Source organism: Stenotrophomonas sp. GD03794, assembly GCF_029842145.1.
GTDB classification, from domain to species: Bacteria; Pseudomonadota; Gammaproteobacteria; order Xanthomonadales; family Xanthomonadaceae; genus Stenotrophomonas; species Stenotrophomonas riyadhensis.
On the sequence record NZ_JAOCFV010000005.1, the window covers coordinates 56465 to 112723 of the forward strand.

The 56259-nt window shown below is 66.9% G+C and carries 54 protein-coding genes (2 of these 54 only partly in view); 27 read left to right on the forward strand and 27 right to left on the reverse strand.

Annotation, left to right across the window (positions count from 1 at the left end):
• Window positions 1–195 carry the 5' portion of a chemotaxis protein gene (locus N5D91_RS04455; RefSeq protein ID WP_180846579.1) on the reverse strand. The gene continues 750 nt to the left of window position 1, outside the view, so 195 of the gene's 945 nt are visible here — the first part of the coding sequence; it begins with the start codon at window positions 193–195; its stop codon lies beyond the left edge, outside the window.
• A gap of 171 nt (window positions 196–366) precedes the next feature.
• Here N5D91_RS04455 and flgA point away from each other — a divergent pair, with 171 nt between their 5' ends.
• The 4 genes from flgA (at window position 367) to N5D91_RS04475 (ending at window position 3051) form a co-directional block, all read left to right on the forward strand.
• A complete protein-coding gene (flgA, locus tag N5D91_RS04460; protein ID WP_153855283.1) occupies window positions 367–1023 on the forward strand; it encodes a flagellar basal body P-ring formation chaperone FlgA in 657 nt (218 codons plus the stop codon).
• 75 nt (window positions 1024–1098) lie between these two features.
• Complete coding sequence (flgM, locus tag N5D91_RS04465) at window positions 1099–1404, forward strand: flagellar biosynthesis anti-sigma factor FlgM (protein WP_019337421.1); 306 nt, start codon at window positions 1099–1101, stop codon at window positions 1402–1404.
• Window positions 1401–1739 (forward strand): flagellar protein FlgN, encoded by a 339-nt coding sequence (locus N5D91_RS04470; protein WP_006366325.1) that lies wholly within the window; start codon window positions 1401–1403, stop codon window positions 1737–1739. The genes flgM and N5D91_RS04470 overlap by 4 nt, the downstream gene beginning before the upstream one ends.
• Window positions 1740–1830: 91 nt before the next feature.
• The gene (locus N5D91_RS04475; RefSeq protein ID WP_164161865.1) at window positions 1831–3051 is read left to right on the forward strand and encodes an ATP-binding protein; all 1221 of its coding nucleotides are present in this window, start codon (window positions 1831–1833) and stop codon (window positions 3049–3051) included.
• Between the two features lie 93 nt (window positions 3052–3144).
• Here the strand turns inward: N5D91_RS04475 and N5D91_RS04480 are convergent, their stop codons facing one another.
• Together N5D91_RS04480 and N5D91_RS04485 are read right to left on the reverse strand one after the other, a co-directional pair.
• A complete protein-coding gene (locus N5D91_RS04480) occupies window positions 3145–4917 on the reverse strand; it encodes an EAL domain-containing protein (protein WP_110712242.1) in 1773 nt (590 codons plus the stop codon).
• A gap of 4 nt (window positions 4918–4921) precedes the next feature.
• Complete coding sequence (locus N5D91_RS04485) at window positions 4922–7024, reverse strand: PAS domain-containing sensor histidine kinase (RefSeq protein ID WP_110712243.1); 2103 nt, start codon at window positions 7022–7024, stop codon at window positions 4922–4924.
• 131 nt (window positions 7025–7155) lie between these two features.
• Between N5D91_RS04485 and N5D91_RS04490 the strand changes: the two genes are divergently transcribed.
• Complete coding sequence (locus tag N5D91_RS04490) at window positions 7156–9915, forward strand: GGDEF domain-containing phosphodiesterase (RefSeq protein ID WP_110712244.1); 2760 nt, start codon at window positions 7156–7158, stop codon at window positions 9913–9915.
• A 96-nt stretch (window positions 9916–10011) separates the two neighbouring features.
• Here N5D91_RS04490 and N5D91_RS04495 read toward each other — a convergent pair whose 3' ends face one another.
• The 8 genes from N5D91_RS04495 to N5D91_RS04530 all read right to left on the reverse strand — a co-directional run bounded on the left by N5D91_RS04495 (window position 10012) and on the right by N5D91_RS04530 (window position 15389).
• Window positions 10012–10539 (reverse strand): hypothetical protein, encoded by a 528-nt coding sequence (locus N5D91_RS04495; RefSeq protein ID WP_110712245.1) that lies wholly within the window; start codon window positions 10537–10539, stop codon window positions 10012–10014.
• A 99-nt stretch (window positions 10540–10638) separates the two neighbouring features.
• Complete coding sequence (locus N5D91_RS04500) at window positions 10639–10944, reverse strand: hypothetical protein (protein ID WP_110712246.1); 306 nt, start codon at window positions 10942–10944, stop codon at window positions 10639–10641.
• 33 nt (window positions 10945–10977) lie between these two features.
• Window positions 10978–11196: a hypothetical protein gene (locus tag N5D91_RS04505; RefSeq protein WP_110712247.1), complete on the reverse strand. Its 219-nt coding sequence runs from the start codon at window positions 11194–11196 to the stop codon at window positions 10978–10980.
• 98 nt (window positions 11197–11294) lie between these two features.
• Window positions 11295–12485 carry a methyl-accepting chemotaxis protein gene (locus N5D91_RS04510; protein WP_010485867.1) on the reverse strand — a complete coding sequence of 397 codons (1191 nt, stop codon included), beginning with the start codon at window positions 12483–12485 and terminating at the stop codon, window positions 11295–11297.
• Between the two features lie 220 nt (window positions 12486–12705).
• The gene (gene hflD / locus N5D91_RS04515; RefSeq protein WP_097049047.1) at window positions 12706–13320 is read right to left on the reverse strand and encodes a high frequency lysogenization protein HflD; all 615 of its coding nucleotides are present in this window, start codon (window positions 13318–13320) and stop codon (window positions 12706–12708) included.
• Window positions 13317–14459, reverse strand: a complete 1143-nt coding sequence (mnmA, locus tag N5D91_RS04520) for a tRNA 2-thiouridine(34) synthase MnmA (RefSeq protein WP_010485863.1) — start codon at window positions 14457–14459, stop codon at window positions 13317–13319. Before mnmA ends, hflD begins: the two co-directional genes overlap by 4 nt.
• Complete coding sequence (locus N5D91_RS04525; RefSeq protein ID WP_110712249.1) at window positions 14456–14917, reverse strand: NUDIX hydrolase; 462 nt, start codon at window positions 14915–14917, stop codon at window positions 14456–14458. The genes mnmA and N5D91_RS04525 overlap by 4 nt, the downstream gene beginning before the upstream one ends.
• Window position 14918: 1 nt before the next feature.
• The gene (locus tag N5D91_RS04530; RefSeq protein WP_180854437.1) at window positions 14919–15389 is read right to left on the reverse strand and encodes a hypothetical protein; all 471 of its coding nucleotides are present in this window, start codon (window positions 15387–15389) and stop codon (window positions 14919–14921) included.
• Window positions 15390–15501: 112 nt separating this feature from the next.
• Between N5D91_RS04530 and clpS the strand changes: the two genes are divergently transcribed.
• Window positions 15502–15828: an ATP-dependent Clp protease adapter ClpS gene (gene clpS, locus N5D91_RS04535; RefSeq protein WP_006444529.1), complete on the forward strand. Its 327-nt coding sequence runs from the start codon at window positions 15502–15504 to the stop codon at window positions 15826–15828.
• Between the two features lie 131 nt (window positions 15829–15959).
• Here the strand turns inward: clpS and N5D91_RS04540 are convergent, their stop codons facing one another.
• Window positions 15960–16772, reverse strand: a complete 813-nt coding sequence (locus N5D91_RS04540; protein ID WP_180854436.1) for an APH(6) family putative aminoglycoside O-phosphotransferase — start codon at window positions 16770–16772, stop codon at window positions 15960–15962.
• A gap of 138 nt (window positions 16773–16910) precedes the next feature.
• Here N5D91_RS04540 and clpA point away from each other — a divergent pair, with 138 nt between their 5' ends.
• Window positions 16911–19196: an ATP-dependent Clp protease ATP-binding subunit ClpA gene (gene clpA, locus N5D91_RS04545; RefSeq protein ID WP_110712252.1), complete on the forward strand. Its 2286-nt coding sequence runs from the start codon at window positions 16911–16913 to the stop codon at window positions 19194–19196.
• A gap of 75 nt (window positions 19197–19271) precedes the next feature.
• Here the strand turns inward: clpA and N5D91_RS04550 are convergent, their stop codons facing one another.
• The 4 genes from N5D91_RS04550 to aat all read right to left on the reverse strand — a co-directional run bounded on the left by N5D91_RS04550 (window position 19272) and on the right by aat (window position 21272).
• Window positions 19272–19655: a hypothetical protein gene (locus tag N5D91_RS04550; RefSeq protein ID WP_180854435.1), complete on the reverse strand. Its 384-nt coding sequence runs from the start codon at window positions 19653–19655 to the stop codon at window positions 19272–19274.
• Between the two features lie 128 nt (window positions 19656–19783).
• On the reverse strand, window positions 19784–20056 hold the full coding sequence (locus N5D91_RS04555; RefSeq protein WP_110712254.1) for a hypothetical protein: 273 nt from the start codon (window positions 20054–20056) through the stop codon (window positions 19784–19786).
• A gap of 170 nt (window positions 20057–20226) precedes the next feature.
• Entirely contained in the window at window positions 20227–20445 is a 219-nt protein-coding gene (gene infA / locus N5D91_RS04560; RefSeq protein WP_005409596.1) for a translation initiation factor IF-1, read from the reverse strand.
• Between the two features lie 86 nt (window positions 20446–20531).
• On the reverse strand, window positions 20532–21272 hold the full coding sequence (aat, locus tag N5D91_RS04565) for a leucyl/phenylalanyl-tRNA--protein transferase (protein ID WP_110714313.1): 741 nt from the start codon (window positions 21270–21272) through the stop codon (window positions 20532–20534).
• Window positions 21273–21344: 72 nt separating this feature from the next.
• Here aat and N5D91_RS04570 point away from each other — a divergent pair, with 72 nt between their 5' ends.
• Window positions 21345–22613: a hypothetical protein gene (locus N5D91_RS04570; protein ID WP_180854434.1), complete on the forward strand. Its 1269-nt coding sequence runs from the start codon at window positions 21345–21347 to the stop codon at window positions 22611–22613.
• A gap of 123 nt (window positions 22614–22736) precedes the next feature.
• Here N5D91_RS04570 and N5D91_RS04575 read toward each other — a convergent pair whose 3' ends face one another.
• The gene (locus N5D91_RS04575; protein WP_180854433.1) at window positions 22737–23861 is read right to left on the reverse strand and encodes a GNAT family N-acetyltransferase; all 1125 of its coding nucleotides are present in this window, start codon (window positions 23859–23861) and stop codon (window positions 22737–22739) included.
• A gap of 101 nt (window positions 23862–23962) precedes the next feature.
• The gene (gene trxB, locus N5D91_RS04580) at window positions 23963–24934 is read right to left on the reverse strand and encodes a thioredoxin-disulfide reductase (protein WP_014037154.1); all 972 of its coding nucleotides are present in this window, start codon (window positions 24932–24934) and stop codon (window positions 23963–23965) included.
• A 233-nt stretch (window positions 24935–25167) separates the two neighbouring features.
• On the opposite strand from trxB, the gene N5D91_RS04585 reads away from it, so the two are divergent.
• From N5D91_RS04585 to N5D91_RS04605, 5 genes are all read left to right on the forward strand, one after another.
• Window positions 25168–27528 (forward strand): DNA translocase FtsK, encoded by a 2361-nt coding sequence (locus tag N5D91_RS04585; protein WP_032127351.1) that lies wholly within the window; start codon window positions 25168–25170, stop codon window positions 27526–27528.
• Between the two features lie 39 nt (window positions 27529–27567).
• Window positions 27568–29511, forward strand: coding sequence for a DUF3857 domain-containing protein (locus tag N5D91_RS04590; RefSeq protein WP_180854432.1), 1944 nt, complete (start codon window positions 27568–27570; stop codon window positions 29509–29511).
• A gap of 111 nt (window positions 29512–29622) precedes the next feature.
• Window positions 29623–30261: an outer membrane lipoprotein chaperone LolA gene (gene lolA, locus N5D91_RS04595; RefSeq protein WP_049432212.1), complete on the forward strand. Its 639-nt coding sequence runs from the start codon at window positions 29623–29625 to the stop codon at window positions 30259–30261.
• 225 nt (window positions 30262–30486) lie between these two features.
• A complete protein-coding gene (locus tag N5D91_RS04600; protein WP_014037159.1) occupies window positions 30487–31764 on the forward strand; it encodes a replication-associated recombination protein A in 1278 nt (425 codons plus the stop codon).
• 190 nt (window positions 31765–31954) lie between these two features.
• Entirely contained in the window at window positions 31955–32344 is a 390-nt protein-coding gene (locus N5D91_RS04605) for a DUF805 domain-containing protein (RefSeq protein ID WP_180854431.1), read from the forward strand.
• Window positions 32345–32417: 73 nt separating this feature from the next.
• On the opposite strand, the gene N5D91_RS04610 is transcribed toward N5D91_RS04605, so the two are convergent.
• Window positions 32418–32792 (reverse strand): hypothetical protein, encoded by a 375-nt coding sequence (locus N5D91_RS04610; protein WP_153855606.1) that lies wholly within the window; start codon window positions 32790–32792, stop codon window positions 32418–32420.
• Between the two features lie 281 nt (window positions 32793–33073).
• On the opposite strand from N5D91_RS04610, the gene N5D91_RS04615 reads away from it, so the two are divergent.
• The 10 genes from N5D91_RS04615 (at window position 33074) to N5D91_RS04660 (ending at window position 43880) form a co-directional block, all read left to right on the forward strand.
• Window positions 33074–34102, forward strand: coding sequence for an alpha/beta hydrolase-fold protein (locus N5D91_RS04615; protein ID WP_180854430.1), 1029 nt, complete (start codon window positions 33074–33076; stop codon window positions 34100–34102).
• A gap of 122 nt (window positions 34103–34224) precedes the next feature.
• Window positions 34225–35601 (forward strand): YncE family protein, encoded by a 1377-nt coding sequence (locus tag N5D91_RS04620; protein WP_180846592.1) that lies wholly within the window; start codon window positions 34225–34227, stop codon window positions 35599–35601.
• Between the two features lie 51 nt (window positions 35602–35652).
• Window positions 35653–36699 (forward strand): ABC transporter substrate-binding protein, encoded by a 1047-nt coding sequence (locus N5D91_RS04625; RefSeq protein ID WP_180846593.1) that lies wholly within the window; start codon window positions 35653–35655, stop codon window positions 36697–36699.
• A complete protein-coding gene (locus N5D91_RS04630) occupies window positions 36696–37739 on the forward strand; it encodes an iron ABC transporter permease (protein WP_110712264.1) in 1044 nt (347 codons plus the stop codon). Before N5D91_RS04625 ends, N5D91_RS04630 begins: the two co-directional genes overlap by 4 nt.
• Entirely contained in the window at window positions 37736–38497 is a 762-nt protein-coding gene (locus N5D91_RS04635; RefSeq protein ID WP_180854429.1) for a heme ABC transporter ATP-binding protein, read from the forward strand. The genes N5D91_RS04630 and N5D91_RS04635 overlap by 4 nt, the downstream gene beginning before the upstream one ends.
• 107 nt (window positions 38498–38604) lie before the next feature.
• Window positions 38605–39228: a hypothetical protein gene (locus N5D91_RS04640; RefSeq protein ID WP_180854428.1), complete on the forward strand. Its 624-nt coding sequence runs from the start codon at window positions 38605–38607 to the stop codon at window positions 39226–39228.
• 103 nt (window positions 39229–39331) lie between these two features.
• Window positions 39332–40090 carry a hypothetical protein gene (locus N5D91_RS04645; RefSeq protein ID WP_180854427.1) on the forward strand — a complete coding sequence of 253 codons (759 nt, stop codon included), beginning with the start codon at window positions 39332–39334 and terminating at the stop codon, window positions 40088–40090.
• Between the two features lie 416 nt (window positions 40091–40506).
• Window positions 40507–42543: an elongation factor G gene (gene fusA, locus N5D91_RS04650; RefSeq protein WP_180846596.1), complete on the forward strand. Its 2037-nt coding sequence runs from the start codon at window positions 40507–40509 to the stop codon at window positions 42541–42543.
• Window positions 42544–42741: 198 nt separating this feature from the next.
• Complete coding sequence (locus N5D91_RS04655; RefSeq protein ID WP_005409616.1) at window positions 42742–43014, forward strand: hypothetical protein; 273 nt, start codon at window positions 42742–42744, stop codon at window positions 43012–43014.
• A 110-nt stretch (window positions 43015–43124) separates the two neighbouring features.
• Window positions 43125–43880 carry a SapC family protein gene (locus N5D91_RS04660; protein WP_071227413.1) on the forward strand — a complete coding sequence of 252 codons (756 nt, stop codon included), beginning with the start codon at window positions 43125–43127 and terminating at the stop codon, window positions 43878–43880.
• Here the strand turns inward: N5D91_RS04660 and N5D91_RS04665 are convergent, their stop codons facing one another.
• The 3 genes from N5D91_RS04665 to N5D91_RS04675 all read right to left on the reverse strand — a co-directional run bounded on the left by N5D91_RS04665 (window position 43881) and on the right by N5D91_RS04675 (window position 47591).
• Window positions 43881–46208 (reverse strand): ATP-binding protein, encoded by a 2328-nt coding sequence (locus N5D91_RS04665; protein ID WP_279907108.1) that lies wholly within the window; start codon window positions 46206–46208, stop codon window positions 43881–43883.
• Complete coding sequence (locus tag N5D91_RS04670; RefSeq protein ID WP_153855301.1) at window positions 46205–46831, reverse strand: response regulator transcription factor; 627 nt, start codon at window positions 46829–46831, stop codon at window positions 46205–46207. Before N5D91_RS04670 ends, N5D91_RS04665 begins: the two co-directional genes overlap by 4 nt.
• 163 nt (window positions 46832–46994) lie before the next feature.
• A complete protein-coding gene (locus N5D91_RS04675; protein ID WP_110712271.1) occupies window positions 46995–47591 on the reverse strand; it encodes a helix-turn-helix domain-containing protein in 597 nt (198 codons plus the stop codon).
• Here N5D91_RS04675 and N5D91_RS04680 point away from each other — a divergent pair.
• Complete coding sequence (locus tag N5D91_RS04680) at window positions 47568–49106, forward strand: serine hydrolase domain-containing protein (RefSeq protein ID WP_180854426.1); 1539 nt, start codon at window positions 47568–47570, stop codon at window positions 49104–49106. The genes N5D91_RS04675 and N5D91_RS04680 overlap by 24 nt on opposite strands.
• On the opposite strand, the gene N5D91_RS04685 is transcribed toward N5D91_RS04680, so the two are convergent.
• Window positions 49016–49621, reverse strand: coding sequence for a GNAT family N-acetyltransferase (locus tag N5D91_RS04685; protein ID WP_180854425.1), 606 nt, complete (start codon window positions 49619–49621; stop codon window positions 49016–49018). The two genes, N5D91_RS04680 and N5D91_RS04685, sit on opposite strands and share 91 nt — an antisense overlap.
• Before the next feature lie 86 nt (window positions 49622–49707).
• Here N5D91_RS04685 and N5D91_RS04690 point away from each other — a divergent pair, with 86 nt between their 5' ends.
• The 3 genes from N5D91_RS04690 to N5D91_RS04700 all read left to right on the forward strand — a co-directional run bounded on the left by N5D91_RS04690 (window position 49708) and on the right by N5D91_RS04700 (window position 53532).
• Complete coding sequence (locus tag N5D91_RS04690) at window positions 49708–51027, forward strand: ABC transporter permease (RefSeq protein WP_180854424.1); 1320 nt, start codon at window positions 49708–49710, stop codon at window positions 51025–51027.
• Window positions 51028–51038: 11 nt separating this feature from the next.
• Window positions 51039–52253 carry an FtsX-like permease family protein gene (locus tag N5D91_RS04695; RefSeq protein ID WP_180854423.1) on the forward strand — a complete coding sequence of 405 codons (1215 nt, stop codon included), beginning with the start codon at window positions 51039–51041 and terminating at the stop codon, window positions 52251–52253.
• An 88-nt stretch (window positions 52254–52341) separates the two neighbouring features.
• A complete protein-coding gene (locus N5D91_RS04700) occupies window positions 52342–53532 on the forward strand; it encodes an aminotransferase class V-fold PLP-dependent enzyme (protein WP_180854422.1) in 1191 nt (396 codons plus the stop codon).
• A gap of 16 nt (window positions 53533–53548) precedes the next feature.
• Here the strand turns inward: N5D91_RS04700 and N5D91_RS04705 are convergent, their stop codons facing one another.
• The 4 genes from N5D91_RS04705 to N5D91_RS04720 all read right to left on the reverse strand — a co-directional run.
• Window positions 53549–53920 (reverse strand): response regulator, encoded by a 372-nt coding sequence (locus N5D91_RS04705; RefSeq protein WP_180846603.1) that lies wholly within the window; start codon window positions 53918–53920, stop codon window positions 53549–53551.
• A 124-nt stretch (window positions 53921–54044) separates the two neighbouring features.
• A complete protein-coding gene (locus N5D91_RS04710) occupies window positions 54045–54578 on the reverse strand; it encodes a lipocalin family protein (protein WP_180854421.1) in 534 nt (177 codons plus the stop codon).
• Window positions 54579–54586: 8 nt separating this feature from the next.
• Window positions 54587–55660, reverse strand: coding sequence for a class I SAM-dependent methyltransferase (locus N5D91_RS04715; protein WP_180854420.1), 1074 nt, complete (start codon window positions 55658–55660; stop codon window positions 54587–54589).
• Window positions 55657–56259, reverse strand: the 3' portion of a protein-coding gene (locus tag N5D91_RS04720; protein ID WP_180854419.1) for a DUF1295 domain-containing protein. Its footprint extends 183 nt past the window's final position; 603 of the gene's 786 nt are visible here — the last part of the coding sequence; its start codon lies beyond the right edge, outside the window; the stop codon is at window positions 55657–55659. The genes N5D91_RS04715 and N5D91_RS04720 overlap by 4 nt, the downstream gene beginning before the upstream one ends.

Sequence of the window (56259 nt, forward strand, 5' to 3'; positions counted from 1 at the left end):
GTCCGCAACGCCGGAGAACTGGCTGGGCAGCCCGGGTACCTGGAACAGCTCCGGGCGCCGCAGGACTTCCTGCACCTTGAAGACATTGACGCCAAAAAGCTGACGTCCGCCGAGACGGAACAGCAGCAGCGCCAGGCGGTTGTGGCCGGCCAGACGGGTCCGCTGGTCGATCCGGTTGAGCAGGTCATGGGACATGGCTGCTGTATCGGCGTGTTGGGCGCCGAACTTGAGCGCTTTTGTAGAGTCGAGCCGTGCTCGACTGGCTGTACGGAGAAAAGCAGTCGAGCACGGCTCGACTCTACAAGGGCGGTGCTCTGGCACACCCCTTGCACGCACCTGGGCCAGATCCCTTCGACAGGAGGCGCCATGCGCCGGGTCACATCTCTGTTCGCCATCGCGCTGGCGCTGGCCTCGCCGTGCGCGTCCGCCGCCGACTGGCAGCCGGTGGCCAGCATCCGTGCCGCGGCGTTGTCGACGCTGCCGGCCGGCAGTGAAGGCGAGGCCCAGGTGGCCGATGCGCTTCGCCTGCCGAAGTGTGGGGGGGCGCTGCAGGTGCAGCCCACCGCCAACACCACGGTGGAGGTCAGCTGCCCCGATGCCGGCGGCTGGCGACTGTTCGTGCCAGTGAAGGTGCGGCGCAACCAGACCGTGCTGGTGCTCAACCGTGGAATCGGCACTGGAGAAACCATCTCCGCCGCCGATATCACCACTGCCCAGCGTGACGCCGCCCGGATTGCCGGTTCGGTGCTGGCCGATCCCAATGCGGCGATCGGCCGCATCGCCCGCCGTCCGTTGCAGGCCGGAGCCCTGCTGTCGAGCAATGATCTGGTGGTGCAGCGTCTCATCAGGCGAGGAGACAATGTGGCCCTGGTCTCGCGTCGTGGCTCGGTCGAGGTCCGTATTGCCGGCCGCGCGATGGGTGATGCCGGTGAGAATGAGCGGGTCTCGGTCGAGAACCTGTCCTCGCGGCGGATCGTGCAGGGCACGGTCGATGCCGCGGGTGACGTAATCGTGGCGCGTTGAATTACCGCAAAATATCCCTAAAGATCACGGCCCTGAGGCCGTTATCCCTTGTGAACGGCAACTCCAGGACACCCCATGAGCCAGAAAATCGACGGCAACCTGCAGGTCCCCCAGGCACTGCGCAGCGTGACGACCCCGGCCAACAAGCCCGGCGTCAGCACCGATGCGGCGGCGCGCCCGGTCGAAGCGGCCGACAGCCTGCGCCTGACCGGCGAGGCCACCAATCTGCAGGCCATCGAGCGTGAGCTGACCACCGCCCCGGCGATCGACGCCCAGCGCGTGGCCGCCGTGCGCGAGTCACTGCAGAACGGCACCTACAAGATCAATCCGGACGCGATCGCATCGCGCATGCTCGAGCTGGACCAGCAGCTGCACGGATGACCGCGGCGATGAGCGAGCCGCTGCAGCGCCTTGCCCAGGCCCTGGACGTCGAACGCCAGGCCCTGGTCGAGCACGACGTGCACGCCCTGATCCGGGCCACCGGGGCCAAGCTGGAGGCGTTGCGTGCGCTGGAAGGCGCGCCGCCGGTCGGGGAAGGCGAACAGCTGCAGGAACTGGCTGAACGCAACCGTGCCAATGGTGTGCTGCTGTCGCGCCGCCGCCGCGAGGTCAACTGGGCGCTGCGCCAGCTGGGCCGCACCGAGGACGCCTCGGCGTACGACGCCAAGGGCCAGTCACACACGGTCACTGCGCGCCGCCCACTCGCCGTCGCCTGACGCGACGGCGGTCGCACAACCCATTCCCGCGGGCTGAAGCCCGCTGCGTGACCGCGTATATTGGGCGCCTGTTCGAATGCCCCGAGTCGCCGTGTCCGCTGCCAACGCCCTGGTTACCGCCCCCCTTCCGCCGCAGCCGGTGCTGCAGGCGTTGCTTGAGCGCCTGCGCGAAGGCTTGCTGCTGTTCACTGAAGACGGGCAGGTGGCGCTGGCCAATCCGGCCGCGCAGAACCTGCTCGCCAGCGGAGAAGATAGCGCATTGCCGCCGCCGCAGCGCCTGCGTGAACTGCTGCCGCCCGATGCGCTGGAGCAGGCGCGCCAGCACGGCCACTGGAACGGCAGCCTGCCGCTGGGCGAGGGCGTGGTCATCGCGCACCTCTACCACCACGGCCCGGTCGGCCAAGGGCACTTCCTGGCGCTGTTCCGCCACATCGAAGGGCAGGAGGACTACGAGCGCGAACTGCAGCAGCGCCATGCAGAGCTGCGCCAGGCCTACCTGCGCCTCAACGGCACCCAGGAAAAGCTGCTGCAGTCGGAGAAGATGGCCTCGATCGGCCAGCTCGCCGCCGGCGTAGCACACGAGATCAACAACCCGATCGGCTACGTGCACTCCAACCTGGGCAGCCTGCAGGAGTACCTGCGCAGCCTGTTCACCGTGATCGAAGCCTATGAACGCGCGTTGCGAGCGCCCGACCCGAAGGCGCTGATCCCGGAAATCGACGATATCCGTGACCGCCTGGACATCGATTTCATCAGCCGCGACCTGCCGCAGCTGATGGCCGAGTCGCGCGAAGGCATCGAGCGGGTGACGCGCATCGTGCGTGATCTGAAGGATTTCTCGTATTCCGGCCGCGACGAGTCATGGAAGCTGGTCGACCTGCACGCGGGCCTGGAATCGACCATCAACATCATCTGGAACGAACTGAAGTACAAGGTCACCCTGGTACGCGAGTTCGGCCAGCTGCCGCTGGTGGAATGCCTGCCGTCGGAGTTGAACCAGGTCTACATGAACCTGCTGCTCAACGCCGGCCATGCCATCGCCGAGCGCGGCACCATCACCGTGCGTACCGGTGTTGAGGGTGACCATGTATGGGTCGAATTTGAAGACACTGGCGGCGGCATCTCGCCGGAACTGCGCCAGCGCATCTTCGATCCGTTCTTCACCACCAAGCCGGTCGGCAGCGGCACCGGCCTGGGCCTGTCGATTTCCTACAGCATCATCAACAAGCACCACGGCCGCATCGACCTGGACAGCACCCCGGGCGTGGGCTCGCGCTTCCGCGTGGTGCTGCCGGTGAAGCAGCCGCGCTGACCGCCTGTGGTAGTGCCGGCCGCTGGCCGGCAACCTCATTGAACCCGACATCCAGAGCAGCCGGCCAGCGGCCGGCTCTACCAGAGGGGATCGTTACCGCAGCGGGCGATCCTCGCCGCCATCTCCGCTCTCGGCAGGCGCCGGCCCGGCGTTGCTGCGGCGCTGTTCCTCGTAGGTGCGGAACGCCTGGTGGATGTGCTTGCGCAGCTCGTCGTCGTTCCACGGCTTGGTCAGGAAACGGTAGATCGCGCCGCGGTTGATCGCATCGGTGACCGTGTTCAGATCGGTGTAACCCGACAGCACCAGCCGGATCGTATCCGGGTACAGCATCTTCACCCGGCCCAGGAACTCGGTGCCGCTCATGTCGCTCATGCGCTGGTCGGACAGGATCACCTGCACGTCATTGATTGCCAGCAGGTCGAACGCATCGCGCACGTTGCCGGCCGCCAGGATGCGGTAGCCGTCGCGGCGGAACAGGCGCACCAGCGAACGCAGCACGTTCTCTTCGTCGTCCAGCAGCAGCAGCGTGCGATCCGGGCGGGTCTCGGCGAACGCCTCCGGGCGCAGGTAGCGGCGGCGCAGGGTCATGCCGGCGGCATCGGCCGACATCGGTTCGCCGAACAGATAACCCTGGAATACATCGCAGTCATTGCGGCGCAGGAAACCCAGCTGGGCCTGTGATTCCACGCCGTTGGCGATCACGGTCATGCCCAGCTGGTGGCCCATGGCGATGATCGCGCGGGCGATGGCCGCCTCGCGGTTGCCGGCCGGCGCACTCTTGATGAAGCTGCGGTCGATCTTGAGCTTGTCCACCGGGTAGCGCACCAGCGCACTGAGGCTGGAATCACCGGTGCCGAAATTGTCCAGGCTCAGGCTGATGCCTTCGTTGCGCAGATTGGCCAGCGTCTCGTGCACGAAGTTGACGTTGTTGGTCAGCGCGCTTTCGTTGATCTCCAGCGTCAGCATCTGTGCCGGCACGCCGGCGGCCTGGATCAGGCCCATCACTTCGGCGAAGAAGTTCGGCCGCAGCAGCTGCAGGGTGGAGACGTTCACCGCAATGGTGAAGTCGTCGAAGCCCTGGTCGCGCCACAGGCGGGCCTGCTTCAACGCTCCTTCCAGCACCCAGGTGCCGATCTGCACGATGATGCCCAGCCGTTCGGCGGTGCGCATGAAGCGTTCGGGTACCAGCATGCCCAGCGTGGGCGATTGCCAGCGCAGCAGCGCTTCCATGCCCACCACATGACCGTCGCGGGCGCTGACCAGCGGCTGGTAGCGCAGTTTCAGTTCGCCATTGGGAATGGCATCGACGATCTGCCGCGCGATGATGCTCTCGCTGTGCGCGCTGGGCGGGGTATCCACCGCGTGGATGCGCACCGCGTTGCCGCCTTCGCGCGCGGCCTGGTACAGCGCGTCCTCGGCGTGATCGAGCAGGCGCGAGGTGCTGCTGGCATGGTCCGGGCACAGGCTGACGCCGAGCTTGCCGGTCATGAACAGCGTGTACGGCAGTACCGACAGTGGCAGTTCCATCTGCTGGCGGATCTCCTCGGCGAAGTCCTCCGGCAGCGGCACGTCGGCAGTGCGGGGCACCGCGATCAGGAATTCGTCACTGCCATGGCGCCACAGCTTGCCGCGCCCGCGCAGGTAGGACTGCAGCCGCTGCGCCACCAGCACCAGCGCCTGGTCACCCACCTCGGCACTCATGTTCTCGTTGACCGAGGCGAAGTGGTCGATGTCCACGTGCATCAGCATCAGTGCGGTGCCGCCCGAGGCCGCTTCGGCGACCATCGCCTGCAGCTCGGGGTTGCCGGCGCCGAGGCGGTCGGGCGCATCGTCGATGCTGACCGGGGGCAGGTTGGGATTCCACATAGGCTCAGTAGTCCGGTGACTCAACGGCGGCCATGCTGGCCGCCTGGTAGGGGAGATGGACGTCGATCAGGGTGCCTTCACCGTGCGCGGACTCGATCCGCACGTGGCCACCGACGCTCTGCGCGCGCTCGCGCATCACGATCAGGCCGAGGCCGCGCGGACCGTCCGGGTCGAAGCCCTCGCCATCATCACGGATCTGCAGGTGCAGGCCGCGCTGGCCGACATCGCGCAGCTGCAGCAGGACCTGGCTGGCGCGGGCATGGCGCAGGGCATTGGTCAGGCTCTCCTGCGCGATGCGGAAGCAGGCCTGCTCGATGCTGTTGTCAGGACGTTGTGGCAGCGGTTCGATCTCGGCCAGCAGTTCCACCGGCGAGGAACGGAACAGCACCCGTGCCTGCCAGCTCAGTGCAGCCTCCAGGCCCAGGGCATCCAGCTGCGGCGGGCGCAGCAGCGTGGAGATGTCGCGCAGCTTGGCCACGGTGGTGTCGGCCAGGCTGACGATCTGCGCCAGATCCTCGGCGCGGCGCTGTGGATCATGCTCGTCCTGCGCAGCATGGGCGGACAGCTTGATTGCGGTGATCGCCTGGCCGATGTCGTCGTGCAGGTCGCGCGAAATCGCGCGGCGTTCGTCTTCCTGCAGCGAGAACAGGCGGCCGGCCATGGCCTGCAGTTCGCGGTTGCTGGTCTCCAGCGCACTGCGGATGCGTTCGGAATCGCTGAGGTCGCGCACGATCAGCAGCTTGCAGTCGCGTCCGCCATAGCGCACTTCGCCTACCGCCAGCCCCGCATGGAAGCTGCGGCCGTCGGCACGCTGCATCGCCACCACGCTGCTGTGGCCAGGCCCCAGATGCGGCTGTCCGGCGCGCAGCTGACTGCGGACCCGGGCCAGGTCGCCGACCGCGACCAGGGCCGACAGCGGCTCACCCAGCAGGGTGTGGCTGCCATAGCCGAACAGGCCGGCGGCCCAGGCATTGGCATACAGCACGTGCTCGTCGGAGAGGATCACCACGCCGTCGGGCAGTACCCGCACCAGTTCGCGGAACTGTTCCTCGCGTTCACGCAGCAGGCGCCGTGACTGCTCGCGTTCGGTCACGTCCTGCAGGGTTCCGAGCACGCGGTTGCGGCCGGCTTCGTCGATGCCACTGGCGGCACGCAGGTGCACCATCAGTGCACGACCGTCCATCGACAGCAATGGCAACAACACGTCCACCTGCACCGGCTCGCCGGAGCAGAGCTCGGCCAACAACTGCTCGGTCTGGGTTGCGGTCGCCGGGTCGGCCGGCACCAGCAGTTCGTCGAAGCGATGCCAGCGGCGGGCTTCGGGGGGGCGTCGGCCGAGCAGCCGATAGACCTGGTTGGAATAGCGGCCGAGCCCGGTGGACGGGTCCAGTTCCCAGGCGCCGATGCGGGCCAGCTCATGTGCCTCCTCGACCCGTGCCAGCGCCTGGTCACGGCGCAGCTGCGCCAGGTCCTCGGCGGTGCGGTCGATGGCGATCAGCAGGCGGGCGTTGTGGCCGTCGTAGCTGATGGCATTGGAGCGCAGCTCCATCTGCCGCAGGCTGCCGTCGCGCAGCTGCAGCTGGGTGCGCAGGATGCACAGCTCTTCCGGCGCCTCCCGGATCGCTTCCAGCTTGGTCTGCAGCGCCTGGTCCTGGCCCGGTGGCCACAGCGCGTCGATGGTCTGCTCCAGCAGTTCGTCACGCTCCCAGCCAAATGCGCTGCAGGCGGCCGGGTTCGCGTCGAGGATCGCCAGTGTGTCCAGGTCGTAGACCAGGATCGGGCCGGGATTGCCCTCGAACATCTGCCGCAGGCGCAGTTCGGAGGCTTGCTGGCGGGCATGGGTATGCAGCACGTGCTCGGCCAGCGGGCGCAGCAGCAGGTACAGCAGGCCGGCGCTGGCCACGGCGAAGAACGCGCCCTTCAGGCCCTGCCACAATGCGGCCTGCTGCGGGTCGGGTACCAGCGCCTGTACGGCGCCGTCGGTCGCGATCATCCAGGCCAGCGCCATCACCAGATAGCTCAGCACCACCCGGCGCCGGTCGCGGCTCAGCGACTGCGCCATCCGCGGGTCGGAAACTGGGGCGCTGCCGGTGGGTTCTGCGGGCATGGACGGGCTGGATGAAAGGGGCGCCGGCCATCTTACCGCGCGGGTGTGCCCTGGCCACTCAATTATCCGCCGCAGGCGCCGTTAACCACTGCGTGCCCCGCTGACGGGCGTGTCATCCGGAGCAAGATCGCGTGGACCAAGGGATCATCGCCAGCCTGCTGCAGCACCCGCTTGCGTCGGCGCTGGTCATCGTCGACCGTACGGGCCGCCCGCTGGCGGCCAATCCGGCTGCGCGCGAGCATGGCCTGCCGGCCACCGTGGCTGCCTATGCGCCGATGCTGGAAGATCTACGCCTGATGGCCGCCGATGGCGGCATCGTGGCCTGCACGCTGCCGGGTGGCCCGCGTGGACATTACGACGGCCACCTGCGTGCCGTGCATGACGGTGCCGGCAACCTGCTGGCCTTCACCCTGAGCATTCCCGAACCGGTGCCGGTTGATGGCGGTGGCCGCTGGGAGCTGGCGCTCGACAGCGCCGGCCACAGCCTGTGGGACTGGGATATTCCCAGCGACCGTGTGGCGCGCACGCCAGCACTGGGTGATGAAACCGCCACCGCGATGCTGGCGCGTGTGCACAGCGAGGACATCGCCCAGGTGCGTGCCGCGCTGGACCAGCATCTGCGCGGGCAGAGCGAGCAGTACAGCGCGCAGTTCCGCTTCCGCCAGGCCGATGGCCAGTGGCGCTGGGTGCTGGACCGGGGCCGCGTGGTCGCGCGCACCGCCGACGGCCAGCCGCTGCGGATGGTCGGCACGCATACCGATATCGAGCAGCAGAAGCAGCTCGAATCGCTGCTACAGGAGCAGCAGCTGCACCTGAGCGAGGCACAGCGCATCGCCAGCATGGGCAGCTGGTCGTTCGACCCCGGCACTGGCCATTTCTGGTGGTCGCCGGAGCTGCGTTCGCTGCTGGCGCTGGAGCAGGGGGCCGTACCCGGCCAGCGGCGCTGGCTGAAGCAGCTGCACCCGCGTTCGCGCGGCGCGTTGCGGGCGGCGTGGCGGCGATTGTGGCGCGATGGCCGCGCCGCCAACCTCGAGCTGGAGCTGACCCGCGGCAATGAGCCGTCACAGCATCTGCGGCTGTGGATCCAGCCGCTGCTGGACATGGACGGCCAGCCCAAGCGCCTGCTCGGCCAGGTGCAGAACATCACCGAGCAGCACCAGACCGACGCGTTGATCCGCTGGCGCACCGAGCTGCTCAATCGCGTGTCCGCGCTGGGCCGCATCGGTGGCTGCGAGATCGAGGTGCAGACCCGGCACATGCAGTGGACCGAGGAGTGCTACCGCATCCATGGCCTGCGCAAGGAGCCGATCACCCTCGATCAGGCGATGGCGCTGTATACCGAGGATTCGCGCAGTGCCTTCGAGGCGGCGCTGGGCCGGATTGCTGCGGGTGGACTGCCCGAGCAGCTGGACCTGTGCTTCTATCGCCAGTCCGGCCTGCGCGTATGGGTGCAGGTGCTGATCGAGCTGGACCGTCGCGATGGCCTGCCGCCGCGCTTCGTGGTGCTGTTCCGTGACATCACCCGCGAGCGCGAGGCCAACGAGCGCATCGAGTTGCTGGCCCACTATGACCTGCTGACCGGCCTGCCCAATCGTGTGCTGCTCGGCGAACAGACCGCCGAAGCCATCGAGGAAGCGCGCGACCGCGGCACCTCGCTGGCGATGTTGTTCATCGACCTGGACGGCTTCAAGACCATCAACGACAGCTTCGGCCACGCCACCGGCGATGCGCTGCTGAAGGCCGCTGCTACCCGCCTGCACCAGAACCTGCGCAACAACGACCTGTTCGGCCGCTTCAGTGGCGACGAATTCATCGTCGTGCTGCGCGACCTGGCCGAGCCGGAAGACGCGGGTCACGTCGCGCGCAAGCTGATCGCTTCGCTGGCCGAGCCGCTGCGCCGCGGCGAAACCACCTTGAAGGTCGGCGCCAGCGTCGGCATCGCGATGCTGGGCGATGCCCAGACCGACTTCGATTCGCTGCTGCGTGCCGCCGACGCCGCGATGTATGCAGCCAAGGAAGCCGGCCGCAATACTTACCAGTACTACAGTCAGGACGCGCTGGCGCGAATCCAGCGCAAGCTCGAACTGGAGCACGCCCTGCACGGGGCGATCGAGCGCGAAGAGTTCAGCCTGGCGTACCAGCCGCTGCTGCACGCCCACCACGGTGAGCCGCCAGCAATCGAGGCTTTACTGCGCTGGCACCGGCCCGGTATCGGCTACTGCAGCCCGGCCGAGTTCATTCCGATTGCGGAGAAGTGCGGCGAGATCGTGCGCATCGGCGACTGGGTGCTGAACGAAGCCTGCCGCCAGGCAATCGCCTGGGACCGGGCCGGCCTGTGTTTCGACCGCATCGCGGTCAATGTGTCGGCGGTGCAGCTGCGCGACCGCGGTTTCGCCGAACGCGTGATCGAGATCTGCCATGCCCACGGCTGGCCGCCGCAGCGGCTGGAGCTGGAACTGACCGAGTCGGCGTTGATCCGTGACACCGACATCCTGCGGCATTGCTTCGACGTGCTGGAACGGCACGGTGTGCCACTGGCGGTGGATGACTTTGGTACCGGCTTCTCCAATCTGAACTACCTCAACCGTTTCCCGGTGGGGCGCCTGAAGATCGACCGCAGTTTCGTGCAGGGCATGCTGCACGACTCGGGCACGGCCGAGGTGACCCAGGCCATCGTGCACCTGGGTCACGCACTGGGCATGAAGGTGGTGGCCGAGGGCGTGGAAACGCACCAGGAGGAAGACATGCTGCGCCGCCAGGGCTGCGACGAGATCCAGGGCTATCTATACTCGCGCCCGCTCAGCCCGCGCGACCTGGCGCAGTGGCTGCGGCAGCAGCACCCGGCACCCGGGCGCACAGATGCTGCCAGCGAGGTCGTGCTGGCACGCTGAGGGTGGCGCCGGGCTTTGCCCGGTGGGATCGCCGCACGCCGACGCACCGCTCTGGCAGGTGTCGACCTTGGTCGACACGAATGCCGGTGCTCGCGATCATCCACGCATGGCGTGGATCTGCCCCGGAAACTCCGCTCTCAACTGCATCCGCAGCAGTTCGACGATGGCCGCATAGCGGCGCTTCTGCACCAGATAGCTGGCCAGGAACAGCGGCAGCACCAGCAGCATCGGTGCCGCTATCGGGCGCATCGCCACCAGTGGCAACAGCAGCAGTGAGAGGATCGCCACGAACCAGCTGCACAGGCCGATCACCCGCACTTCGTGCCGTCGCGCGTTGAGTACGATGCGTCCACGCATCACCGGGAAGTAGCGCAGGCTGAAGCTCGGCGCAAAGCTCTCGCGGAACGCCATGCTGCCGTCCGGCAGTGCATGGAAGGCCAGGTGCTGCCATTTGTCTTGCGGCAGGTCACGTTCCAGGCTGCCGAGCGAGAGCCGGGCCTGCATGGCCGGTGACGCCGCGATGCGTTCGTTGAACAGGGTGATGCCCCAACTGAAATAGCCGGCCACCCAAGCCATCAGAAGGAGGGTCTCGATCAGGAGCACTGCGATCAGGGCGATGGCCATCGGTCTTCCATGAACGGGATCGGTGGATCATGCCATGCCGGGCGCCTCATCCAGGCGTGGGCTGGATCGGCAGTTGTCGGAACCTGGATAGCCGAAACGTCAGTTGCCTGGGCGCAGGTAGGCCACCCAGGCAAGCGGGAACAGTCCAGTAGCAAGGGAGCGGGCCAGATAGGCCTCGTCGATCGTCCAGGGCGCCGGAAAGTCGGAAATCACTTCCGTCGCTGCGCATGAGCAGGATTCCCATGCTTCTTCCGACGGCTGGCCTTCGAACTCGAAGCGTACCCGGACAAGTTGCATGCCGGCGTCTGCCTCGATCGACGCCTGGAGCAGCTGTGCCGGGGTCTGGCCCAGAAGTGCTCGTCGCAGGGAGGCACGCAGGACGTCCGGGGCCACGGGGTCGATCATGTTTGCCTGTTCGAAGGTTGTGTCATCGCGCCGTTATCGTTTCAGCGCTTCCCCATCCAGCCCCAGGTCCCACGCCAGTCCCAGCAGCGCCTCATCCGCGCGAGACGGGCCAGGCCGCGCATCGGCCAGCTGCTGCAGTTCGCGGATCTCCTCACGTGCCACCTCTTCCAGCTGTTGCAGCTGCTCACGCACGCTCGCGTTGCGCGGGCGCTCGGTGTCGGTGAGGGAGGGCAGGGCGCGGATCAGGGTCATGGTGCGTGTACAGGATGCATCCAACGGCGGGTCACAGGCAAAGGCCCCGGTATGACCGGGGCCTTGCGGGCTGCCGGCGGCGGCAGCGGACATCAGGATCAGAACAGCTCGACGGTACCAGCGCCCATGCTCTGCTGGGCAACCGGCTTGTGCGGCGGGCGTTCCCATTCGCTGCGCAGTTCGCGCAGGCGGCTGCCGGTGCGCTGCAGTGCGGTGGCGATCTCTTCGTCGAACACGCCGCCATTGCGGTGCAGCAGCTCCTGCAGGGCAACCGCTTCACGGTTGATCGCAGTCAGGCGGTCCAGGTGGGTGTGCACGCCGCCCAGCGCCTGGGTGGCGATGTCTTCGAACTGCAGGGCGCGTACGGCCTCGGCCACGCTGCCATCGATCGAACGGGCGCACTCGGACACTTCGCGCATGCCATCGCCCAGCGAGGCATTGATCTGCGCGACGTTGTCGAGCATGGCCGCCGCTTCCTGACGCGCTTCGCGGGAGCGGTCCATGTCACGCGAGGCCATGTGCGAGACCGTCTCGCGCACCTTGGCGATGGCGTCCTTGGAGCTGTGCGCCAGCTTGCGGATCTGCTCGTTGAACGTGGTCGAGCGCTCGGACAGGTTGCGCACTTCGTCGGCCACCACCGCGAAGCCTCGACCGGCTTCACCGGCACGCGCGGCTTCGATGGCAGCGTTGAGTGCCAGCAGGTTGGTCTGGTCGGCGATCGACTTGACGTCTTCCAGCAGCGCGAAGATGCCATCCAGGTGCTGCGCCATCTGGTCGATGTGCTGCACGGTGGTGCTGCTCTGGCCGCTCACCTGTTCCAGTGCTTCTACCAGCTGTTCCATGCGGTGGCTGGCGTGCTGGGCGAAACGGGCAACGTCGAGGCCGGCATTGCCTTCATCACCGGCGCGATCGACGATGCGCGACAGGGCCTGGCTCTGCTGGCGCGACTTGCGGTTCATGGCATCGAAGCTGCCGCCCAGGCTGGAGACCGCCTGGCGGATCAGGTCGCGGGCGCGTTCCACTTCGCCACGCGAACCGTCGATCTCGTTGCCGACGAAGTTGCGCAGTTCGGTCAGCAGCTGGTCCTGCTCACGCAGGACGCGGGCATGTTCCGGGGAACGGTGCGCCTGGGCGCGGGTGGTCCACCACGCAAAGCCAAGCCAGCTCAGCGTCATCGTGGTCAGGATCGCCCAGCGCAGGGCGGCCGGCCATTCGAAACCGATGGCGAAGGGGAGCAGCAGGGTCAGAGCCAGGGGGGCGGCCAGACGGATGAAAATGCGTGAGTACATGGACGTTCTCGGGAGGTGCACGGAGGATGTATCGGCCGTACCCCCTTTCTCTTTAACGTCGATGTGCCTCGAAGTGCATTCTGAATGCGCCGGTTTTCCGGCGCTGCCGGCCTGTTCGGGGGCAGGGCCCTTTCCGTGCCGGACAGGGATCCGACCCCGGGTTGGCGGCAGGCGGGGTCGGATCCCTTTTCCATGGAAAAGGGCTCTGACCCCATCGGGCTTAGGCCAGCTGCCGGTCCACGGCCTCGATCATCGCCTTGCGGCTGAACAGGAAGTCCCAGTAGCTGCCGCCCAGCTGGCGCCACAGCACCGCCGAACGCACCGCGGCCAGCAGCAGGGCGCGGATCTCGGCGACCACGCCGGCCTGGCCCAGGTAATGCGGGTTGCCCTGCACCATCACCCGCGGCTTAAGGTGGCTGATGGTGTCGGCGTAAAGGCCACCCAGGTTGGCCAGCACGTCCGGGTGGCCGCTGTCGCCGAGCTCAAGGGCCTGGCGCTGGGCGCGTTCGATGCCCGAGGCGACCTTGTTCACGGTGGCGCCGTCCTGCACGAAGCGGCGCTCCAGCTGCAGCACCGACAGGGCCAGCTTGGGCAGGATCGGGTCCTGGCCCTGGCTGCGGAAGTAGTTGTGCAGCAGGCGCAGCCCAGCCTTCAATGCATGGCGGTCACCGAACACCTCCTGCGGCGAAGACGCGTCGACGCGGAACACACTGTCCACGGCGGTGCGCACGGCAGCGGCGTCGGAATGGCCGGTATCGGCGATGCGGCGTACCTGCTGCAGGGCCTGGGCAATGCCGGCCAAAGCCAGGACGCGGTCGTCGACAGTGAAACTCATGCAGCGATTACCTCAAAAGGGGAAGGGGTGGTGCGCAGGCGCTGTTCCAGCGGCGCATCGGTGGCGGCGATCACCGCGCCACCCAGGCACACATCACCGTCATACAGCACCAGTGATTGACCGGGAGTAACGGCGCGCTGCGGGCGCGCAAAGGTGACCAGCACGCTGCCATCGTCCAGCACCTCGACCGTACACGGCTCGTCAGGCTGGCGGTAGCGGGTCTGCGCGGTGCACTCGAAGCGCCGTGCCGGCGGTGCGCCGGCAATCCAGTGCGCGGTCTCCGAGCGCAGGCGGTCGGACAGCATCCACTTGCTGTCGCGGTCCTGGTCGACGTACAGCACGTTGCTGGCCACATCCTTGCCGACCACGTACCACGGCGCCGCAGGGCGGCCACGCACGCCGCCGATGTTCAGGCCCTCGCGCTGGCCCAGGGTGAAATAGAACACGCCCGGATGCTCAGCAATCACGCTGCCGTCGGCCGGGTCGAGGATCTGGCCCGGTTTGGCCGGCAGGTAACGGCCGAGGAACTCGCGGAAGTCGCGCTCACCGATGAAGCAGATGCCGGTGGAGTCCTTCTTGGCGTGGGTCGGCAGGCTGACGTCACGCGCGATCCGGCGCAGGTCGGTCTTTTCCAGGTCGCCGATCGGGAACAGGGTGGCCGCCAGCTGCTCCTGACCCAACTGGTGCAGGAAGTAGCTCTGGTCCTTGGAGCGGTCGGCACCACGCAGCAGCAGCCACTGGTGGCCGCGCTGGGTCACCCGCGCGTAGTGGCCGGTGGCGATGCGCTCGGCGCCCAGCTCGCGGGCGGCATCCAGGAAGTGCTTGAACTTCACTTCGCGGTTGCACAGCACGTCCGGGTTCGGGGTGCGGCCGGCCGCGTACTCGGCCAGGAAATGCTCGAATACGCCCTGCCAGTACTCGCTGGAGAAATCGCGGAAGTGGAACGGGATGCCGAGCAGGCCGCACACGGCCACCGCATCGCGGCGGTCGTCCTCGGCGCGGCAATCGCCGCTGCCGTCGTCGGCCCAGTTCTGCATGAACAGGCCGGCCACGGCCTCGCCCTGCTGCACCAGCCGCCAGGCGGCGACCGAGGAATCGACGCCACCGGAGACGCCCACCATCACGCGCGGAGTGCTCATGCGACCTCCCGGACCAGTGAAAGCGGATGGCGCTGGCCACCCAGGAAATCAGCCACCACCTGCCAGACCAGCGGGCTACGCTGGCGCTCGCCGGCAGCCTGCAGTTCGGCCGGGGTCAGCCACAGCGCGCGATCGATGCCGGTGTCCAGCGGCTGCGCCGGATCGTGCGAGACCGGGCGCGCCGCGTAGCAGAAGCGCAGGAAGGCGGTGCCGTCGTCGGCGGTCCACTGGTAGCAGCCGATGAAATGGGTCAGCTGCACGGTCCAGCCGGTTTCCTCGCGGGTCTCGCGCAGGGCCGCCTCGGCCAGGCTTTCGCCCGGCTCGAGATGGCCGGCCGGCTGGTTCAGCACCTGGCGGCCGTCGATGGTCTCCTCGACCAGCAGCACGCGGCCGCCGTCGATCACCACCGTGGCGACGGTGGCGTGCGGTGCCCAGCGCGGGTCCGGCGTGGCGTTCAACTCAGAACTCGTCCTTTTTGGTCAGTTCGAGCTCCATCGCGTCGGCGGTGCGGATGGCCGCATCGATGGCGTCGCTGAGCTGGTCGGCAGTGGCATCGGCGTCGATCTTCACCACGAACATGGCGGTGGTGTCCTGCTTTACCCAGCCGCCCATCTTGGCGTCCTGCGAATCTTCCAGCAGGCGGTTGGCCACGGCCACCGGGAACTGCTTGGTCTTGGAGCTGTAAGCCGGCGACCAGATCTCGCGGATGTTGTGGTTGCCGAAATCCTCCACCGACGAACGCACGTAGACCATCTGGGTGCGATCACCCTCGACGTCGAAGACCATGCGGTAGTCGCCGTCCTCGTCGACTTCGTAGGTGTAGCCCAGCTTGTCCAGGTGGCGGGCCACGGCCTTGTCGGCGTCCGCTGCGGCAGCGGAACCGGTGGCGGCCAGGGCGATCAGCAGGGTGGAGAGAAGGGTCCTTTTCATGAAGATCCTGTGAAACAGTACTGAGAGAAGGTGCAATTGTGACGGTGGCCGTGCGTGCCGTCCAATCTGCGGCAGGCCGACGCAGGTTCGCCCGAGCCTCTATAATGGGCAGATGCCCCATGAGTCTTCCCCCGATTCCCATCACGAGCACGGCGTTGCCGTAGAACCCGCGCGCCCGGAAGTGGCGCCGCCGCCGTTCTACCAGGTGATGCTGCTCAACGACGACTACACCCCGATGGATTTCGTGGTGGACGTGCTGCAGCAGTTCTTCAGCATGGACCTGGACAAGGCCACGCAGGTGATGCTGCACGTCCATACCCGTGGCCGCGGCGTGTGCGGGGTGTTCACCCGCGAAGTGGCCGAGACCAAGGTCGCCCAGGTCAACGAGTACTCGCGGATGAACCAGCACCCGCTGCTGTGCACGATGGAAAAGGCCTGACCGCTGCCGGTTCTCGTCCGGGCGTATCGGCCCGGCCCGCAGGAGCGTGCCCACCAAGGTGGGCACCTACCAGGGCATGAGGCCTGTCCGGGCGCGCTTGCCCACCAGCATGGGCGCCTGCCAGGCGCGGATCACCCCTCCGCCAACGCCTCCAGCGCCATTCGCGCCACCGCCTCGTCGACCTCGGCCGGGTCACCGTCATCCCGGAACCACACCGCAGACAGTGCCATGCTGGCCGCAATCCAGCGCAGCAGGCGCGTGCGCTCCAGCCCCGCCAGTGCGCTGACCCGCTCCAGCCGCGCGGCAAACCGCTCGGGCCGTGTCGCGACGTGGATGCCCGGTCCGCACAGGTCCGGGTTGCTGAACAGCGTCGTGTAATCGAACGCGCGGTCGCCCAGCAGCCGCTTCGGGTCGATCGCCAGCCAGCCCCGCGCGCCGAAATCCAGCACATTGTCGTGATGCAGGTCGCCGTGCAGCGGTCGGATCTCCTGTTCCTGCTGCAGCAGTCCCTCCGCCAGTGATCTGCACTGTTCCAGCAGTGGCGGCAGCGCCGCCCTTGGCTGCAGCAGGTCGACGAACCATGTACGCAGGCAGACCAGGTCGTCTGGCGGCGCGCTCCGTGGCCGGTGCAGCCGCTGCAGGACCTGGCACAGGATCGTGGTGCAGGCGTCATCGTCGCCATCGATCGAGCCTTGCCGCAGCGAGTCGCCGTGGGCCCGCTCGATCAGGATCGCCGGCCCCTCGTGGGCCAGCAGGCGGGCGGCGCCGTCACCGTCCCACCAGCGCAGCAGGCGATGGCTGTTCTGCTCCTCGGTTTCGCTGCTGACCTTCAGCATCGCCGTTTCGCCGGCGGCGGTCAGCACCGGCCAGAGCTGGGCATGGGGCGTCTCGATGGCCGCGCCATCACGCCGCAATCGCCAGCGGCTCAGGTAGGGTTCGCTCATGCTGGGCGGGCTGTCTTGGAGTGAATGAAGATCAAGCAATCTGTACCGCTAACGCCATCTGAACGCAGCAATCCGCTAGGGTGATGGAAAACGCGTAGTCAGGCCGCATATTGTCCCCATCTGCCGCCGGAGTAATCCATGTTCAGCAAAGACCTCGAACACACCATCGGCCAGTGCTACAAGCGCGCCCGTGAGGCCCGGCATGAGTTCATGACGGTCGAACACCTGCTGTTGGCACTGCTCGACAACCCGTCCGCCCAGGCCGTACTGAAGGCTTGCGGTGCTGACACCGAACGCTTGCGCCAGGAGCTGGAGCAGGCCATCGAGGCCTCCGTGTCCCGCCTGGCCGAAGATGACGGCCGCGATACCCAGCCGACCCTGGGCTTCCAGCGCGTGCTGCAGCGGGCCGTGTACCACGTGCAGTCCTCGGGCAAGAAGGAGGTCACCGGCGCCAACGTGCTGGTCGCCATCTTCGGCGAAAAGGACTCGCACGCCGTCTATTACCTCAACCAGCAGGATGTGACCCGGCTGGATGTGGTCAATTACCTGTCCCACGGCATCGCCAAGCTGGGCGAGGAGGGCGAGCAGCCGTCCTCTTCCTCCGAGGGCGAGAGCCGCATGGAAGGCGGGGAGGGTGAGCCGAAGGGCGATGCCCTGACCGAGTTCGCCAGCAATCTCAACGAACAGGCCCGGGCCGGTCGCATTGACCCGCTGGTCGGCCGTGCCGACGAGATCGAGCGCACCATCCAGGTCCTGTGCCGCCGCCGCAAGAACAACCCGCTGTACGTGGGTGAGGCCGGCGTGGGCAAGACCGCAATTGCCGAAGGCCTGGCCCGCCGCATCGTCGAGGGCTCGGTGCCCGACGTGCTGGCCGACGCGGTGATCTATTCGCTCGACCTGGGCGCGCTGGTGGCTGGCACCAAGTACCGTGGCGACTTCGAGAAGCGCCTGAAGAGCGTGCTGACCGCGCTGAAGAAGGTGCCCAATGCGGTGCTGTTCATCGACGAGATCCACACCATCATCGGTGCCGGTTCGGCGTCGGGTGGCACCATGGATGCGTCCAACCTGATCAAGCCGGCGCTGGCCTCCGGCGAGCTGCGCTGCATCGGCTCGACCACCTTCCAGGAATACCGTGGCATCTTCGAGAAGGACCGGGCGCTGGCCCGCCGCTTCCAGAAGATCGACATCGTCGAGCCGACCGTCGGCGAGACCTACGAGATCCTGCAGGGGCTGAAGTCCAAGTACGAGCTGCACCACGGCGTGACCTATTCCGACGAGGCGCTGCAGGCGGCGGTGGACCTGTCGGTGAAGCACATCGGCGACCGCCTGCTGCCGGACAAGGCCATCGACGTGATCGACGAGGCGGGCGCCCGCCAGCGCCTGCTGCCGGAAGGCCAGCGCAAGGAGCTGATCGACGTCGAGGAAGTGGAGGCGATCGTCGCCAAGATGGCGCGCATCCCCACCAAGCAGGTCAGCGCCACCGACAAGGATGTACTGCAGCATCTGGAGCGTAACCTGAAGATGGTGATCTTCGGCCAGGACCCGGCCATCGAGACCCTGTCCTCGGCGATCAAGCTGGCGCGCTCCGGCCTGGGCAATCCGGAAAAGCCGATCGGCAACTTCCTGTTCGCCGGTCCGACCGGTGTCGGCAAGACCGAGGTGACCAAGCAGCTGGCGCTGCAGCTGGGCATCGAGCTGGTCCGCTTCGACATGTCCGAGTACATGGAGCCACATTCGATCAGCCGCCTGATCGGTGCGCCTCCGGGCTACGTCGGCTTCGACCAGGGCGGCCTGCTGACCGAGAAGATCGTCAAGACGCCGCACTGCGTGCTGCTGCTGGACGAAATCGAAAAGGCGCACCCGGACATCTTCAACATCCTGTTGCAGGTGATGGACCGCGGCGTGCTGACCGATACCAACGGTCGTGAAGCCAACTTCAAGAACGTGGTGCTGGTGATGACCACCAATGCCGGTGCGGCGCAGGCCTCGCGGCGCTCGATCGGCTTCACCAAGCAGGACCATGCCACCGACGCGATGGAGACCATCCGCCGCAGCTTCACCCCGGAATTCCGCAACCGCCTCGACGCGGTGGTGCAGTTCCAAGCGCTGGGCTTCGAGCACATCCTGCGCGTGGTCGACAAGTTCCTGATCGAACTGGAGATGCTGCTGCAGGACAAGCACGTCAGCCTGTCGGCCACGCCGACCGCGCGCGACTGGCTGGCCCACCACGGCTTCGACCCGCTGATGGGTGCGCGCCCGATGGCCCGGGTGATCCAGGACAAGATCAAGCGTCCGCTGGCCGACGAGCTGCTGTTCGGCAAGCTGGTCAACGGTGGCAAGGTCAGCATCGATGTCCGCGACGACGAGCTGGTGGTCGAGACCCAGGCCGAGCCGGAGCGGCTGCTGCCGGTGACGGTGGAGTAAGGCAGCACCGGATCGATGCCGGGTGCGGTTGGAAAACAAGGGCGGCTTCGGCCGCCCTTGTTGCGTATCCGCCCTTCAACGTCCCTGCTGGGCCAGGCGCTTGAAGGTTGCCGCATCGACCGGTTCGATCCGGGTCGCGGTGCAGTGGTTGCTGTCGGTCTGCAGCGTGCTGCGAGCATCGCCACAGATCTGCTCGGGCGTGCCGGGTGTAAAGAAGACGTACCTGGCCGAGGCGGCGGCGCCGAGGCAGCGCTTCTGCAGGTGGACCCGATAGTGGTTGTTGCCGTCGCGCAGCAGCACTTCGCGTTCCGTGCTGGAGGGGCGGATGTCGCGGCTGGTGCCGAGGGCGATGCACTCGGCCGCGGTGGAGGGTCTGGCGAGTTCGGCGGCGGGCGCCGACAGGGGGAGGCTGACCAGCAGAACTGCCGGCAGCAGGACGTGCGGGAGCAGGGCGTTCATGATCGGGTGGGGTGGCGATCCGGACTGGATCGGATCCCACGATGCCGCTGTCGCTGCAAATGCGAATCTGCCTCAAGCGGGGCTGACCGACGCCACGGTGAGTTCGGTCACGATGACCTTTGGCGGCGTCAGGCCGCGATCGAACGGAATCCCTGCTGTCGCCCCTGGTCGCCGCCATCCTCGATGACGAAAGCGACCGCCTCGTGCGGAATGTGCAGGCGTTGCTTGAGGGTGCCACCCAGATGCGGGATCTCACGCTGCACGGCCAGGTACAGCGGGTGCGATGCGTCCATGCTGGTGCAGACCAGGCAGGGTTGACCGAACCAGGTGCCATCCGGTCCCTTGCTGGCATAGCAGCGGCTGGTGACGGACTGCGGGTCCAGTACGATCAGATAGGTCATGCGCGCAACGCCCAGTGTGAAGAACGTGTTGAGTCTAGCCATCCGGCGCGACGCTGGATTTCAGACAACGACGAATATGCGTTGCGGGTGAAGCCTGGAATTTTCTTCCGCGCACGACAAGGGCCAGCAGCAAGGCCGGCCCTGTCGAAGTGGCGCCAGGCGCCGACCGCTTACTTCATGCGGTAGGTGATACGACCCTTGGTCAGGTCGTACGGGGTCATTTCAACCTTGACCCGGTCACCGGTGAGGATGCGGATGTAGTTCTTGCGCATGCGGCCGGAGATGTGGGCGATGATTTCGTGCCCATTTTCCAGGCGAACGCGGAAAGTGGTGTTCGGCAGCGTCTCGCTGACGGTGCCCTCGAACTCGATGGAATCGTCTTTCGACATGTAGTCCTGTGCGGTTCAGAAAACGGCCACGCTGGGCCTAAGGCGCGGTATTTTACGCGTGATGGGCCCGGCTTGCAAAGTTTGTGTTAACCCCCGGCCAAACGCCGTGCTGGCAAGCGTCCTACCGCCTGGGTCCAGGGACCTTCACGGCCGTCACGGTGTACGGCCTGACGGACGTGCTCCAGAAAGTCCGCGCGCGGCAGGTGCTCGGCGCCCATCCGCAGCAGGTGCGGATTCTCCACCTGGGCATCGATCAGTTCCCAGCCCCAGCCACGCAGGGTGGCTGCCAGCGCGGCCAGGGCGATCTTGGAGCCGCCACTGGCGCCACTGAACATGCTCTCGCCGAAGAACATGGCGCCGATCGCGACGCCGTAGATGCCGCCGACCAATGTCTGCCGATCCCAGACCTCGAAGGAGTGGGCAAACCCCAGGTCGTGCAGCTGGCTGTAAGCCTCGACCATCGCCGGGCTGATCCACGTACCGTCCTGGCCGGGCCGCGGCGCCGCGGCGCAGGCGCGCATCACACGACTGAAGGCGGTGTCGGCGGTGACCTCCCACGTGCTGCTGCGCAACTGGCGGCGGAAGCGGCTGGACAGGTGCACGCCATCGGTGCGGAACACCATGCGTGGGTCCGGCGACCACCACAGGATCGGCTCGCCCTCGCTGAACCACGGGAAGATGCCGCCGGCATAGGCGTTGAGCAGGCGCACCGGATGCAGGTCGCCGCCCACCGCAAGCAGGCCATCGGGCTGGCGCAGGGCGGTCTCGGCCGGCGGGAAGGGGGCGTCCGGCGCGTCGGCCAGGCGCCAGGGCAGCTGGCGGGTCATGGGGCCATTGTATTCGTCGTGGTGATTCATGATGTCTGGCACCATCACTGTTCACCGGCAAGGAGCCTCCGAATGAGTGACTCGATCAGCGCCATCCTCGACCTGCATGACGCCCCGCGCACGCGCAACGACAGCCAAGGCATGCTGCTGTCGCTGGCCACTGAACAGCCGCGTCGGCTGGGAGAGTTGATGCTGCAGGCGCTGGCGCGGCCTTCGCCGAGCTCGGCCTTCCTCGACATGGCACTGGACCTGCTGCCGGATGGCGCGGTGCCCGCGGTCGCGGCCGACGCGTGGCGCCGCTATCGCGCGGGCGAGCGCGGTGACGTGTTGACGAGCGTGATGGAGTTCGCCAGCTATCAGGCGCCGCAGGTGCTGCAGGACGATTGGGAGGCATTGCTGGCGGTCGCCGGTGAGGATGAGGTGCAGTTGGCCGCGCAGGTCTGGCAGGGCCTGCCCAGCGCGACGGCCGCGCATTGGGCGCAGATCCTGGCCGAAGCCGATGACGATCGCGAAATGGCGCGGGCCAGGGCGCTGCTGCTCGCCGCCCAGCCCGAGACCTACGCCATTGCTCGCGGCTACCTGGTCGACTGGGGGCGGTTGGATGCCGAGGTCTGGGCGCACTGGGCCGGCGTCGCCGAAGGTCCGCAGCCGCGTCGCCTGCATGGCGAGCGGCCATTGCACTTCCGCTTCGGCCGCGAACAGCATCGCGCGCAGCAGGCGGACGAGCCGAGCTGGCGCAAGCGCATCTGGCGCCTGCACCCGACCTGGAATGGTGGGCAGGTGCATCACGCCGGGCACATGGGAGGACCACTGGAAGCGCTGTGTGGCAGCTGCCATGCGCCGCTGCAGCGCCTGCTGCGGACCGATGCTGCCGCGCTGCAGCCGGGCGCGTCGGGCGAGATCACGCTGGGGCTGTGCCTGGACTGCTGCGGCTGGGAAGACCCGCCCGTGCGTTTCTATCGCCACGATGCCGACGGTCTGCCCGCCTGCCATCCCAGCCAGCACCGCGAGGTGCCGAGTACGCCCACCGACAGTGGCGACCTGATGCGGGCCGAGGTGGGCCTGGTGGCGCTCGAAAGCGCGCGCTGGCAACAACAGGACTGGGGCCAGTCCAATCATCGGCAGAACCTGTCGCGCGTGGGTGGCGCACCAAGCTGGGTGCAGAGTGCGTGGTACCCGGCGTGCATCGATTGCGGCGAGGAGATGCCCTTCGTGATGCAGCTGGATTCGACACTGCCGACCACCGGTGGGGGCGCGCTGCTCTGGGGCAGTGGCGGCATGCTCTACACGTTCTGGTGTTCGAAGTGCCAGGTGAGCGGGCACTTCTGGCAGTGCACCTGAGCACAGCGCCCTCGCCATCGCCCTGGTAGGTGCCAGCCTTGGTTGGCACGCCTCATTGCCCTGGTAGGTGCCAACCTTGGTTGGCACGCTTTTCGGCACCGCGCCAGTCGAGCAAGCTCGACTCTACGGCTCTACGCGGAACGGCCCATGCCCCTGCAATGCCTGCTGGTAACGACGCACATCGCGCCGCTCCTGCCGGCACCACTCCTGCAGCGCTTCCGCGAAGTCCGTATCGGCCACCCAGTGCCGGCTGCGCACCAGCGTGGGCAGGAAGCCGCGTGCAAGCTTGTGCTCGCCCTGTGCGCCGGGTTCGAATCGGCTCAGTCCTTCGCGCAGGCAGTACTCGATACCCTGGTAGTAGCAGGCTTCGAAGTGCAGGCCGGGCAGGGTGGCGCCGCCCCAGTAGCGGCCGTACAGCGTGTCGCCGCCGCGCAGGCAGAGGGCGCCGGCAATCGGCTCGCCGTCCTGTTCGGCCAGGAACAGCACCAGCCCGCGCCCCAGGGTTATCGCCAGATGGCGCAGGAAGGTCTCGGTCAGCGCTGGGGCATTGCCGTACTCGAGGAAGGTCTGCAGGTAGAAGCGGTACATCGCCTGCAGGTCGGCGCGGCTGGCTTCGTCGCCGTGCACCACGCGGAAGGTGATGCCCTGGCGGGTGACCTTGGCGCGTTCCTGGCGGATGTTCTTGCGGTGCTTGTGGTCCATCGCGCCGAGGAACTGCTCGAACGTGGCCCAGTCACCCGGGTTCTGCCACTGGAACTGCACATCCTCGCGCAGCAGCCAGTCATCGGCGAACAGCGCCTCGTCGCCGGCGGTATGGAAGTTGATGTGGGCCGACGACACGCCCAGTGCCGGCAATGCGTCACGCAACGCCGACAGCAATGCGGCGCGCTCTGAATCATGACGGGCCAGCAGGCGCGGGCCGGTGACCGGGGAGTACGGCACCGCGCCCAGCCATTTCGGGTAGTAGTCGCGGCCGTGGCGGGCATAGGCGTTGGCCCAGGCGTGGTCGAACACGAACTCGCCGTGCGAGTTGGTCTTCAGGTAGCCCGGAATGGCGCCGACCAGATGCTCGCCTTCCCATAGGGTGAAGTGCCGGGGCTGCCAGCCCCAGTCCTCGCGCAGGCAACCATGCTGTTCCAGGCCCGAGAGGAAGGCGTGGCTGACGAAGGGGTTGCGGCCGTCGTGCAGGGCGTCCCAGTCGGTGGCGGCAATGGACTGCAGGGAGTCGAGGAAGCGGGGGTAAGGCATGGGCGAAGGATAGGGCAGATGAAACAGAAAGGCCGACGCGTTGGCGTCGGCCTTTTGCCTGGGTCGAGCATGGCTCGACGCTGCACGGTGCGGTCAGCGACTCAGCTGGCCTTGCCCTGTGCGTCCAGGTAGCGCTCGGCGTCCAGTGCGGCCATGCAGCCGAAACCGGCCGAGGTGATCGCCTGGCGGTAATGCTGGTCGGCCACGTCGCCGGCGGCGAACACGCCTTCCACCGAGGTCTGGGTGGCGTTGCCGCCCAGGCCCGAGCGGATTTCCAGGTAGCCGTTGTTCATCGCCAGCTGGCCGTCGAACAGGGTGGTGTTCGGGTGGTGGCCGATGGCCACGAAGAAGCCGTGGGCGTCGATGTCGCGGGTGCTGCCGTCCAGGGTGGACTTCACGCGCACGCCGGTCACGCCGGCATCATTGCCCAGCACTTCTTCCACCTGGTGGTGCCAGACGGTCTCGATCTTGCCTTCGGCCACCTTCTTGAACAGCTTGTCCTGCATGATCTTTTCCGCCTTCAGCGTGTCGCGGCGGTGGACCAGGTAGACCTTGCGGGCGATGTTGGACAGGTACAGCGCCTCTTCCACGGCGGTGTTGCCGCCGCCGACCACGACCACGTCCTGGTCGCGGTAGAAGAAGCCGTCACAGGTGGCGCAGGCAGACACGCCGCGGCCCTTGAACTCGTCCTCGGTCGGGATGCCCAGGTACTTGGCGGTGGCGCCGGTGGCGATGATCAGGGCATCGCAGGTGTACTCGTGGCTGTCGCCGATCAGCTTGAACGGGCGCTGCGACACATCGGCGGTGTGGATGTGGTCGAAGATGACCTCGGTCTCGAAGCGCTCGGCATGGGCCTGCATGCGCGCCATCAGGTCCGGGCCCATCAGGCCGTGGGCGTCGCCCGGCCAGTTGTCCACCTCGGTGGTGGTCATCAGCTGGCCGCCCTGCTGCAGGCCGGTGATGACGACCGGCTTCAGGTTGGCGCGGGCGGCGTAGACGGCGGCGGTCCAACCGGCCGGGCCGGAACCGAGGATGACGAGGCGCTGGTGGCGGGAGGGCAGGCTGGTGCTCATGTAGACTCGCGAAAAGTTAGATGGGACAAGGCGCTGGCGATGTTTGCGCAGCATCCGTGGCTGGTCATAGAGTGGCGGCTGGGGCAGGGTGATTCAAGCCGATGAACAGAACGCCGTCATCCAGCAGTGGTTCCGGCCCTCTGATTGCCCCGTCGGACGTCGCATAACTGAAAACTGACGCCGTCTCATTTATTATCAATCACTAACAGCGCATTCCAAAGGTATGGTCTAAGGTGGCGAAGCAGGTCCCCGAACGCTCCAAGTCCGACGACAGCAAGGCGTCACGTCGCACGGCCGCGGCGGCGACGACCGACAATCCACGCCGCCAACGCCTCTGGCGCGACCTTGGCCTGATCGCCATCGCGCCGGCGCTGCTGTACCTGGCGGCCAGTCTGTTCACCTATTCAGCGACCGACCCGGGCTGGTCGCACACCGGCAGCGTGGTCGCGCCGGTGCACAACCTCGGCGGCCGCGCTGGCGCCTGGATCGCCGACGTGCTGCTGCAGCTGTTCGGCTACATCGCCTTCCTGTTGCCGGTGGTGCTGGGCGCGCTGGCGTGGATCGCCATGTTCGGCCTCAAGCGCGAGAGCAAGGGCGAGAACGATCTGGACCCGGCGCTGCGCCTGGTTGGCCTGGTCGGTTTCCTGATCGCCGGCACCGGCTTCCTGCATGTGCGCCTGTTCAGTGGCGATGTCTCCAGTGCCGGCGGCATCCTCGGCAAGCTGGTCGGCAATTCGCTCACGGTGGGCTTCGGTGCGCTGGGCGCGAACCTGTTCGTGCTGGTGCTGCTGCTGGCCTCGATCACCCTCGCCACCGGGCTGTCCTGGTTCACGGTGATGGAGAAGATCGGCCGCGGCGTGATGTCGCTGGCGCCGTTGCTGGCGCGCAAGAAGGAAGAAGTCACCGAGTGGCAGCAGACCCGGGTGATGCGCGAGGAACGCCAGGAGGTACGCAAGGCCGATGCCGAGGTGCGCGCCAAGCGCGAGCCGGTGAAGATCGAGCCACGCCCGGAGCCGGTGATCGAGAAGAGTGACCGGGCCAAGCGCGACACGCAGATCCCAATGTTCCGGGGCGTCAACGGCGACGGCTCGGACCTGCCGCCGCTGGCCCTGCTGGACGACCCCAAGCCGCAGCCGGTGGGCTACGACAAGGAAACCCTGGACGCGCTGTCGCGGCAGATCGAGTTCAAGCTGAAGGACTTCCGCATCGACGCTCAGGTGGTCGGTGCCAACCCGGGTCCGGTCATCACCCGCTTCGAGATCGAGCCTGCGCCGGGCATCAAGGTCAGCCAGATCAGTTCGCTGGACAAGGACATCGCGCGCGGCCTGTCGGTGAAGTCGGTGCGCGTGGTCGACGTGATTCCGGGCAAGTCGGTGATCGGCCTGGAAATCCCCAACGTCACCCGCGAGATGATCTACCTGTCCGAGCTGCTGCGCTCGAAGGAATACGACAAGTCGGCCAGCGTGCTGACCCTGGCGCTGGGCAAGGACATTGCCGGGCGCTCGACCGTGGCCGACCTGGCGCGCATGCCGCACCTGCTGGTGGCCGGTACCACCGGTTCGGGCAAGTCGGTGGCGGTCAACGCGATGGTGCTGAGCCTGCTGTTCAAGGCCTCGCCGAAAGACCTGCGGATGCTGATGATCGACCCGAAGATGCTCGAACTGAGCGTCTACCAGGGCATCCCGCACCTGCTGGCGCCGGTGGTCACCGACATGAAGGAGGCCGCCAACGGCCTGCGCTGGTGCGTGGCCGAGATGGAGCGCCGCTACAAGCTGATGAGCGCGGTGGGCGTGCGCAACCTGGCGGGCTTCAACAAGAAGGTGAAGGAAGCCCAGGACGCCGGCCAGCCGCTGATGGACCCGCTGTTCAAGCCGAACCCGGAACTGGGCGAGGCGCCGCGTCCGCTGGAGACGCTGCCGTTCATCGTCATCTTCATCGACGAATTCGCCGACATGATGATGATCGTCGGCAAGAAGGTGGAAGAGCTGATCGCGCGCCTGGCACAGAAGGCGCGTGCGGCCGGCATCCACCTGATCCTGGCCACGCAGCGCCCGTCGGTGGACGTGATCACCGGCCTGATCAAGGCCAACATCCCGACCCGCATCGCCTTCCAGGTCAGCTCCAAGATCGACTCGCGCACCATCCTCGATCAGTCCGGCGCGGAAACCCTGCTCGGCCACGGCGACATGCTGTATCTGCCGCCGGGCACCGCCATGCCCGAGCGCGTGCACGGCGCCTTCGTCTCCGACGAGGAAGTGCACCGCGTGGTCGAACACCTCAAGGCGATGGGCCCGGCCGATTATGTCGACGGCGTGCTGGACGAAGTGCAGACGATGGGCGACGGCGTGGTCGTCGGTGCCACTGGCCTGCCCGAGAACAGCTCTGCCGGCGATGAGTCCGACCCGTTGTATGACGAAGCGCTGCGGGTGGTCACCGAGACCCGCCGTGCCTCGATTTCCGGCGTTCAGCGCCGGCTGAAGATCGGCTACAACCGTGCAGCGCGACTGATCGAGGCCATGGAAGCGGCCGGCGTGGTCAGTCCGCCCGAGCACAACGGCGACCGCACGGTGCTGGCACCGCCGCCGCCGAAGTAAGACCCGACGTATCCCCCACGACGTCCAAGGAACCGACGCATGCTTCACCCCGTACCAAGCGCGCTGGCACTGGCGCTGGCAGCCCTGATGGCTGCCGGCCCGGCACAGGCAGACACCGCCACCTCCGCGCCCGCCACGGCGCCGCCTTCCACCAGCGGCGATACCGAAGCCAGCAATAATTTCAGCATTGTCCGTTACCGCGCCGACTACCAGGTGCGGCCGGATGCGGGCAATGTGCAGACCGAAACCTACGAAGTCCTGCTCAAGACCAAGGCCTCCGTCGAGCAGTTCAGCCAGGTGCGGCTGAGCTACAGCGAGAAGATGGAGACGCTGGACGTGCTCGGCGCCTACACCATCACCGCCGACGGCCAGCGCCGCGACGTGCCGGCCGACCGCATCTACACCCAGGAGAGTTATTCCAGCGCCTCGGCGGCGATGTATGCCGACCGCAAGGTGCGGGTGATCGTATTCCCGAACCTGGCGCCGGGCACGCGCCTGTACTACCAGGTGCGCCGCACCCAGGCCACGCCGTACTTCCCGGGCTATTTCGGCCTGTGGGAGACCTTCAATGTGTTCACCGAGTACGAGGACGCCGAGGTCACCCTGAGTGCGCCAGCCAACCTGCCGATGTTCGTCGACAGCCGCGGCGTGCAGGGCAGCGATCGCCCGACGGTGAAGAACGGCCAGGCGCAGTGGCGCTGGCGCTACCAGCGGCGCGAAGCCATGCCGGCACAGAACTGGTCGGCGGCGGGCTGGGAGTTCGGCCCCAACATCATGGCCAGCACCTATCGTGACTGGTCGCAGATGGGTCGCGCCTACCAGCTCAAGGCTGGCCCGGCGGCTCAGGTCACGCCGGAACTGCAGGCGCTGGCCGATGAGATCACCGTCGGCATCAGCGACCGCCGCGAACAAGCCGATGCGCTGTACCGCTGGGTGGCGCAGAACATCCGCTACGTGGCCGTGTACCTGGGCAATGGCGGCCTGGAGCCCAACAGCGCGCAGAGCATCCTCGACAACCACTACGGTGACTGCAAGGACCATGTGACGATCCTGGAGGCGCTGCTGGCGGCCAAGGGCATCGCCAGCTCACCGGTGCTGATCGGTGCCGGTGGCGGCCCGACACTGCCGAAGATTCCGGTGCTGGGTCGCTTCAACCACGCCATCACCTACATTCCCGAGTTCGATCTGTACCTGGATTCGACCACGGCCTGGGCGCGCTTCGGCCAGTTGCCGGAAGGCGACCTCGGTGCGCCGGTGATGCGTACACGCGACGCCACGCTGGCACGCACCCCGGCCAATACGCCGCAGCGCAATGCCACGTCCATGGAAGTGCGCTTCACCTTCGACGCCAACGGCAACCTGCGCGGCGAGACGATTCCGAAGCTGGGCGAGAACGCCGAGATCGGCATGCGCGCCCAGTTCTCCCAGCTCAACGCACAGAACCGTGCGCGCGCTGAAGAGCAGATCATGGCCGCGTCCGGTTTCGATGGGCGAGGGCAGCTGCAGATCCAGGGCGTGCCGGTCGACCTGACCCGGCCGTTCGGCTATCGCATGGCCTTCCAGGCCGAGGACTACGCCGACTTCAGCGTGGCCGGCGGCATGGCCGTACCGGATCCGCCGGGTGGCGAATCGGTGCGTGGCCTGTACGCCACCGCCTCGGCGCCGGCCAACGAGACGCCGTTCTACTGCAATGCCAGCCTGCGCGAGGAAACCTATCGCCTGCAGTTCCCGGCCAATGCGCCGATCATCGCCATCCCGGCCAGCCAGCGTTTTGCCAACGCCGCCGGCGAGTACCGGGTGGACTGGAGCCGCGATGGCCAGGACGTGATCGTGCATCACCGGTTGCAGCAGAACGCGGTGCGTGGACCAGAGGCGCTGTGCCAGCCGCAGGACTATCCGGCGTTCCGCGCGCTGTACCGCGAAGTGCGGCGCGGCTTCCGTGGGCAGGTGCTGTACGGCAAGCTGCCCGGCTCGGGTGGCTGAATCGCCGATGGACGTTCGGGGCGGCATAATGTCGCCCTGATCGCCCATTCATCTTTGTCCGGGCACACTGGCAATCACCTTTCCTGGCGCGCGCGCCCACAGGATTCCCGCATGAACTTCCGCTTCCGCCGTTTCCTTGCCACCACCACCCTGGCCGTGGCCTGCGCCGCCGCCGGCAGCGCCTGGGCTGGCGCCCGCGATGACCTGAAGACCTTCACCAGTGGCCTGAAGGGCCTGGATGGCCAGTTCAACCAGCAGGTGTTCGACAGCCGCGGCAAAGTGAAGGAATCGACCAGCGGCCGCGTGGCCTTGTCCGCGCCGCGCCTGTTCCGCTGGGAGTACGTGCGCCCGCACGAGCAGCTGATCGTGGCCGACGGCAAGAAGGTCTGGATGTACGAGCCGGACCTGGAGCAGGCCACTGTTCGCGAGCAGGGCAAGGAAGAGCAGAACAGCCCACTGACCGCGCTGATCAACCCGGCGCTGCTGGAGCAGCAGTACGACGTCAGCGAAGAGGCCGCGCAGCGCGATGGCCTGCAGTGGCTGTCGCTGTCGCCGAAGCGTGAGACCGAAGCCAGCTTCCAGTACGCCGCGCTGGGCTTCAACGCCCAGGGCCTGGCCAAGATGGAGATCACCGACGCCGTCGGCCAGCGCACCGTGATCAGCTTCAGCGGCTGGAAGCGCAACCCGGGCTTTGCTGCCGGCACCTTCAGCTTTACCCCGCCGAAGGGCACCGACGTCATCGGTAACTGATCCGGCCTGTGCCTTGGTGGGTGTCAACCTTGGTTGACACGCTTTTGGGCTGCCGGCCAGCGGCCGGCACTACCGATCATGGCCCGGCCGCCGTGGTGGCTGCCAACCTTGGTGGGCACGCTCTCGCGGTACAATGAGCGGGTGGCAAGACATCGTTCAACTTCCTTCCCCGGCCCCGATCTGCTGAGCGTTGATCGGGAACATCTGCGCCCGCTGGCCGAGCGCATGCGCCCACGCACCCTCGACGAGATGGTCGGGCAGAAGCGCCTGCTGGCGCCGGACAGCGCGCTGCGCCGCGCGGTCGAGTCCGGTCGCGTGCATTCGATGATCCTGTGGGGGCCGCCGGGCTGCGGCAAGACCACGCTGGCACTGCTGCTGGCCGAATATTCCGACGCCGAGTTCCGTGCGATCTCCGCCGTGCTGTCCGGCCTGCCGGAAGTGCGCCAGGTGCTGGCCGAGGCGGCGCAACGGTTCGCCGAAGGCCGCCGCACCGTGCTGTTCGTGGATGAGGTGCATCGCTTCAACAAGGCGCAGCAGGATGCGTTCCTGCCGCACATCGAGCGCGGCACCATCCTGTTCGTCGGCGCCACCACCGAGAACCCGTCCTTCGAACTGAATTCCGCACTGCTGTCGCGCTGCCGCGTGCATGTGCTGGAGGGCGTTTCGCCCACAGACATCGTTGAGGCGCTGGAGCGTGCGCTGGGTGACCGCGAGCGCGGCCTGGGCGAGGAGGGCATCGAGGTCGCCCCCGAACTGCTGCTGGAAATCGCGACCGCCGCCGACGGCGACGTGCGCCGTGCGCTGACCCTGTTGGAAATCGCTGCCGAGCTGGCGGGCGGGGAGGGTGGTCGCATCACCCCGCAGACCCTGACCCAGGTGCTGGCCGACCGCACCCGTCGCTTCGACAAGGGCGGCGAGCAGTTCTACGACCAGATCTCGGCGCTGCACAAGTCGGTACGCAGTTCCAACCCGGATGCCGCGCTGTACTGGCTGACCCGCATGCTCGATGGCGGCTGCGATCCGTCCTACCTGGCGCGCCGGCTGACTCGCATGGCGATCGAGGACATCGGCCTGGCCGATCCGCGTGCGCAGAGCATGGCGCTGGAGGCCTGGGACATCTACGAGCGGCTGGGCAGTCCGGAAGGCGAACTCGCGTTCGCTCAGTTGGTGCTGTACCTGGCCAGTACGGCGAAGTCGAATGCCGGCTATGCCGCCTTCAACCAGGCCAAGGCCGACGTGCGCGAGAGTGGTACCGAAGAGGTGCCGCTGCACCTGCGCAATGCGCCGACCAAGCTGATGAAGGAGCTGGGCTACGGCGCCGAATACCAGTACGACCATGACGCCGAAGGCGGCATCGCACTGGACCAGACCGGTTTCCCGGATGCGATGGGCGAACGCGTGTATTACAACCCGGTGCCGCGCGGCCTGGAAATCAAGCTGAAGGAAAAGCTGGATCGGCTGCGCGCCGAGCGCGAGGCGGCAAGGGCGGCAAAGGGCCGCTGACCCAGCTCTTGCAGAGTCGAGCCATGCTCGACTTCGCTCTTGCGCGGGTTACGGGTGCCTTCTGGAGCAGCAGCCGAGCATGGCTCGGCTCTACGGGGGGGCAATGGCAGTCGAGCATGGTTCGTCGCCACATTGTCCTGTGCGCCTGCATTTGGCACACTCCGCGGCTTCTCTTTCAAGGATCGATGCCGTGCAGGAAATGATTCTGCCGTTGAGGCGCTACGCCCAGTTTGAGGGCCGCGCCAACCGCCGCGAGTACTGGATGTACCAGCTGTTCCTGTTCCTGGTCGCAGCCGCGGTGATGCTGCTCGCCGGTGTGCTGGCGATCCTCCTGCGCAACAGCCCCGATGCGCTGGCCGGCATTCTGATCGGCATGGTGGTACTGCTGGGCGTGATGTGGCTGGCCACGATCGTGCCGCTGATTGCCGTGACCGTACGCCGCCTGCATGACTGCAATCAGTCGGGCTGGCTGTTCCTGCTGGCGCTGGTGCCGGGCGGTGGCATTGTGATCATGATCTTCTCGCTGGTGCCGGGCACGCCGCAGGAGAACGTGTACGGTCCGGTGCCCGCGGGGCCGTGAGGCTGCGGGAGTCGAGCATGGCTCGACTCTACAGAGGCAAAGAAAAGAAGCCGGCGTCTCGCCGGCTTCGTCTTTACTTGATGGCGCAATCGCCGAAGGACAGGTAGTCCGTGCCCGAGCTGAACTGCAACGTGCAGCTGGCGGTGAAGGTCGCGCCTTCTTCCAGTGCGCCCAGCTTGGCCGCCTGCTGTTCGTCGTCTGTGGTCAGCCGGGCCAGGACATTGCCCTGGTCGTCGCCGGCCTCGATCAGCGGTTCGCCCGCCAGGTTGCTGGAAACGCCCAGTGCCACGGCGGTGAACGTCACCGTCTGGTTGAGTTGGTCCATGCTCAACGTCGAATTGCCGGCCTCTTCAAAGGCCTGGTAGAGCGACGGTAGATCCTGCGCGGCGTGCGCGGCCAGTGGGGCGAGCAGGCCGAGGGTAAGGGCGATCAGTGCGGTGTGCTTCAAGGGTTCTCGCAATCATGGGATCCAATCCCATGGCAGTCATGGCGCGGATGAACGCGGCCTGGTCGGCGGCAGGCTGCCCGCCTTCCCTGGCTGCGCTGTAAGCGGGGCGATCCAATGCCCCGGTGGCCGGCAAAATAGGGGAAATGCCGGGCCCGGCGCAACCAGGTCATCGCGCGCGTGATACACAGCGTGACGTTCGATCGATGTGATAATCATTCGCGTTTGAGGTAGACTGCGGTCCCTTGTGAACCGGCGGCCGTGGGCCGCTTCTGCCGCCGCTGATGAAGCATTTCGTCCTGCCTTCGCGCCGGGGCCGGTTGGCCCGCGGCCTGGCCGCCTTGATGATGGGTCTGCTCCTGGCCACCCCGTACGCCCATGCACAGCAGCGCAATCCGCTGCAGAAGATCGGCCACACCGTGCTCGACGAGCCCGCGGCCAGCTATCGCTTTGAGCATTTCGTGGTGGACAGCCCGGACCAGCAGCGCCGCTGGCGGGTGAACCTGGCGATCCCGGCCAAGGCCGGCAAGACGCCGTTGCCGGTGCTGTACGCGCTGGACGGCAATGCGGTGGCGATGGTGCTGGACCAGCCGCTGTTGGCCGAGCTGGCCGCACGCAAGGCACCGCCGGTGCTGGTCCTGATCGGCTACGACAACGACCTGCGCATCGATTCCAAGGCACGCACCCGCGACTACACCGCGTGGATCGACCGTGCCGATGACGAGAGCGGTACGACACAGGCGGTCGGCGGTGGCGCCGCAGCCTTCCTGGATGTGATCGAACGCCGCATCAAGCCGGAAGTCGAGCGTCGCGCACGCATCGATACGCAGCAGCAAGCGCTGTGGGGTCACTCGCTGGGCGGGTTGTTCGTGCTCAATGCGTTGTACACCCGTCCCGCCGCCTTCCAGTCCTATCTGGCCGCCAGTCCGTCGCTGTGGTGGAGCCAGGGCGCAGCCCTGGGTGATCCGGAACAGCAGTTCGTGCAGAACGTGCATGGCCAGCCAGCAACGCTCTGGCTGATGCTGGGCGGCGCCGAGCGTGTCGGTGATCGCGGCAAGCGCGACATGAACAATCCGCGCGTGGTCGCACACCTGCGCCGCATCGGTGGCGCAACCCCGGATGCGGCGATGCAGCTGTCCGAACGGTTGGCCAAGGTGCCGGGCATGCGCGTGCAGTACCGTGAGTTCGACGGCCTCGGCCACGGCCCGATGCTGCCGGCTTCGTTCCATGCCGCGCTGCATGAGTTGTACGGCGTCACTGACCGCAGCGCCAGCGATGGCGCGCCCAACGGTGGTGACAACGGCGCCGAATGAATCCCTTCGCACGCGATGCCGTGCGACCCCACTACCCAGGCGAGGCTGCCGACGTGCAGCGGCCCAGGCAACCGATGAATCCCGCGCCACGTGGCGCGGCCTACGTGTGCAAGGAGCCTTCCATGTCGTTCCGTCCGTCTTTCCGTCTCACTTCCCTCGCCGCCGGCCTGTTGCTGGCGGTGACCGCCACCGCGCAGCCGGTGTTCGATCAGCCGGCCAACGCCACCTTCAGGGGTGAGGTCGTCTCACGCGGTGAGAACGTGGTTCCCGGCAGCACTGCCGACGTGGTCGGTCGCGGTTTCGTGCCGGGCCAGAAAGTCAGCCTGTTGCGTGGCGACAGCGTGCTCAACACGCAGCCGCTGGTGGTCGATGCCGATGGCAACTTCAAGACCCAGCTGAGCATTCCGGCCGACGCGGTGCCGGGCACCCACCCGGTGGTGGTGCGCGCCAGCCAGCCGGCTGCAGCCACCGTGCTGAAGCTGCGCGTCTCGCCGCAACTGCCGCTGTCCGGCCAGGCGCAGTTCGCCACCCAGTCCAACAAGCTGGTGCCGGGCCTGTATCAGTCCGCCTACAGCGCCGCCAGCAACGCGGTATTCGTGACCTCGGCCGTGGGCCGCCCGCCGGTGACCCAGTCGCAGCTGCTGAAGCTGGACCCGAAGTCGCTGAAGGTGACCAAGGCGATCACCCCGGCGCAGGTGCCGGGCAGCACCAATGGTGCGGTGTACGCGGTCTACGGCGTGGGCGTGGATGACACCAATGGCAATGTCTGGGTCACCAATACCCGCCAGAACTCCATCGCGGTCTACCGCCAGAAGGATCTGTCGCTGGTCCACCAGTTCCCGGTCGATGCCGTGCCGCACGCGCGCGACGTAGTGGTTGATGGCACCCACGGCAAGGTGTTCGCCTCGGCCACGGGCGAGGACCATCTGTCGGTGTTCGACGCCAAGACCCTCAAGGAGCTGCCGGCGGTGACGCTGGAGTCCGGCGTGGACGACGGCAAGTTCACCCCGATGAGCCTGGTGCTGGACGAGAAAGGCGGCAAGCTGTTCACCGTCAGCATCGGCACCCCGGAAGCGGCAGTGATCGACGTGGCCAGCGGCAAGGTCGAGAAGGTCATCGACCTGGGCAACTCGATCAGTGCCTCGGGCGTGGCCTTCGACGCAGCGCGCAACCGCCTGTACGTGGCCTCGCAGGGCACCGACAACCTGCTGATCGTCGATGTGGCGGCCGGCAAGGTGCTGCATGACGTGCCGGTTGGCGCCGGTGCGCTGAACGTCGCCTTCGATGATGCCTCCGGCCTGGCCTATGTCAGCAACCGTGGCGCTGGCACGGTCACCGTGGTGAATGGTGAAGGCAAGGTGGTCGCCAACCTCGACGGCGGCACGCTGCCGAACCATGTCCGCGCCGACGGCAAGGGCAACGTGTTCGCGGTGAACAAGTCGCGCGGTGCTGAAGATCCGAAGGGTGACCGCATCACCCGCATCACCCCGAAGCAGTAAGTCACACGGCAGGGCGACGTGCGCGTCGCCCTGCCAGCAAGGAGAACGAGCATGAACATCGCGTCCCGTCTGCGCCTGTGCGCACTTCCGTTGGCTGTCTCGCTGGCACTGGCTGCCTGTGGCGGTTCATCGACACCCTCGGACACCGCCAAGCCGGCTGGGCCTGCCGCCGCGACCGCGGCTGACGAAGTTGCACTGCCGGCTGGCTGGCAGCGCGTGGCCGGCACCGATATGCCGGCCGTGCGCGACCAGAAGGCCGTGCTGCCGGCCAAGGTGCATTCCGATGACGGCGCCGACGTCGAGGTGACCGATACCAGCCGCATCATCGCCGGTGGTGACGACGTGATCGCGGTGATCGAAGCGCTGGGATTGGACAAGCAGGTGTTCGCCGCGCCGACCAACACCACCACCCGGGCCGGCCTGGCCGCGCCGCACCAGTTCCTGTTCAACCGCACCACGGGCGTGGAAGGCGTGCTGAGCCTGAAGGGCTCGCTGTTCCTCGGCAACAGCCTGCGCCGCCATACCGAGCTGGCCAGGAAACTGCGCGAAGTGGGTGAACCGGCCGTGGTCATCGACGACCTGCAGCCAGCGCCGGACAAGGTGCGCAAGGTCGCCGCCGCACTAGGGCTGGCCGAGGCAGGGCAGGCGCTTGCCACGCAGGTGCAGCGTCAGCTCGACGAGGCTGCAGCGATTGGCAAGGGCCTGGGCCATGCGCCACGACTGATCCACGTCTCGGCCACCGGCGCCGGTGGCGCACCGACCGTGGCCGGTGCTGACAGTGCGTCGGCGCAGCTGATCGCCCTGGCCGGCGGCGTCAACATCGGTACCGAAGCGGGAGTGAAGAACTACTCGCAGCTGAGCAATGAGGGCGTGGTCGCGGCGGCGCCGGAGGTGATCCTGGTGACCGAGCATGACCTGCAGTTGTTCGGCGGCGCCGAGGGCCTGTGGAAGTCCTACCCGACGCTGAAGCAGACCCCGGCCGGGCAGGCCAACCGGGTCTGGGTGATGCCGGATGTGCAGCTGAAGTACACCAGTGTCGGCTCCGGTGCTGGCGCGCTGGCGCTGGCCAAGGCCCTGGCGGCGTTGCCGAAGGCATGAGTCCGGCGGATCGGCGCCGCCGTCGCGGGCGGACGATGTTGCTGGTGGCGTTGCTGGCACTGCTGGGGGCGGTGCTGGCTTCATTCGCCGTCGGCCCGCTGCGGCTGCCGCCGCTGGAGGTGGTGCAGGCGCTGGGTGTGAAGCTGGGACTGCTTGATCCGCAGGCGGTCAGCAGTCGTGACCTGGCCGTGGTCTGGCAGCTGCGCATTCCGCGCGCCCTGTTGGGCGCAATGGTTGGTGCCTCGCTGGCGATGGCCGGTGCCAGCCTGCAGGGTCTGTTCGGCAACCCGCTGGCCGATCCCGGTATCGTCGGTGTCAGCCAGGGTGCTGCGCTGGGTGCGGTCGCTGCCATTGTTCTCGGCGCCGCGGGCGCTGCCGGCTGGCTGGTGCCGGTGGCGGCGTTCGCTGGCGGCGCGCTGGCAATCGGCCTGACCTACGCCTTGGCCCGGCCCGGCAAGGGTACGGGCAACGCCACGCTGCTGCTGGTCGGCATCGCGATGGCCGCGTTCTGCTCGGCACTGATCGGCTTTCTCACTTACATCGCCAGCGAAAGCGAGCTGCAGTCGCTGGTGTTCTGGCAGATGGGCTCGCTGGCGCGTGCCAACTGGGCCGATGTAGCGGCCGTGGTGCCGCTGTTTGCCATCGGCGTGTTTGCGTTGCAGCGGTTGGCCACGCCGCTGGACATGCTGGCGCTGGGCGAACGCCAGGCACAGCACCTCGGGCTGGATGTCACCCGCACGCGTCGCCGCCTGGTGGCGTTCAGTGCGCTGCTGGTGGGTGCGGCGGTGGCGTTTGCGGGCTCGATCAGCTTCGTCGGTCTGGTGGTGCCGCACGTGGCGCGCCTGCTGGTCGGCCCTGGTCATCGCTGGCTGCTGCCGTTGTCCGGGCTGCTCGGTGCGCTGCTGATCGTGGTGGCCGACACCGCCGCGCGCACATTGGATCCGCCGGCGGAGATTCCGCTGGGCCTGTTCTCGGCCGCACTGGGCGCACCGTTCTTCCTCTGGCTGGTGCTGCAGCAGCGCCGCAAGGCCGCGCCATGAGCGGGCTGTTGAAGCTGCACGAGGTGGTGGTGCGCCGCCAGCAGCGCGAGATCCTGCATGGCATCTCGCTGGCGTTCGAACCGGGTACGGTCACCGCGCTGGTGGGCCCGAATGGCGCGGGCAAGTCCACGTTGTTGGCGGTCGCCGCCGGTGACCTGCGCGTTGACGCGGGCGAAGTCAGTCTGCTGGGCCGGCCGCTGGCCAGCTACAAGGCCGGACCACTGGCGCGCGAGCGCGCGGTGATGCCACAGGAGCATGGCGTGCGTTTCGCCTTCAGCGTGGAGGAAGTAGTGGCGATGGGACGGTTGCCGCATCCGCCGGATCCGGTGGCGGACGACGCCCAGGTGGAAGCGGCGATCGACGCCGCCGAGCTGCAGGCGCTGCGCCTGCGTGAGGTGCAGCAGCTGTCCGGGGGCGAGTCCGCACGGACCACGTTCGCGCGCGTGCTGGCGCAGGACACGCCGCTGCTGTTGCTCGATGAACCGACCGCTGCGCTCGATCTGCGCCACCAGGAGCGCACGCTGCGCAGTGTGCGCGCCTGTGCCGAAGCGGGTGCGTGCGTGATCGTGGTGCTGCACGACCTCAATCTGGCCGCCGGTTATGCCGACCGCATCGTGCTGCTGGAGCAGGGCAGGGTGGCGGCCGATGGCACGCCGTTGCAGGTGCTGACCGAAGACAACCTGCAGCGGGTCTACCAGCAGGATGTGGTGGTGCTGGAGCATCCGCGGCGTGGGGTGCCGCTGGTGGTGGTCACGTGACCGTGTGAGGGCGTCGCGCTGGGCGCTTCTGACCGCGGCATCAGGCCCCTCAATGGCGCGGCGGCAGCGGATCCCGTATGCTCCGCCGGAACCAGGGGGCAAGCACGATGAAAGGGATTTCGTGGGTGGTCGCGGCAGCGCTCGCGACGGTGCTGGGGGGGTGCGCGACGCTGAAGGCACGACCGGATGTCCCACTGGCCGCGGACGAGGGCTACGTGGTGATGTCGGTGAACTGTGCCACCAGCAACATCAGGCTGATCACGATCTTTGCCAGCGGCACGCGGTCGACGTCGCCGTTGGCTGACCTGCGCGGTGAATTCGAGTTCGGCTGCAGGGCCGGTCTGGCCGCCGTCCGCGCCAAGGCCGGGCGACACTATGTCGGCTACCTGACCGAACACGGTTATGGATACGTCGGGGCGGTGCCCGAAGACGAAGCGCTGACTTTCGACGTGCGCGCAGGCGAAACGACCTACATCGGTGAAGTTGTGGTGTCTGGACTGTTCGACCGCCTGCACTCAAGGCCGACCTGGATCTCGGTACGCGATCGCGAAGCGGAGTCGTTACGGCTGTTGCAGCAGACGCAGCCCTGGCTGCTGGAACGCCATCCCTTCCACATCCGGCTGGCGACACCAGCGCCGGGCGCGCCGAGCGCCGAAGTGCTCGCCGAGCAGTTCCGCAGCTGCACACCGGCGTGCGACAGCATCCTGGCCCTGCCGCTGTTCATCCGCTGAGCGGGAGGTTTCCAATGAAGTGGATCTGCAGGTGCTGACTGATGGGTCGCGCCATCCGGACGCTGTATCATTCGGCGCCAGTTACATTCAATGGACTGATTCAATGTTGCCCTCCGCTTCAGGTGTTTCGCGGACGTTGCTGTTCGCATCGGCCTTTTTCTCTGCATTTGCCGCCAATGCGGCGTCGACATCTCCAGTTTCGCTGACCCACGCGGCCGAGAACGCCTCGCTGATCGAGACCCTGCATTCCAGTAGCGACGGTGCTGCTGTGACATCGATGAAGACGCAGTACTTCGCCAACGAGGAAATGTCGGTGAGCTGGGACGACCAGCAGGTGCTGGTGCTGTGCAGTGAAGCGGCGTACCTGCAGATTCCTGCCGCCAAGCTCAAAGCCGGAGCGTTGACCTCCGAGCAGCGGCAGATGATCGTCTATCAGGCACTGATGTCAGGCCTTGGGATTGTCGCGGGCGTCGTCGGGCCGGCAGGCGAGGTGGTGGCCGTGGCTGATGACGGTAGCGAGACCCGCAGCGTTGGCGAAAGCAGGTGGGCGTATGGCGTCGAGCGCTACGACGTCATCACCCAGCGGCTCCCGGATGGTGCGCTTCGGGTACGAACCCGCAAGACGGAAACCGTGAATACCACGCCGCCGGCCGGTCCGGACGACATGTTCAGTACTGAGGACGACCAGGCGGCACGCCTGTCCGAGTTGGCGCCGGTGGGCAGCTGGACCGAGGTGGTTGTCCATGAGGGGCCGCGGCTGCCACATGCGGATCCGGCGATGTCGTTGAAGGGCTGGATCTCGATGGGTGACGACCAGGCTGCGACGGTGGGTGAGGCGCGCAAGCTGCACGAGTGCAAGTGAGCTGAGTCGGGGGTCAGATCCCTTTGCCTGTGGCAAAGGGATCCGACCCCGATGCCCGTCGGCCTCATCGTTCCATTGATGTGCGCAATATTCACTTGCGCGCCAGATTGGCAGGTCTAGAATGCGCCCCATGAACCGGATGCCGCTCCTGAAGTTTTTCACCCTGACCCGCGCAAGCGCGGAACGGGCGTGTCTGCCTGGAGCCCCACGAGGCCGTTGAAGCGGCCATCGCTGGACCTTCGACAGAGCGCCCTCCGGGGCGCTCTTTTCGTTTCCGCAGTTCCATTTCCCGTAACCCGATGTACCGCAAGGAGAACGTGCCATGCACCAGATCACGGAGACCGAACGCTAGCCGCGCACCCTGTCGCCAACCGGGGTGTGCGGCCCCTGGAGTTGGCTTTGCAGGAACCTTTCTCATGAACACCCAAGTCCTTTCCCGCCGTCGCAACCTTGGCATCATTGCCCACATCGACGCCGGCAAGACCACGTTGACCGAACGCCTGCTGTGGAAAAGCGGCGAGATCCATCGCGTCGGCGAAGTGCACGATGGCAACGCGACCACTGATTTCTCGGCGATCGAACGCGAACGTGGCATCACCATCGGCGCTGCTGCCGTACAGGCGCAGTGGGCGCCGCGCGACCTGCCGCCGCATCGGCTGACCCTGATCGACACCCCGGGCCACATCGACTTCGCCATTGAAGTCGAGCGTTCGCTGCGCGTGCTTGACGGTGCCGTGGCCGTGTTCTCGGCCGTGGATGGCGTGCAGCCGCAGTCTGAGACGGTGTGGCGCCAGGCGCGGCGTCACCGCGTGCCGCTGATCGCCTTCGTCAACAAGATGGACCGCGTCGGCGCTTCGTTCGAGCGCGTGCTGGAGCAGCTGCAGGACAAGCTGCAGGCGCGGCCGTGGGCGCTGGGCGTGCCGCTGGGCAGCGAAAGCGACTTCGGCGGCTGGGTCGACTTGGTCGATGAGCGCGTACTGCACTGGCAGGACGGTGCTGCGACCGCGATCACGCCCTGGGACGACACGCTGCGCGCAACGTGGCAGTCGCGACGCGATGCGTTGGTCGAGGCCGTGGCCGACCACGACGAACTTCTGGCCGATGCCTGGCTGGAAGGTCGCGCGATCGATGCCGAACAGCTGCGCGCGGCGATCCGACGGGCGACGCTGGCCGGTGCGGGCGTGCCGGTACTGGCCGGTGCGGCCTTCAAGGACAAGGGCATCGAGACGCTGCTGGATGCGGTGGTCGATTACCTGCCGTCGCCGCTGGATCGCCCTGCCGTGACCGCCGAAAGCGAGAGCGGCGAGGTGGTGTTGCCGCCGGATCCGGACGGTCCGCTGGCCGGTCTGTTGTTCAAGATCACCCACCAGCAGCACGGTGCGCTGAGCTTCGTGCGGCTGTACTCGGGCACGTTGAAGGTCGGCGATGCCGTGGCCAGTTCGCAGCATCCGCAGGGGCGGCGTGTCAGCCGCCTGGTTCGAGTGCAGGCCGACCAGACCCACGACATCGAGCAGGCCGTGGCCGGCGATATCGTGGCGGTGCTGGGCTGGAAGGATGCGGTCAGCGGTGAAACGCTGAGTGGGCGTGCGCAGCCGTTGCGCCTGGAGAGCATCCAGGCCCAGATGCCGGTGCTGGCCTGGCGGTTGGAACCGGCGCGTGCGGCCGACCTGATCCGGATGGCGCAGGGTCTGGCCAGCCTGGCCCAGGAAGATCCGTCGTTCCGCGTCGAAACCGATCGCGACACGGCGGAGACCCTGGTCTGGGGCATGGGCGAGCTGCACCTGGAGGTGATGGTCGAGCGCCTGCGCAGCGAATGGAAGGTCGATGTGGGCGTGGGTGCGCCGCGCGTGGCCTACCAGGAGACGCCGATGCGTGCGATGAACGGCGTCGTCGGGCGACTGGTCAAGCAGACCGGTGGCCAGGGCCAGTTCGCGCACGTGGTGCTGGATGTGTCGCCGCGCGAGGACGACCAGGTCGTGTTCAACGACCGCATCGTCGGTGGCGTGGTGCCGCGCAGCTTCATCGCGGCGGTGGAGAAGGGCGTGCGTGCCGCGCTGTCGGAAGGTCCGCAGGGCCATCCGGTGGTCGGCATCGAGGTCAGTCTTGTCGATGGCCAGACCCATGCCAAGGACTCCTCGGAGATGGCGTTCCATCGCGCAGGCGCCGAGGCGATCAAGGCGGCGCTGGCCGAGGGTGGCACGCAGCTGCTGGAGCCGGTGATGGCGGTGACGGTGCATTCGCCGTCTGCGTCGGTGGGTGACGTGGTCGGCGACCTCAATCGACGCCACGGCCGTATTGCCCGCATCGAGGACCAGGACGGTCGTGCCGAGGTCAGTGGTTTCGCTCCGCTGGCGCAGCTGGTGGGTTACACCACCTCGCTGCGTTCGCTCAGCCAGGGGCGGGCCAGCAGTGAGGCGCACCTGCATGGTTACGAGCCGGTACGCGCTGCATGAAGAAGGTGAGGGGAGCCCGTTCACGGGCTCCCTTTTTTGTTGCCTGGAACGCGCATCCACGCAAGGCGTGGATGGATACTTCGTGGCGTGCGGTTTTTGCATTGCATCGCAACAAAACTGCAGAAAAAGCTGGATTAAAGTGATGCCTCACGATAAATTGCGCACCCCCCGTTGCTCGCCGCCGCCCGCACCCCTCTCATGCGTGATGACAAAGACCCCGGAACCCTGGAGCTGACCCTGCCGCGAAAGCGCGGTCGTCCGCCCAAGTTCGGGTACGCAATGAGTGATGCGCAGCGCGCCGCGCGCTACCGCGCCCGCCGGGCCGGGCAGGCCAACCATGCCGATGTGCGCTCCTGCTCGGACATGGTGCTGCTGGACAAGATCCGCGCGGCGGTGAGCGCGCGCGACACCGAGCTGGCCGGGTTCCTGGTCCACGTCCTCTGGCAGCGCTACCCCCTGCAGTTGAAATAGGCCGTCGGTGGGGTGGCCGTTGTCATCGAGCTTGTTGATAATGCGGGATTCAGGTTGTTCCCGCTGGCGCGCCCGGGATGGCAGGCGCGCATGATCGAACGGTTCCCAAGATGACCACCACCAGCGACACCACCACCGAAGCGGCGCCGAGCAGCGCCCCCCTGTTCTACACCCGTCCGGTGCCGCTGCAGGCCGATGTGCACGCCGATCTGCGCATCCTGCCGGGCAGGCTCGAGTTTGCTGCCGGCAACAACGCCATCCCGCTGGTGCTCGGCGAGTTCTCGCTGGCGCTGCATCACTTCCCGATCCTGTTCGCTGGCCCGACCGCGGTGCCGATGGCTGCCGTGGGCGTGTCCGACCAGAACCTGTTCATCAAGGACGGCCTGTGGGAAGACGAGGCCTATATCCCGGCCTACCTGCGTCGTCACCCCTTCATCTTCATCGACACCGGCGCGGAGAACGACTTCCTGCTGGGCATCGACGAAGAGAGCGCGCGCGTGGTCAAGGGTGGTGACGAAGGCCAGCCGCTGTTCGTTGATGGCAAGGCCACCGACATGGTGCAGCAGGCGTTGGAGTTCTGCGGCCAGTACACCCGCGAGCACGAACAGACCCAGGCCTTCTCCAAGGCCCTGATTGACAACGGCCTGCTGGTCGAGCGCAACGCCACCGTCCGCACTCCGGATGGCCGCGAATTCAACCTCAACGGCTTCCAGGTCGTGGACGTGGAGAAGTTCGTGGCACTGCCGGAAGCGACCGTGATCGAGTGGCACCGCAGCGGCTGGCTGGCCCTGATCCACCAGCACCTGATGTCGCTGGGGCGTTTCAACGACCTGACCCGTCGCCAGGTCGAGCGTCTGGCGGCCTGATCAGTCAGAGCGCATGGCGTCCGCACTGCGGGAGCCATGCCAGTGCTGCAGCAGCTGCAGCAAGCGCCGCACATCGGCCCAGTCGGGTGCGGCGTCGTTTCCCAGCGCCCACAGGTCGGACGCGATTCCGGCCTGATCGGTTGCGCAACAGAATTGCAGCGTACCCTGCAGGCGATGTGCGTGATGACGCAGCGCCGTGGCATCGTAGTCCTCCGCGGCCTGCTCGATGCCCAGCAGCTCGCCGTTGATGTCGGCCAGATAGGCCTGATCCAGCGGCGCGACGGTGTCGACGGTCGTAGCCCCTGCCGCTGGCGGCAGCTCCAGTGCCTGCAGCAGTTGTCCGATCTGCAGGGGCTTGGCCAGGACTGCATGGAATCCTGCATTGCGGCAACGCGTCGCGTGCCTGCGTCCTGTCCGGGCTGACAGTGCAATCAGCCGCGGCGGTTCCCCGGGCTGGTTGCGCAGTTGCTGCGCCAGCGCGTAGCCATCCATGCCCTGCAGGCCGATGTCCACCAGCACGATCCGTCGCGGGGTCTGCGCTTGCTCGGCAAGGGCATCGTCAGCGTCGGCCAGGGCGCGGACCTCGGCCCCAAGGCGGCGCAGTTGTTCGGCGATGATCTGGCGATTCATCGCGTGATCTTCGACCAGCAACAGATCCAGGCCGGCAAGCGGAAGGCCGAGGAGTGTCTGTTCCGCTGGCGGCAAGTCGGATCTTGCAGCCTGCACCGGCAAGCGCAGGGTAAACCGGCTGCCGCGACCCGGCACACTGTGCAGTGTCAGCGTGCCACGCATGGCGTGGGCCAGTCCGCGGGCGATCGCCAGGCCCAATCCGCTGCCGCCGCGCGCCTGCCCGTCCTTGCCTTGCTGGAACGGCTGGAACAATCGTGCAGCCTGGCGGGCATCGATGCCGATGCCGCTGTCGATCACATCGAGCAGCAGCTCCTGGGGATCGGTGGCTGGTCTCAGCTGTACACGCAGATCGATCCCGCCGATATCGGTGAACTTCACTGCGTTGGCCAGCAGGTTGTCGACAATCTGGCGCAGTCCCTCGGGGTCGAGAGCGACGGCGGATGCCTGGTCCGGCGTGCCTTCGAAGCGCAGTTCGAGTCCTTTCAGCAGTGCCTGTGGGCGGACTGCGTCCAACGATTGGCGGCAGAGCAGGAACACATCGCAGGCCTGTGCGCGGGGCGTGAATCCCCCTTCGGCCAAGCGCGCGAACTCCAGTGAGCGATTCAACATGCCGCGCAGCGCATGGCCTGCGGCTTTGGCGGCGGCAAGCAGTTCGCGTTGCGCCTTGGGCGCGGGCGATTGACTGAGCAGGTCGATCGAGGCCAGTACCACCTGGGCCGAATTGCGTATCTCGTGGCTGATCACACCTGCTGCGCGTGTCTGCTTGCGCCGCTCACGTCCGCGTTGCTGGTGCAGCGAAAGCCAGAACACGGGAAGGCCGGCCAGCAGTGCCAGCACTGCCAACAGCCAGATCGGGGGCGGCGTGCGCAGCCAGTCCAGCGCCTTTCCAACCGGAGCCGGCAGTATCTGCCAGGCCCAGAGCTGCAGCAGGCCGGCATGCTCTTCCAGTGTGATGTCCTGCAGGGCCTGGTCGATGCGTGCCAGCAGTTGCCGGTCCTCGTGGCGTACCAGCAGGCGCAGGTCGGTGGAGAGCCCGATCTCGAATGGCTGCACCTGCAGCTGGCCGGCGAAGTACTGCCGGATCATCGGTTGCAGAGTGGTCTCCACGCCTATCGCGACATCGGCCATGCCGGCCTCGACCGCGGCCAATGTGGCATGCCGGTCAGGCAGGTACAGCAGTGGAACCTGCGGATGATGGGCGGCCAGCCATCCGGCATAGGGCCCGCCGCTGACCACCGCAACCGTTCGGCCATCCAGTTGCGCGATGTCTTGCGGCAAGCGCTCATCCACGCGGCCGGCCAGCATGGTCCTGCTACCTCGGAAAGGGGCAGAGGCCACCAGATGGGGGCAGGACGGCGGCAGATGCCTGGCCGCCCCGACCACCAGTACCAGGTCGGCGTCGCCACGGCATACGGCGCTCACCGATGTGCCGGTGCTGGGATAGGGGTGCTCCTTGAACTGGAGTCCGGAATGTCGCGCCACGAGATCGGCGTAGCCGTGGGCGAGGGTGGGCAGCGGCGCCGTGCCCGCAAGGTCTGAGGGCAATGGGCGCAGCGAGGGTGCGGTGGCGACGCGGACCTCGCGACCGGGCAGCCATCGTTGTGACTGCGCGTCCTCGGCCGAAGCGGCCGGCAGCAGAAGCAGGGCCAGCAGCAGGAGGAGGGAGCCCTGCCGGCGAGGGTGGTCGCGCCGCGTCACGGGGCGTCCTGTGGGCGCCGCATGGCATAGATTTCGGCATCGTTGCGCAGCCCGAGCTTGCGCAGGACCGCGATCTTCTGCGTGCTGACGGTCTTGACGCTGCGGTGACGGTGCAGCGCGATCTCGGAGACGGTCAGGCCAGCCAGCAGCAGGTTCAGCACTTCGCGCTCGTTGCGGCTGAGCTCACCGCAGTCTGCCGGAATGGTGCGGTCGGGTGGCAGGCGCTCGAGCCCCTGCGACACACGGATGATCGCTTCGGACAGCATGGGCAGTGGCTCGGCCTTGCTGACGATACCGCTGATGCCGGCCTCCAGCAGGTGATGGAGATGGGTGGCGGGGGAGAGGGTGGCGAAGGCAAGCAGTGGCGTGCGTGGGAATGCGCTGCGCAGCAGGGGGATCAGCTCCGCGCTGCTGCGATCGTCGCGGGCCAGTGTCAGATCGATGATCGCGACATCCACCCGCGTCTTCTGCAGGGTCTGGATGAAGGCGTCACTGTGCCCGTGGCTGGCGATGATCCTGAAGCGGGCGTCCTGTGACAGGTGCAGGCCGGTGCCACGGCGGACGACTTCATGGTCGTCCAGGAGTGCCAGGCGCAGTCGGCGCGGTGCGGGATGTCCATTCATGCGCAGGGAGGTGATCGGCGCCGCAGGGGCGTGGCGATCATTCTGGCGCTGACGCCCCGCTGATCATTCAATCTGCAGGGTTTTTGCGATTATTCCTAAGAATCGATCATCAATGAAAATTGAACTGGGCAATATTCATTGATGAGGGCGATGGACGAGCCTGTCAGGTCGGTGTTCCGCGCGGCTTGTGTGTGGCAGGTGCCATCAGGACGGTCAACAGCATGGTGTCGCCCTGTGTGCCGGCGTCGAGCCCGGTGGCCTCAAGCTCGTCGATCAATGCGTTGATGCGGGCGAGGCGCGCATCGTCGGCGCGGAAGGACAGGTGCCTGACCACGCAGTTGCGGTGCGGTCCTTCAAAGCGGGCGGCGGCATGGGTGGCGGCCGAGGCGAAGGCGCGCAGGGTGGCGGCGACGACGCGTGTCGCCACGTGAACGAGACTCCGCCGGCCGGACGGGGTGCGCACCGCGTCGCGGGAGGACAGCTGTGCCGACGCCGCCGCGTAGACCGCTTCAGGCCGGCGGCCGGTGTCGCGGTGCTCGGTGATGCGTACCAGGCCATGCTTCTCCAGGTGCGCCAGATGGTGGTAGAGCGCTGTGGCCGGGCGGCCCAGGCGCTCGGCAAGCTCGCGGATGCTCGCCGGACCCTCTGCGTCCAGGCGCTGCAGTATCGCCATCCGTGTGGGGGAGGCCATCGCCGCAAGCTGGGTGGGTGTCAGCTTGAGCGCTGCCGGGCTGGGGTGGCTTGCGGCGGGGGAGTTCATAATTCAAACTATAGTTCAAATTTGAATTATATGGGCTCGGAAATGCGCACGGCACGTATCTGGATTGCCCTGGGTGGCCTGCTGTTGGCAATGATGGGCAGCAGCAGGCCCGCTGTTGCCACGGAAGTGGTACGTAGCGATGTTTCGGGCAGAGCGAAAGGCACACTGGATGCGGCCGTGATCCAAGGCATCGACAGTGGCGTCGGCCAGGTCATGCGTCGCTTCAATGTTCCCGGTGCGGCGGTGATGGTCCTCCAGGACGGGCGCCTGATCCACGCGAAGGCCTATGGCCAGCGCGATCTGGCGCGGGGGCTGGCGGTGCGTGCCGACACGCCCTTCGAGATCGGCTCGATCACCAAGCAGTTCACCGCCGCTGCGGTCGTGCAGCTGCAGGAGGCCGGCAGGCTCACGCTGGATGATCCACTTGCCAGGTACCTGCCAGACGCCCCGCATGCGCAGGAGGTGACCCTGCGCCAGCTGCTGTCCCATACCAGCGGCCTGCATGACTATTTCGACGGGCCCGAACCGGAGGTCGATGCCCTGGTGACGCAGCCGATTGCGTTTGATCGGCTGATCGCGCGTATCAGCGATCGCCCTCTCGATTTCGCGCCGGGCAGCCGCTGGTCGTACTCCAATACCGGATACATCCTGCTCGGCCGGGTCATCGAGGTGGTATCGGGCGAGCGTTACGTCGACTACGTGCGACGGCACCTGCTGGAGCCGCTGGGCATGCGGCATACCTTCACCCTGGCCGACACGGGGCGACTGCAAGGCATGGCGGTGGGGTATCGGCACGAGGCGGGCGTCCTGCGCCGATCACCTTACTTCCACCCGGACTGGAGCGGTGCTGCCGGCGCCCTGGTCAGTACGCTGGACGACCTCGCGCGCTGGGACCACGGCCTGAGCGAGGGTCGCGTGGTCAGCCAGGCCGGCTACCGTGAAATGATCACGCCGGTCCACACCGGTGAGGGTGGCAGCGCCGACTATGGGCTGGGGTTGTTCGTCAATGCGGTCTACGGCCAGGCCCGGATCGGCCATACCGGTGGTTCGCAGGGGTTCACCACCGCCGACGAATATTTTCCCGATCTTGGGCTGCGCATCATTGCCTTCACCAATCTTGGGGACAAGGCGCCGGAGGCCGGGATCACGCTGACCAATGCGGTCTTCAGTGCGCTTCATCCCGCCATCGTCGCTGCCTGGAGCCGGCCTGCGCCTGGCGAAGAGGCCGCAGTCACCGCGCGTGCGCGTGCGACGTTTGAACAATTGCAGGCCGGGCACGGCTATGCGGATTTCAGCGCGAACCTGCGTGCAAGGCTGGAGGCGGGGATGGGCGCCGGGCTATCGAAGGCGGTCGCGCCCTACGGGAAGCCGGCCACCCTGATCTTCAAAGGTACCCAGGCCAGCGAGAGGGGCACGATGTACCGCTACGTGGCAACCTTTGGGCCGGGCGTCTTCATGCCGTACATGATCCGCCCCGACGAAGAAGGCAAGGTTGCAGGGTTCGCGCTGGATTGACTGCCGGGAGCGGCGGCGTCCAGGGTGCGGGCCATTTCGCTGGTCGGCGCCCAGCCCAGATCGGCGTACAGCGGCCTTCCCTGTTCGGTGGCGTGCAGCACCGCATAGGTGACGCCGCGTTCGGCGAAAGCACGGTCGGCCCATGACATCAGCGTGCGGGCGATCCCACGCCGGCGATAGGCCGGCTCGACGTAGACGTTCAACACATAGCCACGGCTGTTCTGCTCCGGGTGGGCAGGGTGGGGCGGCCAGTCGATCAGCATCAGGCCGATGCCCGCGATGGGGCGCCCCAGGTCCGTGAGGGCAAATCCGAAATAGTCGCCGGAGGCCAGGCGCGGCGCGAGCCAGGCACGGAAAGGACCGGCCATCTGCTCCAGCACGTCTGCTGGGCGGCCACTCTCGCGGAACATCGCCTCGCGGTGGGCGCAGATCAGATCCAGGTCATCGGTGAGCAGGGCCCGAATCCCAAAGCCATCACTGCCTGGCAGGTCTGTACTGTCGAAGTGCCCGTCCATCGTCCGCCTCATCCGTTTAAACCTTTCTGGCAACCCCTGCATCGTATCTGCATGGAGCATGACGGACGCAGGGGGATGCACCTTCCATGATGGGCTATTACCTGAAGCTGGCGCTGCACAACGCCAGGCGCAACACGATCATTACCGCACTGATGGTGCTGGCGGTTGCCGTGGGGATCGGCGCCAGCATGACCACGCTGACCGTCACCCACCTGCTTTCCGGGGATCCGCTGCCTGGCCGGAGTGATCGGATCTTCTATCCGCAGGTGGACGTCGATCCTGGATCGAAAGGACGCGAACCACACGACGTACTCGACTATCGGACCGCGCACGATCTCTGGTCATCGGGCCAGGCAGACCGGCAGACCATGGTGGTGGTCAATCCGGTGAAGCTCCGTTCGGACCTGGCCGGGACGGCGCCGCTGATGGGATCTTCGATCTCGACCACGGCGGACTTCTTCCCCATGTTCGAGGTGCCCTTCCAGTATGGCCGCGCCTGGACGGCTGACGATGACCAGCGTCGCGGCCGCGTCGCGGTCATCTCGGCCCGGTTGAACCAGCGCCTGTTCGGGGGCCGCGACAGTGTTGGCCAGACCCTCCGGGTCAAGGATACCCATGTGCAGGTGATCGGCGTGCTGGATCACTGGCGGCCCTCTCCCTTGTTCTACAAGATCAGGGGAGGGCGGTTCTCGGGTGGCGAGACGTCAAGTTTCTACGCCGCGGCCGATGACATCTATCTGCCGATGTCGACCAGCCTGGATATCAACGAGGGCGATTTCCAGCCCTTTACCTGCTGGGCAATGCCCGATAAGCCGGGTGTGCTGCAGAACTCGCCCTGCGTGGCGGTCGCGGTCTGGGTGGAGCTGGGCAGCCCGGAGAAGGTGGCCGGCTATCGTCGCTATCTGGCCAACTACGCCGGCGAACAGCAGCGTCTGGGGCGCATCCGGCACGCCGACAATACCCGGCTCCGCTCGTTGATGGCGTGGCTGGACTTCAACCAGGTAGTGCCGAGTGACGTGAAGGTACAGACGGTGCTGTCCTTTGCGTTCCTGATGGTCTGCCTGGCCAATGTGGTCGGGCTGCTGCTGGCGCGCTTCCTGCGCCACGGCGGAGAAATCGGCCTGCGGCGCGCGCTGGGTGCCAGCCGGCGTGCGGTGTTCATGCAATGCATGCTGGAAGCCGGGCTGATCGGTGTCGCCGGAGGGTTGGGCGGGCTGCTGCTGACCTTGCTGGGCCTGTGGGTGATCCGCGCCCAGCCGGTTGCCTACGCGGACCTGATCCATCTGGACCCGGCCATGTTCATGGCCACCTTCGGTCTTTCCCTGCTGGCCAGCCTGGTGGCAGGCGCGATTCCCGCCTATCGCGCGAGTTCGATCCAGCCCGTGGCGCAGCTCAAGCTGCTGTAGAGGACACGATCATGCAAACCGGACTGATCATCGCAGCGCTGCGCAAGCACCGGCTGGCCACCCTGTTGATTGCATTGGAGATCGCGCTGGCCTGCGCCGTGCTGTGCAATGCCATCTTCATGCTCACCGAGAAGGGGCGTGCACTGAACCTGGACAGCGGCCTGGCCGAGTCGTCGCTGGGCATTGTGCAGCTCTCCGGATTCGACGCCGCGCAGGCCGCTGACCTCAATGCCCGTGTGACCGGTGCACTGCAGGCGATTCCGGGCGTAACGTCGGTCGGCATCATCAGCGCCGTTCCGTTCGGTGAGCCGGGTGTCCGCGCGGGTGTCCATACCGATGAGAGCGGCAACGTCTTCGGCGGGGTCCTCGATTTCTACCTGGGTGATGCGGTGGCGATCCAGGCGCTGGGCCTGAAGCTGTTGGCCGGGCGCTTGCCGGATGCCGCCGAGTACGCGCCGATCGGGCAGTACGTGCCCGCCAATGCGCCGATCCTGGTGACGCGGCAGCTGGCGGAACGTTACTGGCCCGGTGAGCCGGCAGTGGGGCGCAGCCTGTGGTCGATGGACAGCCGTTTCACCGTTATCGGCGTGGTCGAGCACCTGGCTGTGTCACAGCCCGGTGGAGGGGAGGCGCTGGGCAATGATTGGTCCGTGCTGATGCCGGCCAAGCCAGGTCCGCAGTTGGCGGGGCGCTACCTGGTGCGGGCCGCGCCCGAAGCGCTGCCGCGGGTCATGGCCGACGCACAGCGGGCGGTGGCAGCAGTGGCCCCCGACGTGGTATTCGACCAGGCCGCCAGCCGCACCGTCGCCGAGCTGCGCGCGGACTATTTCCATGGCGCCAGGTTGATGATGGCGCTGCTGGCGGGCGTGATCGTCGCGCTGCTGGGAGCCACCGCGCTGGGCATTGTCGGCCTGGCCAGCTACTGGGTAGAGCAGCGGCGCAGGCAGATCGGCATCCGCCGTGCGCTGGGTGCTACCCGCCGCGACATCCTGCGCTACTTCCAGCTGGAGAACTTCCTGGTCGTGAGCCTGGGTGTCGTAGTTGGCGCGTTGCTGGCCTATGCATTCAACCTCGGTCTGATGCGGTTCTACGAACTGCCCCGGCTTCCACTGGCGTACCTGCCGATCAGTGCGCTGGCGCTGTGGCTGCTGGGGCAGGTGGCGGTCCTGGCACCTGCATTGAGGGCGTCCGCGATCATGCCCGTGCAGGCCATCCGGTCTGCCTGATTTCCGGTGCTGCATGCTCAGGGCGCTTGACGTCCCTGCGGGCACGCCCCGCATGATGGGTGTCTCCGCAGATGCTGCCGTTCTCCCTATGACTACCGCTTCCCTGCTTGATCCTGCCGCGTTCGATATGCCACGCGATGTGCTGTGGCTTTCCCATTGCAAGGACGGGCCGCTGCCGCGGGCATCCGCGGATGCGGTGCAGGCATTGATGGGGGTGCAGCTGCGGCCGTGGGAGTTGCGCTGGGAGGAGGACTTCCTGGATGTCCAGCGCAGGTTGCGGCATGCCGCTGCGACGCTGCTGGCCGCTGACGCTGCGGACATCAGCCTGATGACCTGCACCTCGTCCGGCCTGGAGGCCGTTGCGTTCGGTTACCCCTGGCAGGCCGGTGACGAGATCCTGATTCCGGCAGGCGAGTTCCCCAGCAACCGCCTGCCGTGGCTGGCGTTGTCCCGACGCGGCGTGCAGTGCCGGGAGATCGACCTGTGGCAGCCAGGCCAGCGCCCGACCGCACGGGATGCGCCGGAAGATCGGCTGATCGAAGCGATCACGCCGCGTACCCGGATGATCGCCGCCTCCTGGGTGCGCTTCCAGGATGGAATCAAACTGGATCTGCAGAAACTGGGAGCGGCGTGTCGCGGCGCGGGTGTCGATCTTGTGGTTGATGCGATCCAGGGTGCCGGCACGACAACGCTCGAACTGACGGGCGTGAGCGCGCTGGCGACCGGGGGCCACAAGGGCCTGCTGGGCCTGCAGGGGCAGGGCTTCCTTTGGACCGAGCCCGGGTTCCGCCAGAAGCTGGTTCCGCTGGGAACCTGGCTCTCCGGGCCCGAGGAGTTCTCGCAGACTTCGGACCCGGCGCCCGCGGCCGACCTCTGGGCCACGGACGGACGGCGGCTGGAAGCGGGCAGTCCTTCGATCCTGTCGTGCGAGGCACTTGCCTCATCACTGCAGCTGCTGCTGGACTGTGGCGGTGTGGCCGCCATCCAGGCGCATGTGGCATCGCTGCAGCGGCAGCTGCTCGAGCAATTGGCGCTGGGTGACGGGACGTGGCGTGCGGAAGCTGCGCGACTGATGGCGCTGCTCGAACAGGATCGCCTGGGCCCGACGCTCTGCTTCGCGCTTCCGGAGGAGCGGTTGGCGCGCCTGCTGGCGACAGCAGAGGCGCAGGGCATCCACAGCAGCGTCCGGTTGGGTTATCTGCGCGTCGCACTCCATTGCTGGCATGACGCCGAGGATGTCAGGCGCTGCGTGGCGTGGCTGCTGGGCACGCTCGACTGATCCGGAGCACGGACGTTCAATGCCCGGTTACGGTGCGATGCACCGCCTGCTGCAGCATGTCGAGATGGAACGGCTTGGCCACGAACGGCGCGCGGCGATGCCGCGCCGGAACGAGCTGGTCATAGACTGCTGAAACGAACAGATAGGGAATGCCGAGGTCGGCCAGGCGGTCGGCAACCGGAAAAACCACGCCGTCACGCAGCTCCACATCCAGCACGGCGCCATCGAAGTGCTGGGTGTCGAGCAGTTCCATCGCGTCGAATACGCTGTAGGCGTGTGTCACCTGGCTCCCCCCGTCCTGTAGTGCCTGCTCCATCAAGGCGGCCAGGTCGAACTGATCCTCCACCAGCAACAGGTTGCAGGTGCGCGGATGGGATAAGGGATGCATGCCGGGAGGAGCCTGTCTTGCGGTGGGGTAACGCAGTGTGCGCAGCGGCGCATCAGCGCCGTGGATGCACCGCGTCAGGTTGGCGCGAAATGCCGCCTGCGTTCACCGGTTTCCAGCGAAGACGTCATCGCACCGACTGCGGCACGCGCCGCAGCTTGCGGGTGTCATAGCCCATCGCCGCAATGCGCTGCACTGCCTGCTGGTAGTCGCTTTCCGAGACCTGTGGCGTACGTGCCATATACCAGACGCAGTCACGCTTGCTGCGCGCCACGATGGTCTGGCGGTAGTCTTCGTCGAGCCAGGCAATGATGTATTCGGCCTGGATCGGCCAGATGAACTGCATGCCCCAGACGGCGCCGTTTCCTTCCTTTTCCACCCGGCCGATCGGATGCATCGACTTCTGCGGGGCGTCGAAGCTGCCCTTGCGATAGGTAAAGGTGGTCTGGATGCGCCCATCCGGTCGCAGCGCGTAACTTTCCACGGCGTCGAAGGCCTCGCGCTCGGGCCGTGAGGGAATGTGTGCGATCACATACCAGTCGCCCATGAAACGCGGCACGTCCACCGCGGATGGACGCGGCAAGGGGCGGGTGTCACTCGCGCTGCAGCCGGACCCGAACAGACCGACCGCGAGCAGGGGGAGCAGCGAGAACATGCGCATGTGGCACCTCAACGGGGACGGAACAGGTAGTGGGCCACCAGCCACTGCTGGCCATCGTCGTAGCCGAACAGCTCGGCACAGGCCATCCAGAACATGCGCCAGCGCTGCCACCAGATCTTTGCGGCAGCCTGGCCATATGTGGCGACCAGGATGGGCATCACGTCCCCGCGCGCTGCATCCTGGTTGGCCAGCCAGTGATCTGCGGTGCGCTGGTAGTGGGTGCCATCCAGCAACCAGCGCTGCTGCAGCTGCAGGTCGCGCTGGAAGTGCAGCAGGGTGTCGGCAGCGGGCATCAGGCCGCCGGTGAAGAAGTGGCGGCCCATCCAGTTGTCACCGCCGCCGGTCTCGAACGGATACATCAGCGTGCGGTGGGCGAAGATGTGCACGAACAGCGCGCCGTCGGGCTTCAGCCACTGGCTGATCCGCGCCAGCAGGCGTTCGTAGTTGCGCACATGCTCGAACATTTCCACCGACACACAGCGGTCGAACCGTGCCGTCGGCAGTTCAAGTTCGTTGACGTCGCGGGTCAGTACCTCGACATTGCCCAGGCTGCGCGCCTGGCATTGCGCCATGATGTACTGGCGTTGGCTGTGCGAATTGGAAACGGCGGTGATATGCGCCTGCGGATAGCGTTCGGCCATCCACAACGTCAGTGAGCCCCAGCCACAGCCGAGTTCAAGAATCTGTTGGCCGTTTGCCAGGGCGGCACGCTGGCCGTACAGCTCTAGCATGGCTTCCTCGGCCTGGTCCAGGGTTTCCCGGCCGGTGGGGTAGTAGCAGCTGCTGTACTTCAGACGCTTGCCCAGGCAGGCCTGGAAGAAGGCTGCCGGCACTTCATAGTGCTGCCGGTTGGCCGCGTCGACATGCAGCGCCAGCGGGCTGTCGGCCAGCTCGGCGATGCGCTCGCGGAAGCGGGCCGACTGCCCCTTGATGCCGCCTTCGGACTCCTCATGCAGGCGTTGCGCACACAGGCGGCGGATGCCTGCCCGCAGCGCCGCATCGGGAACCAGGCCACGCTCGGCCCAGGCGATCAGCCCGGTCTCGGTCTCCTCAGCCAGGTTCTGTGACGGAATGGCGTTCATGCGGAATGGTCCTTGGAAGGGCGGGGAAACCAGGGGAAGAACATCGGTGTGCTGCGCTGGTAGGCGCGGTAGTCCTCGCCCCGGCTGCGCAGGGCCTGCTTTTCGGTGAACGGGATGCCGCTGAGGTAGCGCAGGAACACGTACATCAACAGCGGTCCGGCCCAAGCCAGCCACCACAGCGGCGAGCCCACCGCGAGCAGGACGTAGCTGAACCAGTGCAGCCATTCGAAGAAGTAGTTGGGGTGGCGGGAGTAGCGCCACAGCCCGTCGCGGCAGGTGCGACCCTTGTTCGCCGGATCCGCGCGGAACCGGGCCAGTTGATGGTCGGCCAGGCTCTCGCCACCGACACTCAGTAGCCAGACGAGTGCGGCGGCCACGACCCAAGGTGTCAGGTCGGCACGGGGATTGGCAGCCGCCGCGGCAAAGGGCAGGGCGAACAGCACGACCAGCAATGCCTGGGCCATGAAAAAGCCGAAGATCTTGCCCTGATGCCCATGCCAGTACTCACGCAGGTAACGGTAACGCCCATCCTCCTGCTCGTGACGGACTCGGTGCCACAGGTGCAGGGCGAGTCGACTGCCCCACAGGCCGCCAAGCAG

Coding starts and splice junctions, on each gene's coding strand:
- N5D91_RS04655 (WP_005409616.1), top strand. CDS start 42,742: ATGCGTGATGACAAAGACCCCGGAACCCTGGAGCTGACCCTGCCGCGA.
- N5D91_RS04700 (WP_180854422.1), top strand. CDS start 52,342: ATGACTACCGCTTCCCTGCTTGATCCTGCCGCGTTCGATATGCCACGC.
- N5D91_RS04555 (WP_110712254.1), bottom strand. CDS start 20,056: ATGACCTATCTGATCGTACTGGACCCGCAGTCCGTCACCAGCCGCTGC.
- clpA (WP_110712252.1), top strand. CDS start 16,911: ATGTTCAGCAAAGACCTCGAACACACCATCGGCCAGTGCTACAAGCGC.
- N5D91_RS04530 (WP_180854437.1), bottom strand. CDS start 15,389: ATGAAAAGGACCCTTCTCTCCACCCTGCTGATCGCCCTGGCCGCCACC.
- N5D91_RS04690 (WP_180854424.1), top strand. CDS start 49,708: ATGATGGGCTATTACCTGAAGCTGGCGCTGCACAACGCCAGGCGCAAC.
- N5D91_RS04540 (WP_180854436.1), bottom strand. CDS start 16,772: ATGAGCGAACCCTACCTGAGCCGCTGGCGATTGCGGCGTGATGGCGCG.
- aat (WP_110714313.1), bottom strand. CDS start 21,272: ATGACCCGCCAGCTGCCCTGGCGCCTGGCCGACGCGCCGGACGCCCCC.
- N5D91_RS04645 (WP_180854427.1), top strand. CDS start 39,332: ATGTTGCCCTCCGCTTCAGGTGTTTCGCGGACGTTGCTGTTCGCATCG.
- trxB (WP_014037154.1), bottom strand. CDS start 24,934: ATGAGCACCAGCCTGCCCTCCCGCCACCAGCGCCTCGTCATCCTCGGT.
- N5D91_RS04705 (WP_180846603.1), bottom strand. CDS start 53,920: ATGCATCCCTTATCCCATCCGCGCACCTGCAACCTGTTGCTGGTGGAG.
- N5D91_RS04670 (WP_153855301.1), bottom strand. CDS start 46,831: ATGAATGGACATCCCGCACCGCGCCGACTGCGCCTGGCACTCCTGGAC.
- N5D91_RS04710 (WP_180854421.1), bottom strand. CDS start 54,578: ATGCGCATGTTCTCGCTGCTCCCCCTGCTCGCGGTCGGTCTGTTCGGG.
- N5D91_RS04470 (WP_006366325.1), top strand. CDS start 1,401: ATGACCGCGGCGATGAGCGAGCCGCTGCAGCGCCTTGCCCAGGCCCTG.
- N5D91_RS04640 (WP_180854428.1), top strand. CDS start 38,605: ATGAAAGGGATTTCGTGGGTGGTCGCGGCAGCGCTCGCGACGGTGCTG.
- N5D91_RS04550 (WP_180854435.1), bottom strand. CDS start 19,655: ATGAACGCCCTGCTCCCGCACGTCCTGCTGCCGGCAGTTCTGCTGGTC.
- mnmA (WP_010485863.1), bottom strand. CDS start 14,459: ATGAGCACTCCGCGCGTGATGGTGGGCGTCTCCGGTGGCGTCGATTCC.
- N5D91_RS04510 (WP_010485867.1), bottom strand. CDS start 12,485: ATGTACTCACGCATTTTCATCCGTCTGGCCGCCCCCCTGGCTCTGACC.
- N5D91_RS04495 (WP_110712245.1), bottom strand. CDS start 10,539: ATGGCCATCGCCCTGATCGCAGTGCTCCTGATCGAGACCCTCCTTCTG.
- N5D91_RS04620 (WP_180846592.1), top strand. CDS start 34,225: ATGTCGTTCCGTCCGTCTTTCCGTCTCACTTCCCTCGCCGCCGGCCTG.
- infA (WP_005409596.1), bottom strand. CDS start 20,445: ATGTCGAAAGACGATTCCATCGAGTTCGAGGGCACCGTCAGCGAGACG.
- N5D91_RS04635 (WP_180854429.1), top strand. CDS start 37,736: ATGAGCGGGCTGTTGAAGCTGCACGAGGTGGTGGTGCGCCGCCAGCAG.
- N5D91_RS04675 (WP_110712271.1), bottom strand. CDS start 47,591: ATGAACTCCCCCGCCGCAAGCCACCCCAGCCCGGCAGCGCTCAAGCTG.
- flgA (WP_153855283.1), top strand. CDS start 367: ATGCGCCGGGTCACATCTCTGTTCGCCATCGCGCTGGCGCTGGCCTCG.
- N5D91_RS04480 (WP_110712242.1), bottom strand. CDS start 4,917: ATGTGGAATCCCAACCTGCCCCCGGTCAGCATCGACGATGCGCCCGAC.
- N5D91_RS04685 (WP_180854425.1), bottom strand. CDS start 49,621: ATGGACGGGCACTTCGACAGTACAGACCTGCCAGGCAGTGATGGCTTT.
- N5D91_RS04630 (WP_110712264.1), top strand. CDS start 36,696: ATGAGTCCGGCGGATCGGCGCCGCCGTCGCGGGCGGACGATGTTGCTG.
- lolA (WP_049432212.1), top strand. CDS start 29,623: ATGAACTTCCGCTTCCGCCGTTTCCTTGCCACCACCACCCTGGCCGTG.
- hflD (WP_097049047.1), bottom strand. CDS start 13,320: ATGAGTTTCACTGTCGACGACCGCGTCCTGGCTTTGGCCGGCATTGCC.
- flgM (WP_019337421.1), top strand. CDS start 1,099: ATGAGCCAGAAAATCGACGGCAACCTGCAGGTCCCCCAGGCACTGCGC.
- N5D91_RS04615 (WP_180854430.1), top strand. CDS start 33,074: ATGAAGCATTTCGTCCTGCCTTCGCGCCGGGGCCGGTTGGCCCGCGGC.
- N5D91_RS04590 (WP_180854432.1), top strand. CDS start 27,568: ATGCTTCACCCCGTACCAAGCGCGCTGGCACTGGCGCTGGCAGCCCTG.
- N5D91_RS04485 (WP_110712243.1), bottom strand. CDS start 7,024: ATGCCCGCAGAACCCACCGGCAGCGCCCCAGTTTCCGACCCGCGGATG.
- N5D91_RS04660 (WP_071227413.1), top strand. CDS start 43,125: ATGACCACCACCAGCGACACCACCACCGAAGCGGCGCCGAGCAGCGCC.
- N5D91_RS04505 (WP_110712247.1), bottom strand. CDS start 11,196: ATGACCCTGATCCGCGCCCTGCCCTCCCTCACCGACACCGAGCGCCCG.
- N5D91_RS04500 (WP_110712246.1), bottom strand. CDS start 10,944: ATGATCGACCCCGTGGCCCCGGACGTCCTGCGTGCCTCCCTGCGACGA.
- N5D91_RS04695 (WP_180854423.1), top strand. CDS start 51,039: ATGCAAACCGGACTGATCATCGCAGCGCTGCGCAAGCACCGGCTGGCC.
- N5D91_RS04625 (WP_180846593.1), top strand. CDS start 35,653: ATGAACATCGCGTCCCGTCTGCGCCTGTGCGCACTTCCGTTGGCTGTC.
- clpS (WP_006444529.1), top strand. CDS start 15,502: ATGCCCCATGAGTCTTCCCCCGATTCCCATCACGAGCACGGCGTTGCC.
- N5D91_RS04575 (WP_180854433.1), bottom strand. CDS start 23,861: ATGCCTTACCCCCGCTTCCTCGACTCCCTGCAGTCCATTGCCGCCACC.
- N5D91_RS04715 (WP_180854420.1), bottom strand. CDS start 55,660: ATGAACGCCATTCCGTCACAGAACCTGGCTGAGGAGACCGAGACCGGG.
- N5D91_RS04570 (WP_180854434.1), top strand. CDS start 21,345: ATGAGTGACTCGATCAGCGCCATCCTCGACCTGCATGACGCCCCGCGC.
- fusA (WP_180846596.1), top strand. CDS start 40,507: ATGAACACCCAAGTCCTTTCCCGCCGTCGCAACCTTGGCATCATTGCC.
- N5D91_RS04600 (WP_014037159.1), top strand. CDS start 30,487: ATGCGCCCACGCACCCTCGACGAGATGGTCGGGCAGAAGCGCCTGCTG.